The organism is Pseudomonas sp. FeN3W (assembly GCA_030263805.2).
Lineage (GTDB): Bacteria > Pseudomonadota > Gammaproteobacteria > Pseudomonadales > Pseudomonadaceae > Stutzerimonas > Stutzerimonas stutzeri_G.
Genome location: CP136010.1, coordinates 3440878 through 3498548, shown reverse-complemented (window position 1 = coordinate 3498548; position 57671 = coordinate 3440878). Strand labels below are relative to the sequence as shown.

The following is a 57671-nucleotide window of genomic DNA, read 5'->3' as shown; positions in this document are numbered from 1 at the left end:
ACGCTGGATCAGATCGAGGCTCGCTACGGCGTCGATCGCGAAACCCTGGTCGCCGTCTGGGGTTTGGAAAGCAGCTTTGGCCAGATCATGGGCGACAAGTCGGTGATCCGTTCCCTCGCAACGCTCGCCCACGAGGGCCGCCGCCCAGCATTCGCCAAGAGCCAGCTGATCGCAGCACTGGAAATCCTCCAGCACGGCGACGTTGCGCCACAGCGCATGCGCGGTTCCTGGGCCGGTGCCATGGGGCAGACGCAGTTCATTCCAACCACCTACAACACCCATGCCGTGGATTTCGATGGCGACGGCAAACGCGATATCTGGAACAGCTCGGCCGACGCCCTTGCCTCCGCCGCGCATTACCTCCAGGCGTCAGGCTGGAAACAGGGTAAAGCCTGGGGCTTCGAGGTAGAGCTACCCGAAGGGTTCGACTACGCCTTGGCCGACACCGAGATTCGCAAACCGCTGGCCGAATGGCGCCGCCTCGGCCTGCGCGGCCTGCCCAGCGGCCAGGAAGAAGCCAGCGCCAGCCTGCTGCTGCCTGCCGGACACCGTGGCCCGGCATTCCTCATCATGGACAATTTCCGCGCCATCCTGCGCTACAACAACTCCTCGGCATATGCCCTGGCGATCGGCCTGCTGGCAGAGAACTTCCAGGGCAAGGGTCAGGTTGCGGGGAGCTGGCCACGCGGCGAACAGCCACTTAGCCGTTCCGAGCGCCTTGAACTGCAGGAGCGTCTCGTCGCCCAGGGCTTCGACCCGGGCACCCCGGACGGCATCATCGGTGCCAATACCCGCAAGGCTATCCGCGGCTTCCAGCAACGCCTGGGCTGGCCGGCCGATGGCCATCCCACCCAGGAGTTGCTCGGGCGACTGCGCGCTCACAACTGATCAGTTAGGGATCGCGCCATACAAAAGCCCCGGCAGAACCGGGGCTTTGTTCATCCCTGCAAACAGAGCTCAGTGCTTGATGGCGACTTCGTAGAGGTAGTCCGGCAGCGGATCAATGATTACCTGCTGCCCCTGATAGTGGGCCTTCACCGCCTCGCGGGCGACGACGCCATGCGGCACGCGCTGATCGCCACCAAGGCGCTGGCGTGCGCGGTAGTCGATCACGCAGCCGTCGGTCTCGACCCAGAAGTGCGGTGAAACCACCTTACCGTCCAGTTCGACCTGCCCCAACATCGCTCGGTATGGAATGTGCTGCTTGGCCAGCCGCGTCACCACCAGGCGGCTCATCGCGTCGCACTCGACCTTCGCGGCATCCAGATCGTCAAGCAAGTCCTTCAATTGGGGTTCGTTCATCTGCAGTGGCCCTCGGTTGGCCTCATGGTGAAAACGAACGCCACTATAGACCAAAGTCTAATGCGGCGTAATGCCGCAATTTTCCCGCCAACCGCTTGGCAGTTCCCGCGCCATACACTTTTGCAGCGCGCATGCTGGACGGAAAAGAAAAAACCGCGCAGACAGCCTGGACTGTCTGCGCGGTTTTCAAGGCCGCCACAACGTTACGGCTTCAGTCCTGCTTGGCCCCGTGCGCCTGCTGATCGGCGTGGTACGACGAACGCACCAGCGGGCCCGAGGCGATGTTCTTGAAGCCCATCTTCATCCCCTCTTCGGCAAACCAGGCGAAGGTGTCGGGATGAACGAAGCGCTGCACCGGGAGGTGGTTACGCGAAGGCTGCAGATACTGACCGAGGGTCAGCATGTCGATATCGTGCTCGCGCATGCGCTGCATGACCTCGATGACCTCCTCGTCGGTCTCGCCGAGGCCGAGCATCAGTCCCGACTTGGTCGGCACGCCCGGTACGCGCTGCTTGAACTTCTCCAGCAGATCCAGCGACCACTCGAAATCCGATCCCGGTCGCGACGACTTGTACAGGCGCGGCACGGTTTCCAAATTGTGGTTGAACACATCCGGCGGCTCGCTAGCGGTGATATCCAGGGCAATATCCATGCGCCCACGGTAGTCGGGCACCAGGGTTTCCAACTGAATCGACGGCGACAACTTGCGAATCTCGCGCAGGCAATCGGCAAAGTGCTGGGCACCACCGTCGCGCAGATCGTCGCGATCCACCGAGGTGATGACCACGTACTTCAGGCGCATGTCGGCGATGGCCTGGGCCAGGTTCTTCGGCTCATCCGGATCCAGCGCATTCGGCCGGCCGTGGCCGACGTCGCAGAACGGGCAGCGCCGGGTGCAGATGTCGCCCATGATCATGAAGGTCGCGGTGCCGCTGGAGAAGCACTCGCCCAGGTTGGGGCAGGAGGCTTCCTCGCAGACGCTGTGCAGCTTGTGTTTGCGCAGGGTCTGCTTGATCTGGTCGACCTCGGGGGAAACCGGGATGCGCACGCGAATCCAGTCCGGCTTCTTCGGCAGCTCATCGGTGGGGATGATCTTCACCGGAATCCGCGCGACCTTCTCGGCACCGCGCAGTTTGACGCCAGCCTCTACCTTGGCCGGGCGCTTGCCTACCGTTTCTACACTACTCATATGCTTCGATTCCGCCCGCGAGGGTCTTCTGTTGCGCGTATCCGAGCTGCCGGACCAGATGATCACGCAGTCGATCGGCCACTTCAGAGATGTCGATCGGCCCGATCAGGTCACGCAGCTGGGTCATGGGCAGCCCTGCATAACCGCAGGGGTTGATGCGCCGGAAAGGTTCGAGATCCATGTCCACGTTCAGCGCCAGGCCGTGGAAGGAACGGCCATTGCGAATGCGCAGGCCCAGAGAGGCGATCTTCGCGCCATTGACGTAAACGCCCGGCGCATCCGGTTTGGCAGCCGCCTCGATGCCATAGCCGGCGAGCAGATCGATCAGGCTCTGCTCGATACGATTCACCAGCTCGCGCACACCGATACCGAGTCGACGCACATCGAGCAACAGATAACCAACCAGCTGGCCGGGCCCGTGATAGGTCACCTGACCGCCTCGATCCACCTGTACTACCGGAATCTCGCCAGGGAACAGCAGATGCTCGGCCTTGCCGGCCTGGCCCTGGGTGAACACGGGCGGATGTTGTAGCAGCCAGATTTCGTCGCCACTGTCTGCATCGCGCGTATTGGTGAAGTGCTGCATGGCCTGCCAGGCAGTCCGATACTCGATCTGGCCGAGCTCACGCACGCCCACTTCGGTCATCACAGCACCATGTGAACACGGCCAGTGGCGCGCAGGTCGACGTGAATGGCCTGCAATTGCTCGACGCCGGTGGCGGTAATCAACACCTGCAGCGAAAGGAAGCGCCCGTTGCGGCTGTCGCGGGTGACGACGGTGGTTTCGTCGAAGTCCGGCGCGTGGCGCTGGATGACTTCGATCACCGCCTCACGGAAGCCTTCGCCAGCGTCGCCGATCACCTTGATCGGGTAACGCTCGCAGGGGAAGTCAATCTTGGGTGCAGCGACATCTTGGTTATCGGTCATGGCGTAACGGACTCGTGATCCGCACGTGCGCCGCGGCGGGATCAGCCGCGGTGCACTCGCGCGTGGTCAGTTGAACAGGCTGTAGAAGAAGAGACGAATGCTATCCCAAAACCGGCGGAACAGCCCACCCTCTTCGATGGTTTCCAGCGCAACCAGGTCGGTGCTGCGAACCACCTTGTCCTCCAGCTTGACCTCGACCTTGCCGATGACATCGCCCTGCTGGATCGGCGCGGTGAGCGTGCCGTTGAAGCTCATGACCGCTTGCAGTTTCTCTACCTGGCCACGCGGCAAGGTCATGGTCAGATCCTGCGCCAGGCCCGCCTTGAGCTTGTCCTGCTGGCCCTTCCAGACCTGCGCCTGAGCCAGCTCGGTGCCCTTCTGGTAGAAGGTACGGGTCTCGAAGAAGCGGAAGCCATAGGTCAGCAGCTTCTGGGTTTCCGCCGCGCGGGCCTGCTCGCTGTCGGTACCGAATACCACCGAGATCAGGCGCATGTTGTCTCGCACCGCAGAGGCCACCAGGCAGTAGCCGGCCTCTTCGGTATGACCGGTTTTCAGGCCGTCGACGGTCTTGTCGCGCCACAGCAGCAGGTTGCGGTTGGGCTGCTTGATGTTGTTCCAGAAGAACTCTTTCTGCGCGTAGATCGCGTAGTGCGCCGGGTCTTCGTAAATGATCGCGCGGGCCAGCTTGGCCATGTCGTTGGCCGAGGAGTAATGATCCGGGTCCGGCAGGCCGGTGGCGTTCATGAAATGGCTGTTGGTCATGCCCAGGCGCTGAGCCGTGCTGTTCATCAGATCGGCAAAGGCCTCTTCGCTGCCGGCGATGTGCTCGGCCATGGCGACACTGGCGTCGTTGCCCGACTGAATGATGATGCCATGCAGCAAGTCGTCGACCGATACCTGAGTGTTGACCTGGATGAACATCCGCGAACCGCCGGTACGCCAGGCCTTTTCGCTCACCGTAACCATGTCGCTGTCGCTGATCTGGCCCTTCTGGATCTCCAGGGTGGCGATGTAAGCGGTCATCAGCTTGGTCAGGCTCGCCGGTGGCAGGCGCTCGTCACCGTTGTGCTCGACCAGTACCTCGCCACTGGCCGCGTCCATCAGCATGTAGGACTTGGCCGCCAGTTGCGGGGCGGAAGGTACGATCTGCGCTGCCCAGACGGCCGGGGTGACCGTCAGCACTGCCAGGACTATGAAGCGTTGCACGAGGCTGGTGATGTTCATCCGAATCTCAAGTTAGTCAGGTAAAACGAAGGCAAGGTTTGCAGTGGTCAGTCGGCGGCAACGCGCCGCGGCTGTCCGAGGTTGGCCAGGCGTACGCTCTCTTCGAGCTGCATGGCCTCATCCGGCGTGTCGATGGGGCCAAGCCGCACGCGGTGCAGGGTCTGCTGGTTGTGTACCACCGAGCTGATGAACACCGGGGCAGAGACCACGCCACTCAGCTTGTCCTTGAGCAGCTGCGCTGCATCCGGATTGGCGAAGGCGCCAACCTGGAGAAACAGGCCAGAGGCTGCGGGCGAAGCGTTTTTTTTTGCATCGACTTCCAGCGGCACCGTGGCCGCGGCGTGCTGCTGGGGTGGTGGCGTGTACTGCTCGATCGGCTGCGCGATGTTGCTGGCCGGCTTGCTCGCAACCATCTCCGGCTGCGCCATCATCGTCGGCACCGGTCGGCCCTGGTCGGCCCACCATTGCTGCGGGTCGATACCTTCGACCTTCACCCGCGCCGTACCGCTCTCGGCATAGCCGAGCTTCTTCGCCGCGGCGAAAGACAGATCGATGATCCGATCGGAGTAGAACGGACCACGGTCATTCACGCGCAATATCACGGTGCGTCCGTTATCCAGATTGGTGACCTTGACGTAGGTAGGCAGGGGCAGCGTCTTGTGCGCCGCACTCATGCCGTAAAGGTCGTATTTCTCGCCATTGGCGGTGGGCTGGCCGTGAAACTTGGTGCCATACCAGGATGCCGTCCCAGTAGCCGAATAACGCCGACCATCGCTGATGGGAAAGTAAGTCTTGCCCAGCACCGTGTAGGGGTTGGCCTTGTAGCGGCCGTAATGTGGCATCGGCGTGGCATCAGGGATCTGTGAAACGTCGACGTCCCACCAGGGCGCGCCGTCCTTGTGCGGACGGTTGTAATCACCCGGGCCACTGATGCCGGAGCTCCTGCTCGGCGCACTGCTCGGTGCCGGCGTCGAAGAGCAGCTCGCCAGCAGGGCCCCTGCGACACCCAGCGCGACCAGCTTTGTCCAGATCCCGGTCATTGTTCGCCTCGCGCTTCAGCCAGCAGCTGGGACAACTGATGCACGGCCATGGCATACATCACGCTGCGGTTGTAGCGGGTGATGACATAGAAATTCGGCAAGCCCAGCCAGTACTCATCGCCCTCTGCACCATCCAGGCGGAAAGCGGTAATGGCCGTATCGTCGGCCACCGACTTGTCGAACTGCCAGCCCAGGCTACGCATCTCGCCGGCGTTCTTCTGCGATTCCAGGCCGACGGTCAGCCCTTCCTCATAGCGCTCGCCGCCGACCTTGGCCCGAGCCACGACGGGCTCGCCTTCCACCCAGCCATGTTGCTTGAAGTAGCTGGCAGCACTGCCGATGGCGTCGGTCGGGTTGTTCCAGATATCGATGTGGCCGTCGCCGTCGAAATCCACCGCGTAGGCGCGGAAGCTGCTCGGCATGAACTGCGGCAGCCCCATCGCGCCAGCGTAGGAGCCCTTGAGTGTAAGCGGATCGACCTGCTCCTCACGGGTCAGCAGCAGGAATTCCTTGAGCTGCTGACGGAAAAAAGGCTGCCGCGGAGGGTAATCGAAACCCAGCGTCGACAGCGCATCGATCACCCGGTGGCTGCCGGTGTTGCGGCCGTAGAAGGTTTCCACACCGATGATCGCGACGATGATCTCCGCCGGCACACCGTATTCAGTTTCTGCGCGACTCAGCGCGGCCTCGTTCTCCCGCCAGAAATCGACGCCCTGGGCGATGCGCGAGTCGGTGAGGAAGATTGGCCGGTATTCCTTCCACGGCTTGACCCGCTCTGCAGGACGCGAAATGGCATCGAGAATCGCCTGCTTGCGCTCAGCCTGCTTGAACAGATCACGTAGTTGTTCGCCGACAAAGCCGTAGTCGCGGGTCATCTCCGCGATGAACTCGTCCACGTTGGGGCCGGTGTAATCGGCCGCCTGCAGCGGCAGGCTTCCCAGCACGGCGCCAGCCAAAGCCACGCCTCCAAGCATCCGTGCCATCCAGCCACGCCGTAATGAAGTCAACAAATTCACTCTCGTCAAACCTGTGCGATCCACTTGCGATGGGTGTGGATCGACATCAAAACCCCGAACCCTGACAGCAGGGTCACCAATGAAGTTCCGCCATAACTGATGAAGGGCAATGGCACCCCCACCACCGGCAGCAGCCCACTGACCATACCGATATTGACGAAAACGTAAACAAAGAAGGTCATCGTCAACGCACCGGCCAGCAGTTTTCCGAACAGCGTTTGCGCCTGTACGGTGATGACCAGCCCGCGGGTGATCAGCAGACCATACACCAGCAGCAGCAGACAGACCCCGACCAGACCGAACTCTTCAGCGAGCACGGCGATGATAAAGTCCGTGTGGCTTTCCGGCAAAAAATCCAGGTGCGACTGCGTGCCAGCCAGCCAACCCTTGCCGAACACCCCACCCGAACCGATTGCCGCCTTCGACTGGATGATGTTCCAGCCGGTGCCCAGCGGATCGCTTTCCGGATCGAGGAAGGTCAGCACCCGCTGCTTCTGGTAGTTGTGCAGCACGAAGTACCACATCGCCACGGCGATGGGCACGATCGCCGTGACCGCACCGATGATCCAGCGCCAACGCAGGCCACCGATGAACAGGACGAACGCACCGGAGGCGAGAATCAGCAGCGATGTACCCAGGTCCGGCTGTTTGAGGATGAGCACGAAGGGCACCAGGATCAGCGCCAAACTGATCGCGGTGTGCTTGATGCTCGGCGGCAGGCTGCGCGAGGACAGATACCAGGCGATGGTCATCGGCATGATGATCTTCATGAACTCCGATGGCTGGAAACGGATCACCCCCGGAATATTGATCCAGCGGGTGGCGCCCATCGCCGTATGGCCGACCACCTCGACCGCCACCAGCAACGCGACCACGCCGAGATAGCCCAACGGGACCCAGCGTGCCATGAAGCGCGGCTCGAGCTGCGCGATCACCAGCATCGCTCCCAGGCCGAGGCCGAAAGACGTCGCCTGCTTGATGAGCAGATCCCAGTTCTTGCCGCTGGCCGAATAGAGGATGAACAGGCTGCCCGCCGCCAGCGCCAACAGCAGCACCAGCAGCAACCCGTCTATATGCATGCGTTGCAACAGGCTGGCGCGTCGCCGCAGCACGTCTTCGCGCGACAGGTTTCGGTCGAAATTGCCGCTCATGGTTTCTTCCCTTCGGCGGTCAACGGCGGCGCGAACTCGGGCTTGAGCACGCCCTCCTCGTTCAGCAGCCAGGCATCCATGACCTGCTTGGCCACAGGCGCGGCGACGCCCGAGCCGGATTCGCCGTTCTCGACCATCACGGCTACGGCGATCTGCGGGTCATGCACCGGCGCGAAGGCGACAAACAATGCATGGTCGCGATGGCGCTCGGCCAGCTTGGCGCTGTCGTACTTCTCACCCTGGCGGATCGCCACCACCTGGGCGGTACCGCTCTTGCCGGCAATGCGATATGCCGCGCTGTCGCCGACCTTTCTTGCCGTACCCCGCGTGCCATGCAGAACCTGCTCCATGCCATGGGTCGCGTAGTCCCAGAAGCGCGGATCGCGCAGCTGGATGTCCGGCACCGGCTCCGGATCCACCGGCGCTTCACTGCCGACACGGCGTGCCAGGTGCGGCCTGATCCACTTGCCGCGGGTCGCTACCAGCGCCGTGGCCTGGGCCAGCTGCAGCGGCGTGGCCTGCATGTAACCCTGACCGATACCGAGAATCACCGTCTCGCCGGGATACCAGGGCTGGCGATAGCGCGCCCGCTTCCAGTCGCGCGACGGCATCAGGCCTGCCGTTTCCTCGTGCATGTCCAGGGAAACACGCTGCCCCAGGCCGAAACGGGTCATGTATTCGTGCATGCGATCGACGCCCAGCTTGTGGGCCATGTCGTAGAAGTAAGTGTCGTTGGAGCGGGCGATGGCCAGGTCCAGATCCACCCAGCCGTCGCCGTTGCGGTTCCAGTTGCGGTATTTGTGTTTCACGTTCGGCAGCTGAAAAAAGCCCGGATCGAACACGCGACTGCTCGGTGTGATCACACCGGCATCGAGCCCGGCAACGGCCATCATCGGCTTGATGGTCGAGCCGGGCGGATAAAGGCCGCGCAGCACGCGGTTGAACAGGGGACGATCGATGGAGTCGCGCAGTTCGCCGTAATCCTTGAAGCTGATGCCGGTGACGAACAGGTTGGGGTTGAAGCTTGGCTGACTGACCATCGCCACCACCTCGCCGGTGCTCGGCAGCAGCGCGACGATGGCGCCGCGACGCCCACCGAGAGCCTCCTCCGCAGCCTCCTGCAGATCGAGATCGAGTGACAGCGTGATGTCCTTGCCCGGTATCGGATCGGTGCGTTTGAGCACGCGCAACACCCTGCCGCGGGCATTGGTTTCGACCTCTTCGTAGCCGACCTGGCCGTGCAGCTCGTCCTCGTAGAACTTCTCGATACCGGTCTTGCCGACATGGTGCGTGCCGCTGTAATTGACCGGGTCGAGCTGCTTGAGCTCCTGCTCGTTGATTCGCCCGACATAGCCCACAGAGTGCGCGAAATGCGGACCCTGCGGGTAATGCCGGACCAGCTGCGCCGCCACCTCGACGCCAGGCAGGCGGAACTGATTCACGGCGATGCGGGCAATCTGTTCCTCGGACAGCTCATACATGATTGGTACCGGCTCGAACGGCCGGCGCCCCTGCAGTACGCGCTTCTCGAACAGCCCGCGCTCTTCCTCGCTGAGCTCCAGCACCTCGACCACCGCATCGAGCACGGCCTTCCAGTCGCCGGCGCGCTCACGGGTGACGGTCAGGCTGAAACTGGGACGGTTGTCGGCGATGACCCGGCCCTGGCGGTCGAAGATCAAGCCGCGATTGGGCGGAATCGGCTGCACGTGAACGCGGTTGTTCTCCGACAGCGTCGAATGGTGCTCGAACTGCACCACCTGCAGGTAATACATCCGCGATACCAGCACGCCAATCAGCAGCAGCACGACAGCAAGGCCCACGATGACGCGCCGGCGCACCAGCACGGCGTCCTTCTCGTGGTCCTTGAGTTGAATCGGTTGCGGCATCTTGAAGGGGTTCGCGGACTACTTGTGATAGGGATGACCGGACAGCAGCGTCCAGGCGCGGTAGATCTGTTCGCCGATCAGGATTCGCACCAGCGGGTGTGGCAGGGTCAGCGGCGACAGTGACCAGCGCTGCTCGCTGCGTGCGCAAACCTCAGGTGCCAGCCCTTCCGGACCACCGACCATGAGATTGACGTTGCGCGCATCCAGGCGCCAGCGCTCCAGCTCCGCCGCCAGCTGCTCGGTGCTCCACGGCTTGCCGTGCACCTCGAGCGTGACGATGCGCTCGCCCGGCTGAACCTTGCCCAGCATGGCCTCGCCTTCCTGACGAATCAACCGCGCCACGTCGGCGTTCTTGCCGCGGGTGTTGAGCGCGATCTCATGCAGCTCCAGCGGTAGCTCGGACGGCAGGCGCTTGGCATATTCCTGCCAGCCATCCTCGACCCAGCGTGGCATTTTCGAGCCGACCGCGATCAGCTTGATACGCACGGCTTATTCCGAGTCGTGAGCGTGCTGCGCGCGGCTTTGCTCGGCGCCCTGCCAGAGACGCTCCAGATCGTAGAACTGGCGGGTCGGCACCTGCATCACGTGGACGACCACATCACCCAGGTCGAGCAACGCCCACTCACCGCCTTCCAGACCTTCGCTGCCGAGCGGGCGAACGCCCTGCTCCTTGACCTGCTCCAGCACGTTTTCGACGAGCGACTTGACGTGCCGGCTGGAGCTGCCGCTGGCGATGATCATGTAATCGGTGACGCTGGTCTTGCCGCGAACATCGATGGTGGTGATGTCCTGGCCTTTCAGATCTTCCAGGGCGGCGACCGCCAGCTGGACCAAAGCTTCAGTTTGCATAACGTGAAAACAACCTCAGTTCGACGCCCGGTACAGTCCGTGCGCGTTGATATAAGCCAGTACGGCGTCGGGAACCAGGAATCGGACCGACTTGCCGCTGGCCAGCAATTGGCGAATCTGCGTGGCTGACACTTCCAACGGTGTCTGCCAGACGAAGGCGATCTGCCCGCTGCCCCCACTAATCGCCTGGGGGGCGGATACGCTGCGCGCGGCAAGCAGATCGCGCAGCGCTTGCGGCGCCTCGCTGCCGGCATCCGGGCGCTGCAGGACGAGGATATGGCAGTAGTCGAGCAGCTCTTCCCAGCGATGCCAGGTAGGCAGGCCACAGAAGGCATCCCAGCCCACCACCAGCAACAACTGGTCGTTCTCACTCAGCTCGGCGCGCAGAGAAATCAGCGTGTCGATGGTGTAGGACGGTTTTTCCCGCTCCAGCTCGCGAGCGTCCACACACAGTGGCGGCAGGTCCTGCACCGCCAGGCGAACCATTGCCAGGCGATCCTGCGCCGAGCAATTGGGCGTATCACGATGCGGCGGGCGCGCGTTGGGTATCAGCCGCAGCTCGTCGAGATCGAACATCTCGGCCACTTCCAGCGCCCCGCGCAAGTGACCGATGTGTACCGGGTCGAATGTGCCGCCAAGAATACCGATGCGCCGGGCGCCGCTGCCTTGGCTCATCAGGTACGGACGTGGCCGTCGCCGAACACCACGTACTTCTCGCTGGTCAGCCCTTCCAGACCGACCGGACCGCGCGCGTGCAGCTTGTCGGTGGAGATGCCGATCTCCGCACCCAGGCCGTACTCGAAGCCATCGGCGAAACGCGTCGAGGCGTTGACCATCACCGAAGCGGAATCCACCTCGGTGAGGAAACGCCGGGCATCGGTGAAGTTCTCGGTGACGATCGCGTCGGTGTGTTGCGAGCCGTAGCGATTGATGTGTTCGATGGCGGCATCCAGCGAATCGACGATGCGGATCGACAGGATCGGCGCGTTGTATTCGGTGGACCAGTCTTCTTCGCTGGCTTCCAGCACTTCGCTGCCGAGCAGCGCGCAGGTGCGCGGGCAGCCGCGCAGCTCGACACCCTTCTCGCGATAGATGGCCGCCAGCGGTGGCAGCACCCGCTCGGCGATGCCCTGGTGAACCAGCAGCGTCTCCATGGTGTTGCACGGTGCGAAGCGCTGCGTCTTGGCGTTGTCGGCGACGCGAACGGCCTTGTCCACGTCCGCCGCGACGTCGATGTAGACGTGGCAGATGCCATCCAGGTGCTTGATCACCGGCACCCGGGCGTCGCGACTGATGCGTTCGATCAGACCCTTGCCGCCGCGCGGTACGATCACGTCGACGTATTCCGGCATGCTGATCAGCGCGCCGACCGCGGCGCGGTCGGTAGTCTCCACGACCTGCACCGCCGCTGCCGGCAGTCCGGCTTCGGCCAGGCCAAGCTGAATGCAGCGGGCAATGGCCTGATTGGAATGGATCGCCTCGGAACCACCGCGCAGGATGGTCGCATTACCCGACTTCAGGCACAGGCTGGCGGCGTCGATGGTCACGTTGGGCCGCGACTCGTAGATGATCCCGACCACCCCCAGCGGCACGCGCATCTTGCCGACCTGAATCCCCGAGGGCAGGTAGCGCATGTCGCGAATCTCGCCGATCGGGTCCGGCAGCGCGGCGACCTGGCGCAGCCCTTCGATCATTCCGTCGATCACCTTGGGCGTCAGCGCCAGACGATCGAGCATCGCCGCGTCCAGACCGTTGGCGCGGCCGCCGGCGAGGTCCCGCTCGTTGGCACTGACCAACTCGTCGCGAGCCTCATCGAGCGCGGCGGCGGCGGCCTGCAGAGCACGGTTTTTCTGCGCCGTGCTGGCGCGCGCAAGCACTCGCGAGGCCTCGCGCGCGGCGCGGCCCAGGCGGTTCATGTAATCGAGTACGGACTCGGTCATGGATCTAGCTGGCCTGACTGAAGGGAAAGCGGCTGATTATAGCCACCCCGACCGCCCGCGCACAGCGGCACCGGGCGAAAGGCGCTCGAATGCATACGTAGACAGCGCTACGCACCGGCCAGTACCGCGCAGTATCCTCGCGCCGAGGAAACCCGCCCCCCTTTCGTCAGGTCGAAAGGCGATCTCGATTCAAGGAAACCCGCATGAGCCAGTGGCTCGATACCCTTACCCAATGGCTCGCCGGCCACCCACAATGGCTGGGCCTGGCAGTATTGATCCTCGCCTGCATGGAATGCCTGGCAGTTATCGGATTGATCATTCCGGGCACCGTCCTCATATTCGCTGTCGCCATGCTCGCTGGCAGCGGCGTATTGACGCTCGGGGAAACCCTGCTGCTGGGCTTTGTCGGCGGACTGATCGGCGACCTGCTTTCCTATGCCCTCGGCCGGCGCTATCACCAGGGCATTCGCAGCCTGCGCGGCCTGCGCGACCATCCCGAGTGGCTGCTGCAGGCCGAACACTACTTTCAGCGCTACGGCGTAGCCAGCCTGCTGGTAGGCCGCTTCATCGGCCCGCTACGCCCCATGCTGCCAATGACCGCTGGCATGCTCGACATGCCGTTCGGACGTTTCCTGCTGGTCAGCCTGTGTGCTACGGCCGGCTGGTCCATGGCTTATCTGCTGCCCGGCTGGAGCGCTGGAGCCGCCATCCGCCTGCCGCTGGAGGAGGGTTTCTGGAGCGAAGCCGGGATCGTGGTCGGCGCGCTACTGACGCTGATCGCGGCAACCGCGTTCGGTAGCCTACGAGGCTTGCGCTGGGTCAGCGCGCTGTCGGCCGGCCTCGGCGTGGCTATCCTGCTCGGCCTGTTTTTCGGCTGGCCGCACCTGAAAGAACTCGACGAAGGCCTGCTCGCGGTGATCCAGGGCGCGCGCAGCAGCACCTTCGACCGCATCATGGTGATCGTCACCCGCGTCGGCGACTTCCATACCCAACTATGGGCTGCGGTATTGCTGTGCCTGCTGCTTCTGGTCGCACGTCAATGGCGCGCCGCCCTGTTCGCCATTCTCACGCTGCTGGGCACGGCCCTGGCCAACGGCGCCCTGAAGGCCACCTTCGCCCGTGTTCGTCCGGAAGTGCTGATGGAGCCGCTGAGCAGCTACAGCTTTCCCAGCGGGCACAGCTCAGCGGCGTTCGCCTTCTTCCTCACCCTCGGCGTACTCGCCGGTCGTGGCCAGCCACCGCGCCTGCGCCTTGCCTGGTTGGTCCTCGCCAGCCTGCCGGCGACGGCGATTGCACTCTCACGGGTCTATCTGGGCGTGCACTGGACAACGGACGTAACGGCCGGCGCCCTGCTCGCCGCCTGCATCTGCGCCGCCAGCCTGACGCTGGTGCAATGGCGCAGCCCGCTGAACGCAATGGCGCCGAGAGTGTGGTGGCTGATCCTGCCGGCCTGCCTGGGCCTGCTCGGTGCGTTCAGTGTTTGGGCTTTGCCGATGGCGATGCAGATGTACCGGTATCAATAAGGCAACGCGACGTTCTTTCGCATCACTTTGAGAGCGTGGTGCTACGCCCCATCCTGCAACCGCTCGAGCAGGCTTTGAATCTGCTCGAGCTGCAACGCAGGCTCGTCCAGCCCTAGCAATTCGATCTTCTGTTCAGCTTCGAACGGCAACAGGTAGGCCAGCTGACTGGCCAGGGCCGCCTGATCGCTCACGGCACCGCCCAGCCCCAGGGTTTTTACCATCGGATGCTGGCCCAGCGCGGCGAGCAGCACGACCAGGTCGGCGTGCCGCTCGGCCAGCGGCTGGCTGTCGGCTTCGCTGCGCCAGGCAACCTGAGCGACGGCCAGCTGGTCACGCAGCACTTCGAACGATTGCACATCGAAGCGCCGCCCGCCTTCGACCCGGATACCCAACAGGCCGTTGGGCAGCTGTTGCCAGTCGCGAATCAGCGCTTCGCAACCGATATGAGAGAACGCCGCCGGCGCTGCACCGACCTCCTTGCCCTCCAGGATATGCACCACGCCAAAGCCATGCCCGGCCTTGAGGCACTGGCTGACCATGTCGAGATAGCGTGCTTCGAAAATCTGCAGGTCGAGAAAACAACCGGGGAACAGCACGGTATCCAGCGGGAACAACGGCAATCTCATGGCGACTCCATCACAGCAGCAAGGCAACCACCAACGGCAACAGCACCGCAGTCATTACCCCCATCAAGCTCATGGCCAGGGCCGCGAACGCACCGCACTCGTCGCTTTCCTGCAGCGCCTGCGCGGTACCCACGGCGTGGGCGGTCAGCCCGAGCGCAATGCCGCGGGCCGCAGGATGCTGAACGCCAAACCGACGCAACAGTTCCGGACCGAAAATCGCACCGAGCACGCCGGTGATCATCACGAACACCGCCGCCAGCGCCACCACACCGCCGATCTGCTCGGCCACCAGCATGGCGATCGGCGAAGTGACCGACTTCGGCGCCAGGGTCATCAGGATCATGTCATCCGCGCCAAATGCCCAGGCCAGGGCCATGCCCAGCGCCGTGGCGAACACCCCGGCGACCAGCAAAGTGATCACGATCGGCCCGAACAACTCGCGAATTCGTCGCAGGTTCAGGTACAGCGGCACGGCAAGCGCAACGGTGGCCGGGCCCAGAAGGATGGTCAGCCACTGGGCGCTGACGCGGTATTCGTCGTAGGCGATCCCGCACAACAGCAGGATGCCGACGACCAGCGTCATCGACACCAGTACCGGTTGCAGGAAGACCCAGCGGGTCTTCTCGTAGGCGGCGAAGGCCAGCTGAAACGCTGCCAGGGTGATGCCCACGCCGAACAGCGGATGATGGATCAGCGCCTCCCAGGCGGCCTGCCAGTGCAGTTCGATCATGCGCCCTCCTGTTGACGTCGCTTGCGCCGGATCAGCGTCTGCATCAGCCAACCGGTGAAGACCAGCGAGACCAGCAGCGAAATCACCAGCACGCCGACGATGGCCCAGAAATCATCGAGGATCGCCTCCGTATAGGCCATCACCCCCACCGCCGGCGGTACCAACAGCAGCGGCAGGTAGCGCAACAGACTGCTCGCCGCCAACTGCAGTGATTCGCTGGCCCGGCCGCGCGCCAGCAGGCCGGCGAACAGCAGCACCATGCCGATGATGGGGCCCGGCAGCATGGGCAGGAACAGCACATTGAGCACGGTGCCGAGCAACTGGAACGCGACCAGCCAGGTCAGGCCTCTGAGCAGCATGGGAGCCTCCCGCAAAATTGCGACAGTATAAAGGGCAACGCCGGCAGGCGCCCGCGCAGCGCTATGACGGGCCATTCGCGGTGCCGATGCTGGTTTGCCGCGACGCCTGCCCGTGCTGATCTAGAGCTGTAAATGACGCAGAGCCAGTCGGCCGCTTCGGGCCCGGCACTGCCCCTCTCTAGTCAGACTGCACATCGCCGCAGCCATACAAGAACAATCAGGAGGACACATGCCACAGGTACCCGTCGCACAGCTCAAGGATTACATCGGCAAGGAACTGGGCCACTCCGAGTGGCTGACCGTCGATCAGCAGCGCGTCAACCAGTTCGCCGACTGCACCGGCGATCACCAGTTCATCCACATCGATGCCGAAAAAGCCGCGCAAACACCGTTCGGCGGCACTATTGCCCATGGCTTCCTGTCGCTGTCGTTGCTGCCGATGTTGTCTGGCGACCTTATGGTGGTGCCGGAAGGCACGCGGATGGGCGTCAACTATGGGCTGGACAGCCTGCGCTTCATCCAGCCAGTGAGGGTCGGCTCGCGGGTGCGCCTGGGACTGACGCTGATCGATGCCTACGAGAAGAATCCCGGGCAATGGCTGCTCAAGGCGCGCGCGGTGATGGAGATCGAAGGCTCGGAAAAACCGGCCTATATCGCCGAAACCCTGGCGCTGTGCGTCCTCTAAGCGGCGACTCTGCGCGATTGTCGCAGCCCGCTCGGTTTGCGGCATACTGCGGACGTTCTGCCTGAGCGGATGTCCGCATGCTGCGTCTTCTTCCCTTCCTGTTACTTGGTCTGCTCACCGCCTGCGGCGAGGGCGAGCCTCTCACCCCTGCCGATGGAGTGCTGCCGGACGGCGGCCGCTATCGCGGCGAAATCGTCGACGGCTTGCTGCAGGGCAGCGGTCGTATCGACTACCCGAACGGCAGCTACTACCTCGGCCAATTCAAGGACGGCCAGTGGCATGGCCTGGGCACCTGGCAAAGCGCAACAGGCGATCGCTACGAGGGTGAGTTCAGGCACGGCTTGTTCGACGGCCTGGGCCGTTTCAGCTATGTCGAGGGTGGCGTCTACGAGGGCGAATTCCAGGCCGGACGCATGCATGGCCACGGGCGCTTCAGCCAGGACGGCACGGTCTACGAAGGCGAGTTTCGCAACAACCTCTACCACGGCCAGGGCAGCCTGGAATATGCCGACGGCTTCAGTCATCAAGGGCAGTTCAGCAAAGGCCAGCCGGATGGACCGGGCACCCGCAGCGACGCCAATGGTCAACTCAGCGGGCATTTCAACGCGGGCAACCTGAACGGCGAAGGCAGCTTTTCGACCGAGCATGGCGAGCGCTACAGCGGCAACTTCGAGAACGATCAGTTTCATGGCCAGGGACGCTACGAGGACAGCGAGGGCAACGCCTGGAACGGCACCTTCGTCCACGGCGAACTGAGCGGCACCGGCACTTACGTTGCCAGCGATGGCAGCCGCTACAGCGGGCAGTTCCGCAACTGGCGCTACCACGGCCAGGGCCGTCTCGATCGCGCAGACGGTAGCTTCTATACCGGCGGTTTCCGCCACGGACACTTCGACGGCGAGGGCGTACTGACCCAAGCCGACGGCACCGAGCTGCGCGGCAGCTGGCGTAATGACCGACGCGTCCGCGACGAGCAGGCAGACGCGCTATCGGACCCGCTCGAGCTCGCGCTGCTGGGACAAGGCTCGCTGCTCGAGCGTGCGATCAGTGCGCTACCGCCTTCCAGCCCTGCCCAGGACCTCTATACGCTGACCGTGGCCGGCGATGGCCGGCAGAGCGTGTTCATGCGCGAAACCGATTACGTACAGAAGCTGCTCGCCGAGCGTTTCGCCGCCCATGGCCAACTCAGCCTGGTCAACCACCGCGACCATCTCGTCGACCGGCCGCTGGCGACCCGGGAGAACCTGACCCGAGCGATTCGCGCGCTGGCCGAACGCAGTGGCGAGGAAGACCTGATCTTTCTCTATTTCACCAGCCACGGTTCGGCGGACCACGAACTGGTGCTGAACCAGCCGCGTCTTTCGCTGGACGACCTGCCGGCAGCGGATCTGGCGCAACTGCTCGCGCCGCTCGCCAAGCGCAAGGTCATCCTGGTGATCTCGGCCTGCTATTCCGGCGGTTTCATCGAGCCACTGAAGAACGAGCAGACGCTGATCATGACCGCCGCCCGCGCCGACCGGGTGTCCTTCGGCTGCTCCGAGCAGAGCGACTTCACCTACTTCGGCCGCGCGCTGTTCGCCGAAGCGCTGCAGGAAACCGACGATATCGTGCAGGCCTTCACGCTGGCCGCAGCAAAAGTTGCCGAACGCGAGCAGGCCGACGACTATCAGGCATCGGAACCGCAAATTTGGGCGCCGGAAGCGGTCGTCCAACGCTGGCAGGAGCTGCAGCAGCGGCGCGCCACCCAATGATCGCCACAGGAGCAAGACCATGTATTTGACGCCACAGCGCATTCTGCTTGCCGGCGCCACCGGACTCACTGGCGAGCACCTGCTCGATCGCCTGCTCAACGAACCCACCGTCGAACGCGTGCTGGCGCCCACACGCAGGCCATTGGCGGCCCATCAGCGCCTGGAAAACCCGGTCGGAGAGCTGCTGGCGTTGCTGCCAACGCTGGGCGGCGAGATCGACACGGCCTTCTGCTGCCTGGGCAGCACGCTAAAGCAGGCCGGTGGCCAGGAGGCGTTCCGCGCCATCGATCATGATTTGGTGCTGGCGGTTGCCCGCCGGGCTAAGGAGATGGGCGCGCGTCACTTGCTGGTGATCAGCTCGCTGGGGGCCAACCCGGACAGTTCGATCTTCTACCTCAAGGTCAAAGGCGAAATGGAAGCGGCGCTGCAGCAGCAGGACTGGCCACAGCTGACCATCGCCCGCCCCTCTCAGCTGATCGGTCCACGCCTGGAGCCACGGTTGAGCGAACGTATCGTGGCGCCCCTGTCGCAGCTGCTGCCGGGCAAGTACCACGGCATCGAGACCTGCACGCTGGCTCGAGCGCTGTGGCGGCTGGCGCTGGAAGAAGGCGACGGCGTACGCATCGTCGAATCGGATGAATTGAGGAAGTTGGGGAAATAAGCTGCAAGCCCGCGTAGGGTGGATGTCGCTTTTTACATCCACCGTGGCTCCGCCCGCCGGATCGGTGAAGCGTGATCCGGCCTACAGCTGGAAGCTGGAAGCTGGAAGCTGGAAGCTGGAAGCTGGAAGCTGGAAGCTGGAAGCTGGAAGCTGGAAGCTGGAAAGAGTTTGGGGGTGGCGTTAAAGCTGTCAAGCGCAACGGCGGGTCGCAACCCGCCCTCTGCCTGAAGCGAGTTCGGCTCACAAGCTTTTTTCTTCCAGCTTCAAGCTTATGGCTTCGAGCTGCTTTATCAGACCTTGATGAAATGCTCGCGGTAATGCCGCAGCTCGGCGATGGAATCGCGGATGTCGTCGAGCGCCAGGTGCGTGCCGCTCTTCTTGAAGCCTTCCATGATCTGCGGCGCCCAGCGTGCCGCCAGCTCCTTGAGCGTCGATACGTCCAGATTGCGGTAGTGGAAGTAGGCCTCGAGCTTCGGCATCTGCCGATAGAGAAAGCGTCGGTCCTGGCAGATGCTGTTGCCGCAGATCGGCGACTTGCCCTTGGGCACCCACTGCTCGAGGAAAGCCAGCGTCGCCTGCTCGGCCTCGGCGGTGGAAATCCTGCTCTCACGCACACGCTGGGTCAGGCCCGAGCCGCCATGCTGACGAGTGTTCCACTCGTCCATACGCGCCAGCGTTTCATCGCTCTGGTGCACCGCGATCACCGGCCCTTCGGCCAGCACGTTGAGCTGACTGTCGGTGACGATGGTCGCCATCTCGATGATGACGTCGTTATCCGGGTCCAGACCGGTCATTTCCAGGTCGATCCAGATCAGGTTCTGCGGGTTCTGCATGGCGGGCTCCTTGGCTGTGCGGCGCAGTTTAGCCGCTCGTATCGGCGCCGTCAGGTGTCGCGCCACCGGGGTACCAGATCAGCAGCCGCGAGCGGCGCCAGTCATTCAGTTCCTGCACTTCGAGCGGCTCGACGCCTGGCACCGCGAAACTGTTGCTGATCAACCGCGCGCCGGGGCGCATCTCGGCGTGTGCCTTGTCCCACAGGGCGGCCATGGGTGCGGGTGAGAGGAAGCAATAGACCACGTCGTACTCGGCGAGATCGACCCGCCACAGGCTGAGCAGGCGAATATGGCAGTTGCGCCGCGGCAGGCAGCGCAGCCAGGACAGCGCGAAGGTCAGCGGCGCGGTTTCCACGCCGATGAACTGCGCCGCCGGAAAGTCCCGCGCCAACCGCGACAAGGTGCCGGCCAAACCGCTGCCCAGGTCGATATAGCGAAAATCCGCCGGCAGCTCGTTCAGCCTGTTGCGCAACTGGCGCTCGGCTTCGCGGCCAGTCAGATAGAGCGGCACGCGCTCGGTGAAGGCGTTCCAGTTCAACAGCAACAGCAACGTGAACGCGCCCAGCGGCAACCAGCCCGGCACGTCGAAATCTCGCAGCAGCACCAGGCCCGGAACGAACATCAGGTTGATCGCCAGCCACCAGGCCGACAATCCGAGCCGAGCCCCGATCAGCGCCGCCAGACAGCCCTGTGCGACGGCCATGAGGATAAGGCCGGGGCGCACACCCAGCACGCCGACCAGCCCGAGCACCAGCAGCCAGACCAGCAACAGTGCCAACAGCTGGGCCAGCAGCGCACGCAGGATGGGCAGGCGAGTGAACAGGGTGGCGGACATGACCGGCAATCATCGGCGACGAAGGCCGCAGTCTAACCGCCCGCCCCGGCCTCATACAGGCCGAAGCCGCCACAGTGCAGCATGCTAGACTCGCTCCCCCACCTCAGAGACAGCCCGACTCCATGGCCAAACGCCAACTCAACCGCCGGCAGAGCTGGCGTATCGAGAAGATCCAGGAAGAGCGCGCCGCCCGCGCCGCGCGTCGCGAAAGCCGTGCACTCGAAGAGCTCGAAGGCGGCGATCTCGGCCCGGAGCAGACCGGACTGGTCATCGCGCACTTCGGCGTGCAGGTCGAGGTGGAAGCGCTGGAAGGCGAACACAGCGGGCAGGTCTTCCGCTGCCACCTGCGCGCCAACCTGCCAGCCCTGGTCACCGGCGATCGTGTGGTCTGGCGCCCGGGCAACCAGGGCATCGGCGTCATCGTCGCGCAATTGCCGCGCCATTCGGAACTCTGCCGCCCGGACACCCGTGGCCAGCTCAAGCCCGTGGCGGCGAACGTCGACCTGATCGTGATCGTCTTCGCGCCGCTACCCGAGCCCCACGCCAACCTGATCGACCGCTATCTGGTCGCCGCGGAGCACGCTGGCATCACGCCGTTGCTGCTGTTGAACAAGGTCGACCTGATCGACGAGCAGAACGAAGCCGCGCTGAATCGCCTGCTGGAGGTCTATCGGCAGCTGAACTACCCCTTGCTGGAAGTCTCGGCCCACGGCGGTGGCGGCATGGATGCGCTCAAGGCGCGGCTCGACGGCCACGTAAGCGTCTTCGTCGGGCAATCCGGGGTAGGCAAGTCTTCGCTGGTGAACAGCCTGCTGCCGGGTGTCGACACCCGCGTCGGGGCGCTGTCGGAAATGACCGGCAAAGGCACCCACACCACCACCACGGCACGCCTGTTCCACTTTCCCGGTGGCGGCGAGCTGATCGACTCCCCCGGCATCCGCGAATTCGGCCTCGGCCATGTCAGCCGTGCCGACGTCGAAGCGGGTTTCATCGAATTCCAGGATCTGCTCGGGCACTGCCGCTTCCGCGACTGCAAGCATGATCGCGAACCTGGCTGCGCGCTGCTCCAGGCGCTGGAAGACGGGCGCATCCAGCCACAACGCATGAGCAGCTACCGACACATTCTCAGCAGCCTGCCAGAGCCGGATTACTGACCTGGCGCTCAGCCCTCGCCGGGCTGACTGAACTGCAGCACGCCATCTTCGAAGATATTCAGCCGCTCCCGCAGTTGCTGCGGCTGCAACGGTTCAGTCGTAGCCGGCGGGGCGTCCGTGGCTTCGGCCGCATCGGATGAATCCACGGCAGCGGGCTGCTCACCTTCGATCGAACGCTGCGCCTTCTTGGTCAGCACCAGGATGTCGATGCGCCGGTTGACCGGGTTGAACGGGTCCTCGCGATCGAACAGTGCCGACGAGGCGTAGCCCACCACTCGCGCGATCTGATCTTCCGGGTAACCACCGATCACCAGCGTGCGGCGTGCGGCATTGGCGCGCCCGGCCGAGAGCTCCCAGTTGCCGAAGTCGCCGCGCCCCGAGTAAGGCTTGGCATCGGTGTGCCCGCTGATGCTGATCTTGTTCGGCACCGCGGCGATGGTGTCGACCAGCGCCAGCAGGATGTCTTCGAAGTAGGGCTGCAACTGGGCGCTGCCGAGGGCGAACATGGGCCGGTTCTCGGCATCCATGATCTGGATGCGCAGGCCGTCCTGGGTGATCTCGAAGAGAATCTGGTCCTTGAACTTCTGCAATTCGGGATTCTCGTCGACCTTGTTCTGCAGCTCCTGCAACAGCAGATCGAGGCGTTCACGCTCCAGCTGTTCGGCAAAGGTTTCCACCTGATCGCTGTCGACCTGCGCTTCGCTCTGGGCCGGCTCCAGCTCAGCGTTGAGGGTGCGATCCGGCGAGGGGGTCGGCGTGCCGCCCAGGTCGATGACGTGCGGGCTGGCGCTCTCGGTGAAGCCGATCGGATCCTGGAAGTAGCCGGAGATGAGTTTCTTCTGCTCTGGCGTCGCCGAGCTCATCAGCCACATCACCAGAAAGAACGCCATCATCGCGGTTGCGAAGTCGGCGAAGGCGATCTTCCAGGCGCCACCGTGGTGGCCGCCCGCGACCTTCTTGACCCGCTTGACGATGATCGGTTGGGTGTTGTCCATGGTGAACCTTTAGGCGCCACGCATGGCTTGTTCGAGCTCGGCGAAGCTCGGGCGGTGCGCGGGATAAAGAACCTTGCGCCCGAACTCGACGGCCAGAGTCGGCGGCATGCCCGAGGCCGAAGCGACCAGCGTCGCCTTGATCGCCTCATAGACGTTCAGCTCTTCCTTGGCATCGTGCTCCAGCGCGCCAGCCAGCGGACCGAAGAAGCCATAGGACGCCAGAATACCCAGGAACGTACCCACCAAGGCCGTAGCGACCTTTTCACCGATCTCGGCATTCGACGCTTCGGCAAGGATCGACATGGTGATCACGATGCCCAGAACGGCGGCGACGATACCCATAGCCGGCAACCCGTCCGCAATCTTGCTGACCGCATGAGAAGGATGCTCCAGCTCTTCCTTCAGGCTGGATATTTCCATGTCGAACAGGCCTTCGAGCTCATGCGGTGCCATGTTGCCCGATGACATGATGCGCAAATAATCGCAGACGAACGCGGTCATCCGCTCGTCCTGGAGGAAGCCCGGGTACTTGCTGAACAACGGGCTTGCAGCAGGGTCTTCCAAGTCCGCTTCGATGGCCATCATGCCCTCGCGACGGCTCTTGTTGAGGACCCCGTAGAGCAGACTAAGAACTTCCAGGTAATAGGCATGGGTGAAGCGCGTGCTGAACATCTTCAGCGACTTCTTGAACACAACCATGGTGGTGTTGCCGGGGTTTGCCTGTAGAAAGCCACCTAACGCCGCACCACCGATGATCATCACCTCGAATGGATGGATAAGTGCGCCGAGCTTGCCGCCAGAGAGAATGAACCCGCCCAGCACACTCGCGAACACAACGATAATCCCGATTATTTTGACCATAGGAGGTACGTCTAAACCTGGTTACGAGCCGCCCGGATCGAGGGCAAATAAACGCCCCGAATCGCCACCAGACGACCTTGCGAAAGGAATGTTGGAAGAATTGTTCTGGTTATCGGAACTTTTGCGCCAGACTAAAGGCCATCCCGATGAAAAGCTAGTTCGGCCATGACCACCACATCTCCGCTGCCACGCACGATACCCGCCTGGATCAAGGCCCTCGACGATGCTCCCCTGCCCGCGTTTGCCAGCGTCCATGGCAAGGTGATACTGGCGCTGCGTGACAGCAGCAAGTCGATGCGGCAGATCGCCGAACTGATTCAGGACAGTCCGGTGCTGGCGCTGCGTTTCATCCAGGAAGCCAATCGGGACATCGGCGATAGCCAGCCGGCCGAAAGCCTGGAGGTCGCGCTCAGCCGCATCGGCCTGCAGCGCGCCGAAGCGCTGTTGGCGCGCATTCCGGCCATGGAGGCGGCCGACATGCCGCAGCCGCTGCGGCAACTGGTCTTGATCAGCCGCCACGCCAGCCAGCAGGCCAACGGCCTGTTCGCCGCCCGCCTCGCACGGCTGTGGCAGGACATTCACTGGGGCAGCCTGCTGTTTCTGGCACCCGCCTGGGCATTGGTCGGTGCCTATCCGCATCTGCTCGACAGCTGGGAGCAGCGGGTACTGGTCAAGGGCGAGCCGGCCAATAGGGTCGAGCGCGAGCTGCTCGGCGTATCGCTGCTGGAGCTGTGCCAAGGGCTTGCCGAGCATTGGCGGCTGCCGGACTGGATCATTCAGGGTTATCGCCTGCTGGATTCCGATCGGCGCCGGCTGGTCAAAGCCCTGCACATCGCCCACGACAACGAGCACCCATTGCATCAACAGCAGATGCTTGACGCCGATCCGGACCTGCGCCGCTGGCTGACGCTACCGAGCAACACCATTGTGCTGGCCAACGGCCTGGCACTGTCCTCGCACCATAGCTGGAGCGGCGTACACAGCCTGCGCTGGCAGCGCCTGGCGGGCTTGTATCTGCAGGTGCCGCTCGCCGATCTGGAGCAGATGGTGCACCAGCAGGCGGCGACCAGCGCCCGGGAGATCGGCCGGACCGATCTCTGGCATCCGGCTCAAGGCCTGCTGTGGCCTACCGGTACCCGCTTTCAGGTGTTGCGTGCTGCGCCAGTAGCAAGCGACGCCGATCTGGCCGAATGGCGCGAGCACTGTCGCCGCCTGCTCAGCGAGCCGACGCCGTTCAGCAACGTCTTGCAGCTGACCGCTACCGCCAGCCAAGCCCTTGCCTGCGCAGGCATGCAGCGCGCACTGGTGTTGCTGTTCGACCGAAAGCAGAACCGCCTGGTCGCCCAGCAATCGGCCGGCCTGCCAAGCGATGCTGCGCGACTTACCCTCACCCCCGAGCAGAGCCAGATCGTGCGCCGCCTGCTGGAAAAACCGGCACAGCTGCGCCTGCAGCCGGCCAACATGGCACAGTTCTCGGCCTTGCTGCCCGGCAGCCTGAAAGCGCTTTTCAGCGGCGAACATCTGCTGTTGCGCTCGCTGGGCATCGACGGGCGCGTGCTGATGCTGGTGGTTTCCGACCAGAACGGCGCACCCTTCTCCGACACTACCCTGCAAACATTCGCTAAAACAACGCAGTGCATCGAGCGCGCATTGGCTACCTTCAGCAGGCGCGGGGTCTGAGCTTTTTCGCTAGACTTCGCCCCTTCTACGACTAGATGAGGGCTGCCGTGCCTGCCTTTTCCAACCTGCCGCTGGTGATCGAGCCAGCCGACCTGGCCGCACGCCTGGACGCGCCGGAGCTGATTCTGGTCGACCTGACCAGCGCCGCCCGTTATGCCGAAGGCCACCTGCCGGGCGCTCGCTTCGTCGATCCCAAACAGACCCAGCTCGGCCAGCCGCCAGCACCGGGGTTGCTTCCGGATATTGTGCAACTGCAACAGCTGTTCGGCGCACTGGGTCATAAGCCCGACGCGGTGTACGTGGTGTATGACGACGAAGGCGGCGGCTGGGCCGGTCGTTTCATCTGGCTGCTCGACGTGATCGGCCATCACCGCTACCACTACCTCAACGGCGGTCTGCACGCCTGGCGCGGCGAAGCCCGACCGCTGACCCAGCAGTTACCCGAGGCGGTGCCCGGCCTGCCGAACCTGACGCTCGACCCCACGCCGACCGCAACCCGCAGCTACATCGAAAGCCGCCTTGGCGCAGACGATCTGGTGATCTGGGACGCGCGCTCGCCGGCCGAATTCCGTGGCGAAAAACTCTTTGCCGCGCGGGGCGGCCACATTCCCGGGGCAATCAACTTCGAGTGGACCGCCGCCATGGACCCCGCTCGCGACCTCCGAATCCGCGAGGACATCGCCGAGCAGCTGGAGGCATTGGGCATCGTCCCGGAAAAGGAAGTCGTCACCCACTGCCAAACCCATCATCGTTCCGGCCTCACCTACCTCCTGGCCAAAGCGCTCGGCTACCCACGCGTCAAGGGCTACGCCGGCTCCTGGTCCGAGTGGGGCAACCTGCCTGATACACCGGTGCAGCAATGAAAAGGACCCACATGAAAGATCGCCTGTTCGTCATCAGCCAGTACGTGCTGCCCCATCACCTCATCTCCCGCCTGGCCGGCAGCCTGGCCGAGTGCCGGCTGCCGTGGGTGAAGAACACCTTCATCAAGTGGTTCGTCCGGCATTTTCAGGTCGACATGCACGAGGCGCAGGTCGAGGAGCCCACCGCCTACGAACACTTCAATGCCTTCTTCACCCGTGCATTGAAGGACGGTGCCCGCCCGCTGGACAGCACGCCCGGCGCCATCCTCAACCCCTGCGACGGCGCCATCAGCCAGCTCGGAAAGATCGAGCAAGGTCGCATATTCCAGGCCAAGGGCCACAGTTACAGCGCCATGGAACTGCTCGGCGGCGATCACGAACGTGCCGCACCGTTCATGGGCGGCGCGTTCGCCACCGTCTACCTCTCGCCCAAGGATTATCACCGCGTGCACATGCCGGTCAGCGGCACGCTGCGGGAAATGGTCTACGTGCCAGGGCGCATCTTCTCGGTCAACACGGTGACGGCGCAGGGCGTGCCGGAGCTGTTCGCACGCAACGAACGGGTGGTCTGCCTGTTCGACACCGAGCATGGGCCAATGGCCATGGTGCTGGTCGGCGCAATGATCGTCGCCAGCATCGAAACCGTCTGGGCAGGGCTGGTCACGCCACCCAAGCGTACCTTGAAGACCTTCCGCTACGACGAAGCGGCGCGCGCGCCCATCCATCTTGAGAAAGGCGCCGAGATGGGTCGCTTCAAGCTGGGTTCGACAGTGATTCTGCTGTTCGGGCCGGAACAGGTGCGCTGGGCTGAACAACTGGGCCCGTTGAGCCCGGTGTGCATGGGCGAAGCACTGGGGCAGGCGACATCCAACCCAACCGTCACCGAATCGCTCGAAACCCTCTGATTCCCGCCCCAACGACGTTCGGCAGCCCATAACTGCCGAACGTCGGCTAACATCATGAAGCCATCATTTAGTCCTGCCCACTGCGGCAGATATTGATAGAGTTCTCATTAACCATGCCCTGACCGCCGCGGAGCCAACCGTTTGGATAGACAGAGCCATCATCTGCTGCTGCGCGCACCAGCGCCTACCCGGCAGACCCTGTCCTTCTGCGACGCCAGCGTGCGCGGCGTAACCCGCTGGCTTACTGGCTTGCCGAAAGCCAACATCGGCGAAACCGCGCGCCAGCTCTACCAGGCGCTGATCGAACTCAATCAACTGCGGATCGCCACGGAAACCCGCCTGCAGATCCTGGAACTGCTGCGGCCGGACGTGCAGTTCGTCTGCACCCAGCTGGAAAAGCACTTCGTCAACCAGCCAATCGTGCTCAGCGAGCGACCGCGCAAGGTCGCCGGTCTCTGTCAGGCGCTGCAGAATCACTTGGCGGTCGGCTACAAGCTGATCGTGGTGCGCGTGGTATCGCAACCCGAGCGCGATCGTCATCAACTGCTGTCGATCGCGCTGCAACGCGCCATTCACAGCCTCGGCGCCTTGCTGATCCGCTCCACTCAGCTGTACAGCCCGGCAGCCGCCGGGTTGTGGCTCGAACTGCACCAGCTCTATCAACTGGCGGTCGAGCATGGCACCGAGCGCCTGCTGCTGCGCGACCCGCTGGCGCGACACTCCAAGGATCTCACCGCTGAACAGAGTTATCTGGCAGCGCTGCTGCTCGGTTGCGCGCGCTGCAACCAATTGCGTCAGCAGAGCATCGTCAAACTGGCCGCAGCGCTGGAGGCCTGGGGCGCCATGGCGCAGATCCAGGCGGCCAGTTCAGTCAGCAGCCTTTTCCTCCTGTCTCCGCTGGTGGACGGGCCGCCGCGCTACCGCTCGCTGTTTCCCGACAGGAATCAGCAGAACCTGCTCGGCATCGATACCCGGATGCTGGTCAGCGTCATCGATGAACACCTGCGCCTGGCCCCCGACAATCGCCGAATGAGCCGTCTTCCGGCCGCCGCAGGACTCGACGACGATCTGCTGCGCCACCTGAGTTCGGCCTGGGGCGCCATATCCGAACGAACCTTCCAGCGCACGCCGGCAAAGGGCACGCTGACGCTGTGCATCGGCATGACCGCGCTACACTATCAACTCGCCGGTCAGCGCGCCTTCAACGAAGTGCTCGAGCTGCCCGGCACCTCGAATCGCGCGGTCTTCAAGCTGCACAACGGCGCCGCGGATGTCTGGGCCAACGCCTTCGACGCACAGAGCACCAGCATCGAACTCCTGCCGGGCCACGACCACATCGAGTTCGTCAGACCCGATGTTTCACGGGCAGCGCCAGCGACCAGAACAACTGCGCCAGCACCGGCGAAAGACAGATCCACCAGCAACGAAGATCATCCGATCTATCAGGTCCAGTTGGTCGACCATAGCCCCGGCGGTTACTGCCTGGCCTGGGAAGGTGAGGTGCCCAGCCTGCTGCAGACCGGCGAACTCTTGGGACTGCGAGAAGACACCGGGCAAACCTGGAGCGTCGCCGTTGTGCGCTGGATTCGTCAGGTGCGCGGCGGCAGCACGCAGCTGGGCATCGAACTGATCGCACCGCAGGCCAAGCCCTGTGGTCTGCGCCTGCTGCGCAAGGTCGACCAAGGCAGCGAGTACCTGCGCGCCCTGCTGTTGCCGGAGATAGGCGCCATCTCCCAGCCGGCAACGCTGATCGCGCCACGCCTGCCCTTCCAGGAGGGGCACAAGGTTCAGATCAACCGTAACGGCGAGGAAGAACGTGCCGTGCTGAACCAGCGCCGAGCGACCACGGGCAACTACAATCAGTTCGAATACCGCTCCCTTGGCCAGGTCGTGCCGGAGCGAGAGACGCCTGTCACAGGCTGGAAAACCCACACAGCAGGCGGGGATGAAGATTTTGACTCACTCTGGAAGTCGCTGTAGATTGCCGAGTCTCGCATTCCTGCCTGCCCGCGCCGCTTTGGCGCGCACTTAAGCTGTTGCCATGGTCCTGCAAAAGAAAACCATCCGCCTGCTGATTCTCGAAGACTCGCAGAACGAGGCCGAGCGCCTGGTCAGCCTCTTCCGCAATGCCGGACAGGCGACCCGGGTGCATCGACTCACCTCCAGCGACGATCTGGCCGAAGCCCTGAAGCAGACCTGGGATCTGCTGATCAACGCACCGCAGAGCGAGAATCTCGACCCCAGCGAGGCAATCAGCGCCATTCGCCGGCAGGCCAAGGACATCCCGATCCTCCAGCTCACCGCGAGCAACGACGCCGAAGCCATCACCGAAGCGCTGATGCTCGGCGCCCAGGATGCCCTGCCGCAGGGCGAGGACGAATGGCTGCTGCTGGTGGCCAATCGCGAACTGGCCAATCTCGAAGAGCGCCGCGCGCGCCGCTCAGCGGAAGTGGCCCTGCGTGAAGCGGAAAAACGCTGCCAGCTGCTGCTCGACAGTTCGGTGGACGCCATTGCCTATGTGCACGACGGCATGCACATCTATGCCAACCGCGCCTACCTCGAGCTGTTCGGCTACGACGACGTGGAAGACCTGGAAGGCATGCCCATGATCGATCTGATCAGCGGCGCCGACCAGAGCCGTTTCAAGACCTTCCTGAAGAACTACCAGAGCATGGAAGGCAGCGCCGAACTGGGCTGTGGTGGCGTGCGCGCCGATGGCGACACGCTGAAGACGCGCATGCATTTCTCGCCAGCGGCCTATGACGGCGAGCCCTGCATTCAGGTGGTGATCCGCGCCGAGAACGACAGTGCCGAACTGCAGAAGCTGCGCGAGATCAGCAGCCAGGATCCGGTAACCGGCCTGCTCAACCGCAACAGCTTCCTCGAAGTGATGGACGCCGCGGTAGAGCGCGCGGTCAACGCCAGCCAGCCCGCCAGCCTCGCCTACATCCGCGTCGATCGCTTCGCCGCGCTGCAGGCAGACATCGGCCTGAGCGACTCCGACCAGTTGCTCAACCAGCTCGCTACGCTGCTGCGCGGCCACTTCCCCGGCGAAGCTCAGCTGGCTCGCTTCGCCGATGATGTCTTTGCAGTCCTGCAACCCGGCGTCATTCCGCAGCAGACCGAACCGGAACTGCGCAAGCTACTGACCAAGGTCGAAGGCCAGCTGCTCGATGTCGGCGGGCGCACGGTGCAAACCACCCTCAGCATCGGCGTTGCCGGCCTCGACGAGAAGACCGCCAAGGCTCAAGAGGCGATCGAGCGCGCACACCGCTGTGCCGATGAGCTGAGCGACGGCAATGCGCTGAAGCTCTACAACCCGGCCGACGAACTGGCGGCAGCGGCCAATCGCGGCGATATAATCGCGATGCTCAAGCAGGCGTTGGAAAGCAACAGCTTCCGCCTGCTGTTCCAGCCGATCATCAGCCTGCGCGGCGACAGCTTCGAGCATTACGAAGTGCTATTGCGACTGCTCGATCCGCAGGGCGTGGAAGTCCCACCGAACGAGTTCCTCAGCACCGCGGCCGACGCCGGCCTAGCGGCCAAGATCGACCGCTGGGTCATTCTCAACTCCATCAAACTGCTCGCCGAGCACCGCGCCAAGGGCCATCGCACGCGACTGTTCCTGCACCTGTCCGCCGCCAGTATCCAGGACCCCAGCCTGTTGCCCTGGCTCGGCGTCGTGCTCAAGGCTTCGCGCCTGCCAGGGGACTCGCTGGCCTTCGAGTTCGGTGAGGCCGATGCTGTCGCCTACCTCAAACCGGCCAAAGCGCTGGCCCAGGGACTCAACGGCCTCGGATGCCGCACCGCGCTCGCCCAGTTCGGCTGCATACTCAATCCATTCAATACGCTCAAGCATCTGGATGCCGAGTTCATCAAGGTCGATGGCTCCTACACCCAGGATCTGACTCGCCAGGAAAACCAGGAAGCGCTCAAGGCCCTGCTCGCCGAATTGCACGAGCAGCAGAAGCAGAGCATCGTGCCTTTCGTCGAAAGCGCGACCGTGCTGGCCACGCTGTGGCAAGCCGGCGTCAGCTACATTCAGGGCCACTACCTGCAGGGCCCGAGCCAGTCGATGGATTACGACTTCGCCTCCGACGAGGAGTGATCGCCGCCGGACTGGCAAGCTCCCGCCAACCCGAATGTCGCCAGACAATCCACCTCAACTTGACTACGATCACCGGCCAGCCGCAGCGCTGAGCTAGAGTGTCCGGACGCCTTCAACTCGAAGAGGAGCCGCACCATGGTCATGATGAAAGCTGCCGTGTTCGTCGAACCGGGCCGCATCGAACTGCAGGACAAGCCCATCCCCGAGATCGGCCCCAACGATGCCCTGCTACGCATCACCACAACCACCATCTGCGGCACCGACGTGCATATTCTCAAGGGCGAGTATCCGGTCGCGCCCGGCCTGACCATCGGCCACGAGCCGGTAGGCGTCATCGAAAAGCTGGGCAGCAACGTCAAGGGCTACCAAGAAGGTCAACGCGTCATCGCCGGGGCGATCTGCCCGAGCTTCACCTCCTACGCCTGTCAGGACGGCCTTCCCTCGCAGGACGGCGGCTGCTCCTGCCACGGCTACAAGCCCATGGGCGGCTGGCGTTTCGGCAACAGCATCGATGGCACCCAGGCCGAATATGTACTGGTACCCGACGCCATGGCCAACCTGGCCCCCGTGCCGGACGGCCTGACCGACGAACAGGTGCTGATGTGCCCGGACATCATGTCCACCGGCTTTGCCGGCGCCGAGGCGGCCAATATCAAGATCGGCGACATCGTGGTGATCTTCGCCCAAGGCCCCATCGGCCTCTGCGCCACCGCCGGCGCCAGGCTGCGCGGTGCCGGCACCATCATCGCCGTGGACGGCGTGGATGCGCGGCTGGATATCGCCCGGAAGATGGGCGCCGATGTGACGCTCAACTTCCGCAATGTCGATGTGGTGGAAGAAGTGCTCAAGCTGACCGGCGGCCGCGGCGTCGACGCCGCCATCGAGGCGCTGGGCCTGCAATCGACGTTCGAGAGCGCACTGCGGGTACTCAAGCCGGGCGGAACGCTGTCCAGCCTCGGCGTCTACTCCAGTGACCTGACCATTCCGCTCGGCGCTTTTCATGCTGGGCTTGGCGACAACAAGATCGTCACCTCGCTCTGTCCAGGCGGCAAGGAGCGCATGCGCCGGCTACTCAACGTGGTCGCCTCGGGGCGGGTCGATCTCGGCCCGCTGGTCACCCATCAATATGCGCTGGACGACATCACCGATGCCTACGACCTGTTCGCCAATCAGCGCGACGGCGTGCTGAAGGTGGCGATCAAGCCCTGACGGCAGCGGCAAGCAAGCGGCAGAAGGTAGGTTGGGTTGAGGCGCGAAGCGCCGAAGCCCAACTCATGCCAAAGCGGTGTCTGATGTTCCGCTCGTTGGGCTTCGCTGCGCTCAACCCAACCTACAGCTTGCAGCTGTTCTTATTCCGTCCCGTCCCGATCCCTGAAGCCCAGCAGATAGAGGATGCCGTCCAACCCCAGGGTGGAAATCGCCTGCTTGGCCGACTGCTTGACCAGCGGCTTGGCGCGGAAGGCAACGCCCAGACCGGCCAGCCCGAGCATCGGCAGGTCGTTGGCGCCATCACCCACGGCGATGGTCTGCTCCAGACACAGCCCTTCCTGCTCGGCCAGCTGACGCAGCAGATCGGCCTTGCGCTGGGCATCGACGATCGGCTCGACCGCCACGCCGGTGACCTTGCCGTTCTCGATCTGCAATTCGTTGGCGAACACATAGTCGATGCCGAGCTTGGCCTGCAGCTGCTTGGCGAAATAGCTGAAGCCGCCGGACAGGATCGCCGTCTTGTAGCCCAGGCGCTTGAGCTCGGCGAACAGCACTTCGGCGCCCTCGGTCAGGCGCAGGCTGGCACCGATGTCCGCCAGCACGCTCTCCGACAAGCCTTCCAGCAGCGCCAGGCGTTCCTTGAAGCTGGCGCGGAAATCCAGCTCGCCACGCATCGCCCGTTCGGTGATCTCGGAGACCTGCTCGCCAACGCCAGCGGCCTTGGCCAGCTCGTCGATGACCTCGGCCTCGATCAGCGTCGAGTCCATGTCGAACACGGCCAACCGACGATTGCGGCGGTAGACCGAATCGCGCTGGAAGGCGATATCGACATTGAGCTCCTGCGCCACACTGAGAAACTCGGCGCGCAGCGCCGCGGTATCGGCCGGCTCGCCGCGCACCGAAAACTCGATGCAGCCCTTGCCCAACTCCTCCGGCATGTCCAGCGGCATACGTCCGGACAGGCGGTCGATATGGTCGATGTTGAGCCCGTACTTCGCCGTGATCGAGCTGACCCGCTGCAATTGCTCGGCGGTGACCTTGCGCGTGAGCAGGGTGACGATGTGCCGGGACTTGCCCTGCCCGGCCACCCAGTGCTGGTAGTCGGCTTCGGCCACCGGGGTGAAGCGCACCTGCTGGTCATGCTTGTAGCCCATGAACAGCACGTCCTTGAGTACCGACGAGGCGCGCTCGTTATCCGGAATCTCGATCAGGATGCCGAACGACAGGGTGTCATGGATCACCGCCTGGCCGATGTCGAGAATGTTCACGCCACCCTGGGCGAGCACGCCGGTGATGGCCGCGGTCAGGCCCGGGCGGTCTTCACCGGTGATATTGATCAGGACGATTTCGCGCAAGGCGCAGCTCCCATGGCAGGCAATGAAGGCGGGCATTCTACATCAGCTGACCAGCGCGCTGGACAAGCGCCGCGGCAGGCATGTCGCGCTCCACCGCAATGGCCTTGGACGCAATTCGTCAGCTTACCGTCGCAGACCTTCAGCGCCCCCCGTGCTTTCCGTATACTGCTCGGCAATTTCCCGACGAGAAGAGCCGCGCTCTGTGAACCGGCCCGCATCCGTAAAGCCAGACAATTTCTTCCTCATGCTCTATCGCGCAGTACGCCAGCATCGCGTGCCGCTGGTGCTGCGTATTGCCAGCCATACGCTGCTGCTGGTGGCGCTGGCACTGATCATCTACGCGTGGGTGATCGGCATGCAGTTCAAGCATGCCATGGAGCAGCAGGCCGATGCGCTCGGCCAGAGTCTGGTCACCCAGACGGCGGCATCGGCCACCGATCTGCTGGTGGCCAACGACATCCTCAGCCTCAACGTGCTGCTGAGCAATCTGGTGAAGAACCCGCTGGTCGCTCACGCAGCGATCTACAGCGTGGACAATCGCGTGCTCGCCGAGTCCGGAACCCGGCCTCAGCAGGGCCTGCTCGGGGACGATAACGGGCTTTATTCGACACCAATCAGCTTTCAGGAAGTGATTGCCGGGCATCTGCGCGTGAGCCTGGACATGCAGCAGTTTCAGCAGCCAATGACCATCAGCCTGCAGAGCATGGGGCTGCTCAGCCTGATCCTGCTGGCGTTGACGCTGATGCTGAGTCTGCGCCTGGGTCGGCAATTGGCGACGCCCCTGATGCAGCTGCGACTGTGGTTGCGTGACCCGGACGATCCCGCCCCGGGTGCCGGGCGGCAGGATGAGATTGGCGACCTTGCGCGGCAATTGCAGGCACGCCTGGTGCCGGAGAAGCCCGAGCCGGAGCTTGATCTGAGCGATGCTCTGGACGACGACTATTTCGACCAGGATGACGAGCGCAGCGTCGATGCACGGCCTGCCGCAACGCAGCCGGAGCGCTTCGATATCGAGCTGGACGACGAGCCACAGCGTTCACGCGGCTTTTCCGCCAATGCTGATGACGACATGCAGCCGCTGGACGACGACGTTCCGTTCGAGCTCCCGCCACTGGCTACCCCGAGCGTACAACCACCTGCCCCGCCACAACCTACCCGCAGCGCCGTGCTGGCCATCCAGCTCGGCGGGCAGGAGCAATTGCGCCGCTTGCCGCGACCGCGCCTGACCGAACTGCTGCAGCGTTATCGCGACTGCCTGCAACAAGCCGCGACGCTCTACCAGGCCGAGCTGCACACGCTCAACGATGGCAGCAGTCTGATGCTGTTTCATAGCCAGGACGACGAGCAGAACTACCTCACCCATGCCATCTGCTGCGGCGAGCTGATGCGCGCGCTGGGCCACGCTTTGCAGATCGACGTCGCCGACAGCGGCATCACGCTGCAACTGCAGCTCGCCCTGACCCAGGGCGACGGTCTGTTCGACCTGAGCCAGGGCGACCTGCTGCTCAGCCAGCCGGCGCAGGCCGCGCTGGATATGTCGCTGCACAGCCGCAATCTTCTGTTGGTAGAGGGCAGCATCAGCGAAGACCGGCTGATTCAGCAGCGCGCGCGTATCCGTCCGATTGCCAGCCCGGAAGGCGCCTGCTGCGTCGAGCGCCTGCTGGACCCTTACCCCTCGCTGCTGGAACGCCAGCTGACGCGCATGCACGAACTACGCAGCCGCATCCACTGACGCAAACCATGCGGTCGTTTTCAAGCGACCATGACCTTTCGGTCAGTCGCACGCCGCGCATGCCCGCATTGGCAACCAGACCGAGAAAACGAAAAAGCCCGACCAGATCACTGGCCGGGCTTCTTCACTGCTGCCTGCAACAGCAGCCGCGACAGGGTCAGAAGCGGAACACTTCCATATCCGTACGAATGGGTTCGGCAGCCGGGATGCGCGGTGCCGGCGCCTCGGCAGACTTGCTTACCTGAGGCCTGGCAGGCGCAACCTTGGGTGCGGTCTTGGCTACCAGTGTAGGCTCGACCGCATCGGCGACCATCTCGCTCAGACGCTGCAGCAGGACACTCTGCGCCCGCACCTGGTCGGTCGCGCTGCCCTGGTGCTCCTCCTGCAGGCGCACCAGTCGACTGCCCAGATGCTTGCCGGCCTTGTCGCGCAGACGCCATTGCGCCTCGAGTACCGCTGGGAATTCGGGGCCAGAATCGAGGCGTGTGATGGATAGCTCGATCTGCACTTCAGGCGTAAAGCCTTCGTCGGCCGGGCCGAGCACCAGGCTTTGCGTATCCAGACGCCAGGCCAGCTGGCGCAGCAACACCTGCTCGACATCGGCCTTCAGGCTGCCCGCCCAGTGGGCGCGCTGCCCGTCGACGGCCAGGCTGCCGTCTGACAGGCGCTGGAGCAAGGCGTCACGCTGCAGATAATCGGCAAGCGTCACCGGTGCCAGCAGCACGGCGGCGCCATCGGTTCGCTCAGGCACTTCAGTCGTACCGCTGTCCAGTCGGTACATTGGCGCAGGCTGCAGGCCGATGCAGCCTGTCAGCCCCATGCTGGCCAGCAACAAAACAGTCGGAACACGCAGCAAATTCTTCATTACCGTCATAACACCAGAGTTCAGGCCGCTCGCGATCACCAGATCGCCAATGCCTCGTGCATATGTCTCGTCGGACAATCGACTCCGCCGACGCGAAAGAAAGCACCGGGCAACATGCCGCAGGCTGGAAAGGCCGCTATCTTCCGTGAAAGCGGCCTTCGATTCCAGCGCCAATACGTTTGGTCATGCTTCGACCAGCAAGCCTTCGACGCGTTGGAAGCCTCGTGGCAGCTTGTTGCCGCGCCTGCCACGCTCTCCTTTGTAGTGCTCCAGATCCTCGGCCTTGAGCGACAGCGTGCGCTTGCCCGCCTGCAACACCAGTGTCGCACCGGTCGGCAACACGGCGAGATCGACCAGATACTCCTCGCGGCTCGCGACCCGCTCGCCGGGGATGCCAATGATCTTGTTGCCCTTGCCCTTGCCCAGCTGCGGCAGATCCCGCACCGGGAACACCAGTAGACGGCCCTCGGTCGTCACTGCAGCCAGCCAATCCTCCTCGCGACTGGCCAGCGGCCGCGGCGCGACGACCTTGGCGCCTTTCGGCAGCGAGAGCAGCGCCTTGCCTGCCTTGTTCTTGGCCTGCAGGTCTTCGCCCTTGACCACGAAACCGTAGCCGGCGTCCGAGGCGATCACGTAGAGCGCCTCATCATCGGGCAGCATCACGCATTCGAAACTCGCGCCCGGCGGTGGCGTCAGCCGGCCGGTGAGCGGCTCGCCCTGGCCTCGCGCCGAAGGCAGCGAGTGCGCCGCCAGCGAATAGCTGCGCCCAGTGGAGTCGATGAACACCGCATATTGATTCGAGCGCCCGGCCGCAGCTGCCTTGAAGCCATCTCCGGCCTTGTAGGACAGCCCGCTGGCATCGACATCATGGCCCTTGGCGCAGCGCGCCCAGCCTTTATCGGAGATCACCACGGTCACCGGCTCGGACGGCAGCAGCTCGTTTTCCGACAGCGCCCGCGCCTCGGCACGCTCGACGATCGGCGAGCGGCGATCGTCGCCGTAGGTTTCCGCGTCCTCGATCAGCTCCTTGCGCACCAGTTTCTTCAGCTTGGTTTCACTACCCAGCAGCGCCAGCAACTTCTCACGCTCCTTGGCCAGCTCGTCCTGCTCGCCGCGGATCTTCATCTCTTCCAGCCGCGCCAGCTGACGCAGGCGGGTGTCGAGGATGTAGTCGGCCTGCAGCTCGGAGAGTTCGAAGCGCGCCATCAGCACCGGTTTGGGCTGATCTTCAGTACGGATGATGTGGATCACTTCATCCAGATTGAGGAAGGCCACCAGCAAGCCTTCCAACAGGTGCAGACGCCTCTCGACCTTGTCCAGGCGGAACTGCAGGCGACGGCGCACGGTGCCGATGCGATAGGTCAGCCACTCGCTGAGCAGGGTGCGCAGGTTCTTCACCTGTGGGCGACCATCGAGCCCGATCACGTTGGTGTTGACCCGGTAGCTGGACTCCAGATCGGTGGTGGCGAACAGGTGCTGCATCAGCGCTTCGACATCGACCCGGTTGGAGCGCGGGATGATGACGATGCGACAGGGGTTCTCATGATCCGACTCATCGCGCAGGTCGGCGACCATCGGCAGCTTCTTGGCCTGCATCTGCCCGGCGATCTGCTCGAGCACCTTGGAGCCGGACACCTGGTGCGGCAGCGCGGTGACTACGACGTCGCCGTCTTCGACACGGTAGACGGCCCGCATGCGAACGGAACCTCGACCTGTCTCATAGATCTTCAGCAGGTCCGCACGCGGCGTGATGATCTCCGCCTCGGTCGGGAAATCCGGCCCCAGCACGTGCTCGCAAAGCTGCTCGACGCTGGCGCTCGGCTCGTCGAGCAGACGCACGCAGGCGCTCGCCACTTCGCGCAGGTTGTGCGGCGGCACATCGGTGGCCATGCCCACGGCAATACCGGTGGTGCCATTGAGCAGCAGGTTGGGCAGGCGCGCCGGTAGCGTCGCCGGCTCGTCAAGGGTGCCATCGAAGTTCGGCACCCAGTCCACCGTGCCCTGCCCCAGCTCGCTGAGCAGCACCTCGGAATAACGCGACAGCCGCGCCTCGGTATAACGCATGGCGGCGAAGGACTTGGGATCGTCCGGCGCACCCCAGTTGCCCTGGCCATCGACCAGCGTGTAGCGATAGCTGAATGGCTGCGCCATCAGCACCATCGCCTCGTAGCAGGCACTGTCGCCATGCGGATGGAACTTGCCGAGTACGTCACCGACGGTACGTGCGGACTTCTTGTGCTTGGCATCGGCGTTCAGGCCGAGTTCGCTCATGGCATAGATGATGCGCCGCTGCACCGGCTTCAAACCGTCGCCAATATGCGGCAGTGCGCGATCCATGATCACGTACATGGAGTAGTTGAGGTAGGCCTGCTCGGTGAAATCGGCGAGGGAGCGACGCTCCACGCCGTCCAGGCTCAGGTCGAGGGATTCGCTCATCAGCAATTTTCTTCAGCAAAGGATGGATGACTCACAGCTGGTTGCTCGCCGAACTTGAGCAAGTTGCCGTGGGCGTCGATGACATAAAGTTCTTGCATGCCCCAGGGCTGCATAACGGGCGCGTCCAGGACCAGGCCACGCTGACAGAACTCCCGGTACAGCGCCTGGCAATCGCCGGTACGTATGTAGCAGGAGGTGTTCTCGGCAACGTGGCGCTCAGTGCAAAGCCAGAAATGCAGCTGCGCACCGTCGCGCTCCACGATCAGGTAGTCAGTGGCCTGCAGCACGACCTGGAAACCCAGATAGGTCGTGTAGAAGCCGCGGCTTTCATCGAGATTCAACGAAGCCAGGACAGGCACCGTGGACTGTATGAGCGCCCTCATCGGTCTTGCCCCTGAGGTAGTTGCTGGCGCAGCACCAGGGTGCCAGCGCGCTGGGTGAATTCAAGCTGCTTCAGTGCGCTCATACCGAGCAGAACCTGTTCGCTGCGAAAGCCGGGGGCGACGATAGCGCGCACGTCGTGCAGCCGGATGTCACCCAGATCGAGGCTCGACAGCACGGTGCGATAACCGGTGGTCTGGCCGTTGGCGGTGTGCAGCATCACCGGTGCGCCACGCTCCAGCCCCAGCCTTTCGGCCAGTTCGGCCGGCACCGCGACATCAGTGGCGCCGGTGTCGAGCAGAAAGGTGACCGCCTCGCCGTTGATCTTGCCGCTGGCGACGAAATGTCCCTGGACGTTGCCAGCCAGCTGCACCTCGATCTGCTCGCCCTGCAGCTGGGATACCGGTTGGCGGTTGGGGTTGACGCGATCTGCCTCCCAGGCGGCAAAGAAGCGTGTGGCCAGGAACAGCCCGATACCCCAGGCGAGCACCAGCATCACCCGCCCGGCACGACGCCCGGCCGTCTGGCTCAAGGCTTCGCACCCCAGCCGCCTTTCGGCGCGGAGAATCGCCAGACAATGGGACGCTTCTCGCCGTCACCGCGAGCCTTGCCGTTGTTGTCGACGCCAATCCAGGCGCCCTCTTCGTCGATCCACAGCGCTTCGGCATTACCGTAGGGCTCTGCGTAACGGCGCTCCTCGGTCAAAGCCTCCTCGGCGAATGACCAGCAGCGCTCGACCGCACCAGTGCTGAGGCTGCGACGGCAGACGCGGTAGGCCGAGGGTTCCAGCACGAAGACCTTGTCACCGAAGAACGCCACCGCCGAGAAGCTTTTCGGCAGCGGTGCATCGCCCAGTGCAGGGGGTGGCGGCTGATCGCCACCCTCGGCCATCAGCACGCAGCCGCCAGTGCACTGCCAACTGCTCTGCTGGCGATGCAGTACCAGCAACCCTCGGCGCTCACGCTCGGCGGCGAGCCAGAGGCGCTCGGCCTTCGGATCGACGGCGATGCCCTCGAACAATGCATTGAAATGCCAGAGCATGCCGCTGGCCCGCGCCTGGCGCACCAGCGATTCGGGCAGGCGCAGCCACTCCGCCGTGCCCGCCGGGCTCACCCGCAGCACGGCGGCATGCGCCTCGCTGACCAGATAGCGATTGCCCAGGCTGTCGCAGCTCAGCCCTTCGAAATCCAGGTGACCACCGCGTACGTGGCCACTGAGCCAGGTGCGCATGCGCATGCCCCAAGGCAAACCGCTATCCGGCGGAGGGCCGGCTTCGAAGCGCTCGGGCTCCGCCTGCCAGGGCGATACGCTGGTATCCAGACGATAGAGAACGTCATCCTCGCGGTCGGAAACGGCCCACAGCGCATCGCCACACCAGGCTATTCCGGACAGGTTGCCACCGCTCATACCCGCCACCGGATGCTCGCTCAACAGCTTCAGCTCGGGCGCCGGCTCGTTGGCCCAGAGCGGTGCCGAGGCCAGACTCAGCAGCGCTAGCCAGCGACGGATCAAACCAGCACCTCCGCCAGGTTGCCCTTGGACTCGAGCCAGCTCTTGCGATCGCCGGCGCGCTTCTTCGCCAGCAGCATGTCCATGATTTCGCGGGTACCCTCGAAATCATCCAGGGTCAGCTGCACCAGGCGGCGAGTATTGGGGTCCATGGTGGTTTCCCGCAGCTGCGGCGGGTTCATTTCACCAAGGCCCTTGAAGCGCGTCACCTGAGGTTTGCCGCGGCGTTTCTCGGCCACCAGCCGCTCGAGAATGCCGTCGCGCTCGGCCTCGTCGAGCGCATAGAAGATGTCCTTGCCCAGGTCGATGCGGTACAGCGGCGGCATGGCGACATAGACATGGCCGGCCTCGACCAAAGGGCGGAAATGCTGAACGAACAGGGCGCAGAGCAACGTGGCGATATGCAGGCCGTCGGAGTCGGCATCGGCGAGGATGCAGATCTTGCCGTAGCGCAGCTGGGCCAGATCGGTGGCGCCCGGGTCGACGCCGATGGCCACGGCGATGTCGTGCACCTCCTGGCTGGCGAGCACCTCGCCGCCGTCGACTTCCCAGGTGTTCAGGATCTTGCCGCGCAGCGGCATGATCGCCTGGAACTCCTTGTCCCGTGCCTGCTTGGCGGAGCCGCCGGCCGAGTCGCCCTCGACCAGGAACAGCTCGGCGCGCATCGGGTCCTGCCCGGCGCAGTCGGCCAGCTTGCCGGGCAGCGCCGGGCCTTGGGTGATCTTCTTGCGCTCGACCTTCTTGCCGGCCTTGAGCCGGCGCCCGGCGTTGCTGATCGCCAGTTCCGCCAGCTGCATGCCCAGCTCCGGATGGGCGTTGAGCCAGAGGCTGAAGGCATCCTTGACCACGCCGGAGACGAAGGCGGCGGCCTCGCGGGACGACAGGCGTTCCTTGGTCTGCCCGGAGAACTGCGGCTCCTGCATTTTCATCGAGAGGACGAAGGCGATGCGCTCCCAGATGTCTTCCGGCGCCAGCTTGAGCCCACGCGGCAGCAGGTTGCGGAATTCGCAGAACTCACGCATGGCATCCAGCAGGCCTTGGCGCAGGCCATTGACATGGGTGCCGCCCTGAGCCGTTGGAATCAGGTTGACGTAGCTCTCCTGAACGCTCTCGCCGCCCTCCGGCAGCCACAGCAGCGCCCAGTCCACCGCCTCGGTATTGCCGGCCAGGGCGCCGACAAAGGGTTCGTCCGGCAGGCGCACATACTCGCTGACCGAGTCCACCAAGTACGAACGAAGACCATCCTCGTAATGCCACTCGACCTTCTCACCGCTGGCCTTGTCCTCGAAGCTGACGCTCAGCCCCGGACAGAGCACAGCCTTGGCCTTGAGTACATGCTTGAGCCGGCTGATGGAGAATTTGGGGGAATCGAAGTATTTCGGATCGGCCCAGAAGCGCACGCTGGTACCGGTGTTGCGCTTGCCGACGCTGCCGATGACTTCCAGGTCGGTGGCTTTGAAGCCATCGGCGAAGCTCATGCGGTACTCGTTGCCGTCGCGCTTGACGGTCACTTCGACCCGCGTCGACAACGCGTTGACCACCGAGATGCCGACGCCGTGCAGACCACCGGAGAACTGATAGTTCTTGTTGGAGAACTTACCGCCCGCGTGGAGCTTGGTGAGGATCAGCTCGACGCCCGGCACACCCTCTTCCGGGTGAATGTCCACCGGCATGCCACGGCCGTCGTCGATCACTTCCAGCGAATTGTCTTGATGCAGGATCACCTGGACCGAGCGGGCATGGCCGGCGAGGGCTTCGTCGACGCTGTTGTCGATGACTTCCTGGGCCAGGTGATTGGGCCGCGAGGTATCGGTGTACATGCCCGGGCGCTTGCGCACCGGGTCGAGGCCGGAAAGAACCTCGATGGCTTCTGCGGTATAAGACATCTGTCTGGCACTGTCCTTATGTTCTGAATGAATCAGCCCTTGCGGGCAGCGGAATCCGCGCAACGCCAGAATGAAATGGCCGGTCCGCGTTCGCGAAACCACCCTGACCGCCGACCAGCCGCGCTAACGTTGCGCCGCGCATCAGCATCCCTTCAGAGCCGATCAAGCCATGCCTGCGGCTCGAAGCCGGCGAAGGCCAGCAGCGCCGGCAGACGCTCGGCAAATCCCTGGAAGCCATGGTCACCACCGGCCTGAATGCGCAGTGCACAGCCACGATAGAACTGCGCGGCGTCACGGTAATCCAGTGTCTCGTCGCCCGTCTGCAGCCAGACCTGATAGCGCTCGGCATCCTGTGGTGGCGCGGTTTCCAGTTCCGCCAAGGCGGTTACATGATCGTCGGTGAGGTCCCAGACTTCCCCGCTATACAGATTGGTCTGCGGCCCAAGATAACCGTCGAACCGGCGGTGCGGTGTCACGGCCGGATTGATGAGCAATGCCTTGAGGCCATGGCGCTCGGCGAGGTGCGTCGCATAGTAGCCGCCAAGCGAGCTGCCGACCAGCAACGACCGGCCGAGCTCGGCCAGGCATGCTTCGAGTTGGGCAATGGCCTGACGCGGATGATGGTGCAGTGCGGGGACCCGCAAGCGTTCGGCCATGCCCAGTTTCTCCAGCGCAGCGGACAACTGGCTGGCCTTCTGCGAGACCGGTGAGCTGTTGAGACCGTGGATATAGAGAATCGAAGGTGAATAGCTGGACATGGATACAGTTCGCTGGAAAAGCGCAAGGCTACAAGGCACACGCTGCCATCTGCAAGCAGACCGGCAGCGAGGCTACGCACGACATTCGACGGATAGGAAACAACCAGAAACGCTTCGCTGCGGCCTGGCACCATGGTTCACTGCGCCGGCTCAGGAACCGTAGGCCTCAATAGCCCTTCACGCTGTAATCGATTTCAAACTCGATACCGCTTACCCGGGAAACCGCGGTTTCCAGCTTCCCATCGGCGTACAGCCGCAACCAGCGATACCCCGGCGCTACGCTATCGACCTGGAAGTCTTCGCTCTGCGGCGTGAACTGCACGCCCGTCGACGGCGTGGCCAGCAGCCGAACCCCATTGCGCGACTGATCGAACGCCTGATGGATGTGGCCCCAAAGCAGCGCACGCACGTTGTCGTGGCGGTCCAGCACCTCGAACAGCGCCTCGGGATTGCGCAGCCCGATGCCGTCCATCCAGCGGCTGCCAATGGATACGGGATGGTGATGCAAACAGACCAGGTGATGCCGCTCGGGCGCCTCGCCCAGGGCGCGATCCAGCAGCTCGAGTTGATCGCCACGCAGCATGCCATACACCGAGCCGGCAACCAGGGTGTCGAGCATCACGACGCGCCAGCCACCGATCTCAAGCACTGGCTCCATCAGCTCACTGCCACGGGTGGCCTCGCGCATGGCGCCGAGTTCATCATGGTTGCCGGGACACCAGCGCGCTGGCGCCTCGATGCGCCCGGCCAACTGGCGGAAGCGCTGGTAGGACGCCACCGAACCGTCCTGGGACAGATCACCGGTAGCCAGGATCAGGTCGATGCGCGGCTGCTCTTCGATGGCCAGCTCGACCACCCGCTTCAGACTGTCGCAGGTATTCATGCCCAGCAGCTTGCCGTCCGCTTCGGCAAACAGGTGGCTATCGGTGAGCTGCACCAGCAGAACCGAATCTTCAACAGCAGTCAGGGGCGCACCAGGCAAGGCCCTTCTCCTTGAGCGAAATCGAAACGGAATTATGGTAGGAGCCCATCCGGAGGGTAAACCTCGGGTTGTGGGCCTGGGTCACAGAACCGCGTTGCGATGCGCGTGTGCCTGCTTCGTCAATAGATCAACGGCTTCAGAGCACGGGCTCCAGCTCATGGCCACAGGCCAGGCAGTGCCCCAGCCACTCGCCGAGAAAGAGATTGAGCTGGTTCTTCTCATCAGGCTGGTGCATCTGCGCGTTGGGGTAGTGATAGATGCCGCGGAAGCGCCGGGCGTTCTCGGCACGAACCACTTCGGCCATGCGTGCATCGTGATAGACGCGCACTTCCATCTTCGGCACCGGCAACCAGGTCAGACAGTGCTCCTGACTCACCCGCACGGTGGTGGTGTAAGGGCAGCTCTCCAGCACCTCGAGTACCAGTACGCCGAGCAGCAGGTCACCCTGGCTGATGGCGATGCGCCGCGCTTCGCAGCCGCTGCGCATGCCCGGCAACAGACGCATCAGACGCAGATAGTTGGCTTCGCAGGCCGCCTGCAGTTCGAGCAGATCGACTCGGTATCGCTCGCGCGTCTTCCTCATGCCCACTCCCCCCGCACCTGCTCGCGATTCAAGGCCAGCCACTGCAGTGCAATGATGCTGGCCGCGTTGTCGATTCGACCGTCGGAAATGGCGCGCAGTGCCTCTTGCAACGACCAGACATGCACACGGATGTCCTCGCCCTCTTCGGCCAGCCCGAACACACCATCGACCCCTTCGCTGTCGCAGCGGCCTATATAGAGGTGTACGCGCTCGTCACTGCCGCCCGGCGATGGAAAGTAACGCGTAATCGGCCACAACTCGCCCAGCTCCAGCCCGGCCTCTTCCACCGCCTCGCGACGGGCGACTTGATCCGGCGCCTCGTCTTTGTCGATCAGCCCGGCGACCAGTTCGATCAGCCAGGGATTGTCGACCTTGCCCAGCGCCCCGACACGAAACTGCTCGATCAGCACCACACGGTCGCGCAGCGGATCGTAGGGCAGCACGCATACGGCATCGTGGCGCACGAACAGTTCGCGGCTCAACTCGGCGCCCATGGCACCACTGAACTGACGGTGGCGCAGGTGGACGCGCTCCAGCCGATAGAAACCGCTGAAGCATTGCTCTCGACGAAGGATCTGGACATCATCCGGACCGGGTTTGAAGGTCTCGCTCATGGGTACCACTCATATCGGTTTGATTCGCGCCTTGCCGGCGGCGAATGACTGCAACCGTCACGTCGTGAGCGGCTTTGTGGCCATCCTAACGCGGCATCGTCTCTGACGCAGCCCTTTGCAGACCGCCGTAACCGAAGATCGCTCCACTGCCGCCAGCGCACGAACTTCGCGCAAGCGCGGCGATCGAAAGCGCACTGTCATGCCTGGACCAACCATGTATTCAATCGCATCCATCCGCCACCTCATCCTGCTGGGCAGCCTTCTCCTGCTGCTCGGGGGCTGCCAGCACCTGATCGCCGAACGCCCCGTCGAAGTCCGTCAAATCGTCACCGAGCATCGTCCGCAAGGCTGCGAGGGCGACAGCTGCCCACTGGTGAACATCGATACCCTGACCTTCGCCAACGAACCTGAACTCGACCGCCTGATCGATGCACGGCTGCGGCGGATGACCATCAACGGCCCGGATGACCGTCTGCCCGCGTCGCTACAGGATTACCAGCAGCGCTTTCTGAGCACCGCCGAGCCGGGCTGGAGCAGCTACCTGCAGGCCAAGCTGCGCGAGCAGCATGGCGACATCCTGGTGGTCGAGTTCTCCAGCTACCTGTATGTCGGTGGCGCCCACGGCATGCCCGGACGCGGCTTCATCAACTACGATCGCGAGCAGAACCGCGAGCTGCGCCTGGAGGACCTGCTGATTCCGGGGCAGGAAGGTAACTTCTGGCGCGTCGCACGCCAGGCGCACCAGCGTTGGCTGGTGGAGAACGAACACGATCAGGACGCCGAGTTCGTCGACTTCTGGCCCTTCCAGCAGACGCCGAATATTGCACTGCTGAAAGACAGCGTGTTGCTCAAGTACGACGTCTACAGCATCGCGCCCTATTCGAGCGGGCACCCTGAACTGGTGATTCCACGCGAGGCATTGGTCGATGTGCTAGCGCCGGCCTACCGATAGACTGGCCACCAAGCCGCAGGTGCCACTATGGGCTGCCCTTTCCGTGCCGCTGGCAAAAGAGCCAATCGACAATATCGCCCTCGGGGTGATAACCATCGACCACGCCGTGCAGGACCTGCCGCACATGCGCTAAATCGTTCTGCTCCACCGCTTGCCCAAGAGCAGCGATGATGGAGCAGAACTCGCTCCATGGCATAAATCGTTCGTTCGCACGCATGATCATCGGATGCGCGGTCGGCGTCACATTTTCCCCGATCAGCAACTCCTCATACAACTTTTCTCCCGGCCGCAAGCCGGTGAACTCGATGGCGATGTCGCCTGCGGGGTTGTCAGCGTCGCGCACGGAGCAGCCGGACAGGTGGATCATTTTGCAGGCCAACTCGAGGATCTTTACCGGCTGCCCCATGTCCAGCACAAACACGTCGCCCCCTTGCCCCATGGACCCAGCCTGCAACACAAGCTGGGCAGCCTCGGGAATAGTCATGAAGTAACGGGTTATGTTGGGATGCGTGACGGTCACCGGACCACCAGCGCGGATCTGCTCGCGAAATAGCGGAATCACCGAACCGGACGACCCCAGCACATTGCCGAATCGCACCATGGTGAAGCGGGTCTGATTGACATGGTTGATACCTGCCTCGTCACCGAACAGCACAGGCGCAGCTTCGGCACTGAGCGCCTGCAGCGCCATTTCCGCGAGCCGCTTGGTACCCCCCATTACATTGGTTGGTCGCACGGCCTTATCGGTAGAAATAAGCACGAAGTTACGCACGCCTGAGCGAACCGCTGCCTGGGCGCAGTAGAGCGTGCCAAACAGGTTGTTCAGTACGCCTTCGCCGACATTGTGCTCGACCATCGGCACATGCTTGTAGGCCGCCGCGTGGTAGACGGTATCGACCTTCCAGCTCTGCATCACGTCAAGCAGTCGTTGCGAATGTCGGACCGAGCCCAGCACCGGCACCAGCTCCAAAGCTGCCCCGCGTTGCAGCGACAAGCGCTCGAGCTCAGCATGGATTTGGTACAAACCATATTCATTGTGATCAAGTAGGATGAGAACGCGGGGGGCAAGATCCAGGATCTGACGACTCAGCTCCGAGCCGATCGATCCACCGGCGCCGGTCACCAGAACCACCTTGGTGCGTATGCACGACTCAAGCAGATCGATGTTAGGTGCCACTGCGTCACGCCCTAGCAGGTCGGCGATGTCGACTTCCTGAATATCCTCGACCTTGACCCGCCCGCTTGCCAGATCCATGAACCCTGGCACAGAGCGTACATGAACAGGGTACCCCTCCAGAGCGGCGAGGATCTCGCGCCGCCGCGCTCGGCTCGCCGAAGGGATGGCAAGCAGCACTTCGCTGGCACCAGTTTCCTCGATCAGCTGATCGATGCGGCTAGGTTTATATACTTGCAGGCCGGCAATCACTCGATTGACGATGTCAGGATCGTCATCGATAAAGGCCATCGGACGCATGGAGCGGCCGGCACGCAGGGCAGCGGCCAGTTGATTACCGGCCGCACCTGCCCCGTAGATTGCCACCCGGGGCAATCCATCCTGCCGGGAAAGCGGATTAATAAGACGAACGCTGTACCAGTCGCCGAGCACGTACTGCCGCAAAAGCAGGCGCAGCCCTCCAAGCAGGATCAGGCTCAGCCACCAATAGTTGAACACCAACGAGCGCGGCACAATCGCCGGTGCTCCGCGGTACCAGTAGATGACCAGCGCCAGTAGCAGCGAAGACAGCGTGACGGCCTTCGCAATGGCCAATAGGGCGTCGTTACCCAAGTAGCGCATCACCGCGCGATACATACCAATGCGGATGAAGATCGGAACGGCGATCAGCGGCGCGGCGAGGAATAGCCAGGCATGCCCCGAGAGCGGCTCGACCTTGCTGAACGAACCCAGCCGCACGACGAAGGCTAGCCAAAGCGCCAGCCAAACCAGCACCACATCGGTCAGCACCTGCAGAAGGCGCTTGTAGCGCCGCGGCAGGTTCAGCAATCTGTCACGCAGCATCGCGGTTCTCTTTCACCTGGTTCGCTCCGGGGTGCCTGCGCCAAGCCAAATGGCGAGAGCCAGCAAGGGCAAATAGGCTACAATCAGTCCCGCTAAGCCCTCTAGCCTGCCCACGGCTACCAGCGCCGCAATCGGGCCCAGCCAGCCCAGATTGATAGCCACCACACCGAGCGTGATCGGCACATGCCGGCCGACCCGTCGCGCGGCGATCTGATACGCGTGACTGCGATGGGCCTGATGGATAGCCTCGCCCCGCTGCAGACGACGCAGCAGCGTAAAAGTTGCATCGACAACGAATACGCCAGCCAGAACCATCCAACACCACAACAGCACCGGTGCCTGCCAAGCGGCATGCAGCGCAAGTGCGCCGAAAACCAACCCAAGAAAGCCACTACCCACATCGCCCATGAAAATTCGCGCACGTGGAAAGTTCCAGAACAGGAAACCCAGCGTCGCCGCAGCAACCAGCCACTCGACCGAGGCATCACCCGGCATGCCGGCAAGCGTATAACACAGCGATGCGAGCAGGCCGAGGGTGAGCGCCTCGGCACCAGCGATGCCATCGATCCCATCCATGAAGTTGAACAGATTGAGCCCCCAGACCAGGCCCACACTCGCCAATGCAAACCCCATCGGCCCAAGGTCAAGCGTATGGCCGAATAGTGCAATTGCCGGCAACCCGCCAAGCCAGGCAACCACCCAGATGGCCGCGACAAAATGGCCAAGCAACCGCCAGCCGGCCGCAACGTGCCCATGATCGTCGACAAATCCAAGTAGCGCGACGCCGGCTCCGCCCCCTAGCACCGCCCAGGCAAGCTCCCGACCCACGGAGCCCCAAAGGAGCAAGGCTGCGATGCCAGCCAGCACGACGAGCACAATAGCCAGCCCGCCACCGCGGGGAGTGGCTATGCGATGCGAGCTGCGCGCATTCGGAATATCGATCAGCCGACGACGTTCTGCATAAATTCGAAGCCCGCCTGTCAGCGCCCAGGAAGCCAATACCGCAAGCAGGATCACCGGTTCGATCACAGGTGGCGCTCCGCAAGAAACCATCGAGCGGTGGCAGCCAATGCCTGGTCTACCGAAACCGGGGGCCGCCACTGCAGCAACTGCCGTGTCGCGGCATCGTCCACCTCCAACGAGCCACACAGACGCTCGTACAAAGCAGGGCGACGGACCAGACTGGCCCCGGCCTTGAGCCATATTGGCGGCACCCCCACTAAGCGTGCCGGGCGCCCAAGCGCACGCCCGATGCCTCTCAATAACTCGGGAGTGGACATCGGCTCGCCGTCACTGATCAGCAGCACCTGACTCGCTGCGGCAGGATGGTCCATGCAGACCACCAGCAGATCCACCAGATTGTCCAGCGCGACCAGGCTGCGCCGATTGCGAACACCACCCAGCGGCAAAGGCCATCCATGCTGCACCGCCCGAAAGAGACTCAAGAAGTTGGCTTTCACGCCTGGCCCATAGATCAACGGCGGTCGCACGATGACGATTTCCATGCCTGTCTCGGCGGCCAGGGTGCCGAGTGCCCGCTCGGCCTCCAGCTTCGACAGCGCATAGGGCTCGACCGGAGCGGCAACATCCGAAGCGGTGAAAGGCTTCACCGACGTCTGCTCACCGTTGACCTTGATGGTGCTGACAAATACGAAGCGCCGGGCGCCCAGCCGTGCGGCCTCCCGAGCCAATTCCACGGTGAGCTCGAGATTGACCTGGCGATATTCTGCAAGTGGGTCTGTTGAACGCTCCTGCAGCACATGCGCTCGACCAGCGCAGTGGACCAGGACATCCAGCTTCTCCGGGGCCGCCCCGGCGGCGAACAGACGCTCCCGCGACGCAGGCACCGGCACAACCCCGGCCGGCAGTGACGCATCGCTTCGCCGAACCCAGCCCAGCACTTCCAGGCCGGGTTGCGTGGCCAGCCGGCGCAGCAGTGCCGCTCCGACGAAACCTGAGCCGCCAGTGACCAACACCTTCTGCTTTGTAGTCAATTCCACGATTCCCTGCTGGAAGGTCCAGTCACCACCGACACCTTGCGGCGATAGAGCGGGGCACATAACAACGCTCAGTTGGCCGGAACGCGTCCATAGCGGTCCTCGAAGCGAACGATGTCATCCTCACCCAGATACGCGCCGGACTGCACCTCGATGAGTTCCAGCGGCACCTTGCCTGGATTCGACAACGAGTGCTTAATGCCCAGCGGGATATAGGTCGACTGATTCTCCGAAAGAATCATCTCCTTGTCGCCACATACGACCTTGGCAGTTCCGGATACGACGATCCAGTGCTCGGCGCGGTGATAATGCAACTGTAATGACAGGCACTCACCGGGCAGCACGGTGATGCGCTTGACCTGATAGCGCTCACCCTTGTCGACCGTGTCGTAATGGCCCCACGGACGGCTTACCAGTGGATGGCTGGCATGCTCTTCCCGCTCCTCGGCCTGCAAACGCTGAACGATGGCCTTGACCTGCTGGCACTGCTCCTTGTGCGCTACCAGTACCGCATCCTTGGTTTCAATAATCACTAGCCCCTCGACTCCCACCGTTGTGACCAGACGATGATGGGACTGCACAAGGCTGTTTCGAGTATCGACGGCCATGACATCGCCCTGAAGGCCATTGCCATCCGCATCGCGCTCGCTCACATCGAGAATCGCCGCCCAGCTGCCCAGATCGTTCCAGCCGGCGTCCAGCGGTACCACTACACCGGCATCGGTATGCTCCATCACCGCATAGTCCACCGACTCGTCATCGCAGCGGGCAAATTGCTCGGCCGGCACATGCAGGAAGTGGCTGTCTTGCTCAGAAGCCGCCAGCGCGTCTCGGCACGCAGCGAGGTTGTCAGGGCGATGGCGCTCCAGCTCCGCCAGAAAGCGCGAAGCACGAAACATGAACATGCCGCTGTTCCAGAGGTAGTTGCCCGCGGTCAGATATTCCTGCGCCAGCTCGGCAGATGGCTTTTCCTTGAAAGCGGAAATGGCATGGCCACCCTCTCCAAGCACATCACCACACTGGATATAACCAAAGCCGGATTCTGCATGAGTCGGCATAATGCCGAAGGTAACCAGGCGCCCCTCATGGGCTTGGCCTAGTGCGATCTTTATCGCCTCACGGAAGGCAGTCACATCCTGAATATAGTGATCGGCCGCCAGTACAAGCAAAACAGGATCATCCCCCTCAGCAATGGCATCGAGCGCCGCCAACGCAATGGCCGGGGCCGTATTGCGTGCCATGGGCTCCAAGATGATGCGGCGGCTTGTACGCTTTGCCAGGCGCAACTGCTCTGCAACGACAAAACGATGATCCTTGTTGCTTACGACCAGCGGCGCGGTGTGCTCCAACCCGTCCAAACGAGCCAACGTGCGCTGAAACATGGTGCCCTGCGCCTGACCGTCAAGCTCCAGAAACTGCTTGGGCATACGCTGGCGCGACAGCGGCCAGAGGCGTGTACCGCTGCCGCCAGCAAGGATTACGGGCGTGAACATAGGAACTCCGAAAAGCCATCAATGGCAAAGCGGGTCATTATCAAAGCGCTCCCGTGACGATGCAACGTCTGTACCCAGCCTGAGATCGGTACCGGTCAGCTCGCTTGCCTTTGGAACGCTCTGTAAACTAACTCGCACTCACGGGTCGGGAGGGAAGGTCATGCAACGCACGCTAGTCACAGGCGCAAATGGGTTCGTGGGGCAGCAACTCTGCAGAGCGCTGCTGGAGGACGGCCAGCATGTCATCGCGTTGACTTCCGGCACACCGGCATCGCCTGGGGCCGCCTGTCCGCAGCTGCAGTGCGACATACGCGATCCCGAGGCACTGGCGCGTGCCATAGCACTGGCCCGCCCGACACATGTAGTACACCTGGCCGCCATCTCGAACGTACCGACAAGCTTCGCTAACCCACAGTTGACCTGGCAGACCAACGTGCTGGGCAGCCTCAACCTGATGGAGGCGTTGCGTCTTCATGCACCCGAGGCATTTACGCTTTATGTCAGTTCCTCGGAAGTCTATGGCGCAAGCTTCAAGCAAGGGCAGGCCGTCGATGAACAGACAGCCTGCCACCCCATGAACCCTTACGCTGCCAGCAAGCTCGCTGGCGAGATAGCGGTCAACGAATATTTCCGTCAAGGCATGCGCGGCGTAATAGCGCGGCCGTTCAACCACATTGGTGAACACCAGTCTCCCAAGTTCGTGACCGCCTCTTTCGCACGTCAGATCGCCATGGCCGAAGCCGGGCTGCAGCCGCCGATCATACAAGTCGGCAACCTTGAAGCTCGCCGGGATTTTCTCGACGTCCGGGATGTGTGCAACGCGTACCTGCAATTGTTGAAACCGTTGCGCGAGAACACCGGGCCCGCACGCTGCTTCAATATTGCTTCAGGGCAAACGCACCGCATCCGCGACGTACTCGAAGCACTATTGGCAATGAGCCCGCGAGCGATAAGCATCGAACAGGACCCCAAACGCCTGCGCCCATCGGACATCCCTATCGCCACCGGAAACAGCATGGCCATCAAGCAAGCAACAGGCTGGCAACCGACAACGCCGTTGCACGAGACTCTGGAAAGGCTTCTGCAATACTGGCGCGCGCAGTTCGCTCTTTAACCAATACCGCCTAAACGCTCACGCCAAGCGCACCCAGGTAACAATCATTGAAACTGTTGATCAACACCGAGTCACTACTGCCGCCCATTACCGGAATTGGCACCTATACGCAGAACCTGCTTGAACAATTTGTAGCGATGCAAGCACTTGAAACCATCGAGTGCTTCTCCGGGCACCACTTCACCTCAGCTACTCAGGCCCTGCAACAATGCGGCGCCAGCATAGAGCGCGCCGCACCGTTAGTATCATCGCGAGGCCATCTGGTTCAGTTTCTACGCAACTCGAGCCTGGCTTACCGCGCTCGCGAAACGCTACGCAACAGCTTGCTGCGCCTGAAGTCCGCACGCTTGCGCAATTTCGTATATCACGAGCCCAACTTCATTTTGCGTACGCACAAGGGACCTTGCGTTGCCACCATCCACGATCTCTCCTTCATTCATTACCCGCACTACCACCCCCCTAAACGAGTGGCCTGGCTGACCCGTGAACTGCCAAGGACGCTGGCTCGGGCGGACATGCTGATCACGGATTCCGAGCAGGTAAGGCAGGAATTGATCGCCAGATATGCTGTAGATGAACAACGCGTCCGAGCCATCTACCTAGGAGCAGCAGATTGCTACACCGAACTGCCAGCCAGCCAGACCTCGGCGACATTGGCTGAATATGGCCTTGAGCATGACCGCTATCTGCTGTTCGTGGGCACACTGGAGCCACGCAAGGGCGTCGATACACTGATTGAGGCTTGGTCACGCCTCCCTGAGCCCATGCGCCAGGAGTATCCCTTGGTACTAGCCGGCGCGCAGGGCTGGAACAATCATGATCTCCAGGCGCGAATCGACTCGCTGGCCATGACACATGGGCTACGCCATCTGCAGTTCGTACCCATTGAAGCGCTACCGTCACTTTATGCAGGCGCAAGCATATTCGTTTACCCCTCCCTATATGAAGGCTTCGGTTTGCCTGTACTGGAGGCCATGAATTGCGGCACCCCGGTCATCTGCACGACTGAAACAACGATGGCAGAATTCAGTGCTGGCGCCACCATGCTGTGTGAGCCGGGCAATTCAGAGCAATTGAAGGACTTGATGCAAAAATTACTCGAAGACGATGCTCGACGAGCCACCCTGGGTAAAGCCGGCCTGGAGCGCGCCAAGGTTTTTTCCTGGCAGCGCTGCGCCAGTGAGACACTCGCCGTCTATCGCGTGGTCTCGGGTGCCAGCGCGTGAAAAACAACTTTCATATGCGGCTACTGCAGCCGAAGCCAATTGTAGAATATATTTTTAAGGCACCACCATGCTAAGTACGGCAAGACTGCTATGGGCATATAGAGATTTCATTCTCGGCAGTGCCAAGCGCGAGTTTCAGTCAAAATATCGAAACTCACTACTAGGGGCGACCTGGACTATTATCCAGCCTCTCGCAATGATTGTTGTATACACGGTAATATTTGCTCAATTAATGCGCGCCAGGCTGCCGGGCACCGAAAGCACCTTCGCCTACAGCATTTACCTGTGCGCCGGCGTTATAACCTGGGGATTCTTTGCTGAAATAACCAGCCGCGCCCAGAATGTATTCATAGAGAACGCAAACTTACTGAAAAAGATTAATTTCCCGCGCCTGTGCCTGCCGGTGACTCTGGTCTTTAGCGCAAGCTTAAATTTCACGATCATTTTCTCTCTGTTCGTTATCTTCCTACTGGTCACGAATCAATTTCCTGGCTGGGTTTTCCTGGCAATATTCCCTGTACTAGCAATACAAACATTGTTCGCCATAGGGCTCGGGATGACGCTCGGCGTGCTAAACGTATTCTTTCGCGATATAGGACAGCTATTTAGCGTGATCCTCCAATTCTGGTTCTGGCTGACCCCGATCGTCTATCCAGTGGAAATCCTACCGGAGAGCCTGCAAAAGCTGATGCAGTTCAATCCAATGGCCTCGATAATAGGCGCCTATCAAAAAATACTGGTATTCGGCCATTGGCCAGAATGGAACCACCTGTGGCTTCCACTGGCCCTTGGCTTGATCCTTTGCTTCTGGGGTTTGAGATTGTTCAGGCAGAACTCCGGCGAATTGGTGGATGAACTCTGATGGGCAATATAACCATTACCAATCTGGGCAAAGCCTACAAACAGTACCCCAGCAGATGGGGGCGTCTTGCCGAATGGCTGCTTCCCCTGAGAAAACCTCGCCATACGCTGAAATGGGTGCTACAGAACATCAATTTTCAGATTGCTCCGGGTGAGGCTGTAGGAATTATTGGCATCAACGGGGCCGGAAAAAGTACCCTATTGAAAATCATCACCGGAACTACGCAGCCCACGACTGGCCACGTCCAGCTTACCGGTCGCATCGCTGCCCTATTGGAACTAGGAATGGGGTTTCATCCGGACTTTACTGGCCGTCAAAATGCGCTGATGGCAGGCCAACTCCTCGGCTACAGTGCAGAAGACATCCAAAAAATGATGCCGCAAATCGAAGAATTCGCCGAAATTGGAGACTATATCGACCAGCCGGTGCGAGTTTATTCCAGCGGAATGCAAATGCGGCTAGCCTTCAGCGTCGCTACGGCACATCGTCCGGACGTGCTGATTGTAGACGAAGCGCTGTCTGTAGGGGACGCCTATTTTCAGCACAAAAGCTTTGATCGCATCCGAAATTTCCGCGAAAAAGGCACCACTTTGCTGCTCGTATCTCACGATAAGACCGCCATCCAGTCCATCTGTGATCGTGCCATATTGCTCAACGCAGGCCAGTTGGTAATGGAAGGCGAGCCGGAAGTAGTCATGGACTATTACAACGCGATGCTCGCTGAGCGTGACAACCAGACCGTTCGTCAGCAGATCACCGAGACCGGCAAGGTACAAACCATCTCAGGAAGCGGCGAAGCCAAAATCAATAAAATTGCCCTTCTCGACGAACACGATCAACCCCTGGATGTTGTCAACGTGGGGCAACCGGTCAAACTGAAAGTTACCATTGAAGCCACAGCGCCGCTGCCGGAACTGGTAATTGGCTACATGATCAAAGACCGCCTTGGACAACCCGCATTCGGAACCAACACTTATCACCTCAATCACAAACTGACCGACATCCGAAGCGGCGCCATCAATACATTTGTTTTCAGCTTCGCTGCCAACCTGGGGCCAGGCAGCTATTCCATTGCAATCGCACTGCACACTACCGATACACATATCGGAAAGAACTACGAATGGAGAGATCTGGCTGCCATCTTCAATGTGGTGAATATTGACCAGAACACATTCATCGGGACCGCCTGGCTTCCCCCTACCGTGGAGCACTACGAATGAGCGATGGCTTCTACCGCGCATTTGAAGAGCGTTATTACGCCTCGCGCAGCAAAATTAAAGAACTGCGGAAGCAATATCTGCCATTCGTTACTCCAATTACCTTGCTCTATCCGGCCTCTGAGACATTCGATATCGGTTGTGGTCGTGGAGAGTGGCTGGAGTTGATGCTTGAAATGGGCATGCAACCTCTGGGCGTGGACCTTGACGACGGAATGCTGGCGGGCTGCCGTGACCATGGTTTGCCAGCAAAACAAGGGGATGCCGTCGCATACTTGAGCACACTTCCTTCTGAAAGCCAGGCACTAATCAGCGCTTTCCATGTAGTTGAACATATCAGCTTCGATCAACTACAAACTGTTGTTTCAGAAGCGCTCCGCGTCTTGAAACCTGGCGGCCTGTTGATCATGGAGACCCCTAATCCTGAGAATATCGTGGTCGCCACACGAAACTTCTATCTGGACCCTACACATCAGCGCCCACTCCCCTCTCTATTATTATCGTTTTTGCCAGAGCACTATGGCTTTGCCCGTTCCAAAGTCGTACGCCTGCAAGAGTCGAAGGAGCTTGCGAACAAAGCATCTCCGACACTTAACGACGTATTTGAAGGCGCAAGTCCCGACTATGCGGTGATCGCGCAAAAGGCCGCTTCCGTTGAAACGCTGTCGATGCTTGATGAAGCCTTCAGTAAGGAATACGGCCTGCGGCTCGATGTACTCGCCGGTCGCTACCATACGGCAGTAGTGACCAGTATCAGGCAAGCTGAAGACATCGCCCGCAGGGCTGAAGCGTTAGCGCTTGGACTGGCACAACGCACACAAGCAATTGAGGCTTCAGCTCAATACTGGCATCAAGAAGCGCAACACCGGCACCAGCAGGTCTTAGCCATTCACCAAAGCACTTCCTGGAAAATCACCAAGCCCATTCGCCTACTTAAGCGCTTGGCCTCCGGCGACGTTGTGCCCATCAAAAGGTTGCTGCACCTTTTGCGTACTGCCGCCATTCAGCGGGTCCACAAGCATCCCGAACTCCTGCGCAGTTTGCGCCACATCCTGCACAGGTTTCCTCGTCTGCACCAGGCCGTATCGCGAGTGGCGAGATGGGCTAGCCCAGACTCGGGAATATACAAGGCGGACTATCCCGCCTCACTTCAGGCACTAACACCGCGCGCGCGCGACATCTACCTTGAATTGAAAAACAGTATTGAAAAAGGAAAGGGCGACCACTGATGCGTATTGTGATTGACATGCAGGGCGCGCAAACGGAAAGCCGGTTTCGTGGAATCGGTCGCTACACCCTGTCTTTCGCCCAAGCGATCGCACGCAACCATGGCGAGCATGAAATATTTTTGATCCTCAACGGCCTATTCCACGAAACGATCGAGCCCATC

55 protein-coding genes (2 of these 55 only partly in view) are annotated in these 57671 nt (G+C 62.6%); 20 read left to right on the top strand and 35 right to left on the bottom strand.

Translation table 11 applies throughout. The features are described 5' to 3' along the window. On the top strand, positions 1 to 888 hold the 3' portion of the coding sequence (locus P5704_016450) for a lytic murein transglycosylase (GenBank protein WOF77629.1). Its footprint begins 411 nt before the window's first position; 888 of the gene's 1299 nt are visible here — the last part of the coding sequence; the start codon falls outside the window, past its left edge; it ends in the stop codon at positions 886 to 888. Positions 889 to 957: 69 nt separating this feature from the next. Here the strand turns inward: P5704_016450 and P5704_016445 are convergent, their stop codons facing one another. From P5704_016445 to P5704_016385, 13 genes are all read right to left on the bottom strand, one after another. Continuing rightward, positions 958 to 1302: a hypothetical protein gene (locus tag P5704_016445; protein WOF77628.1), complete on the bottom strand. Its 345-nt coding sequence runs from the start codon at positions 1300 to 1302 to the stop codon at positions 958 to 960. A gap of 211 nt (positions 1303 to 1513) precedes the next feature. Beyond that, a complete protein-coding gene (gene lipA, locus P5704_016440) occupies positions 1514 to 2491 on the bottom strand; it encodes a lipoyl synthase (protein WOF77627.1) in 978 nt (325 codons plus the stop codon). After that, positions 2484 to 3140 (bottom strand): lipoyl(octanoyl) transferase LipB, encoded by a 657-nt coding sequence (lipB, locus tag P5704_016435; GenBank protein ID WOF77626.1) that lies wholly within the window; start codon positions 3138 to 3140, stop codon positions 2484 to 2486. The genes lipA and lipB overlap by 8 nt, the downstream gene beginning before the upstream one ends. Then, positions 3137 to 3418, bottom strand: a complete 282-nt coding sequence (locus P5704_016430; GenBank protein WOF77625.1) for a DUF493 domain-containing protein — start codon at positions 3416 to 3418, stop codon at positions 3137 to 3139. Before P5704_016430 ends, lipB begins: the two co-directional genes overlap by 4 nt. A gap of 66 nt (positions 3419 to 3484) precedes the next feature. Beyond that, on the bottom strand, positions 3485 to 4642 hold the full coding sequence (locus P5704_016425) for a D-alanyl-D-alanine carboxypeptidase family protein (GenBank protein ID WOF77624.1): 1158 nt from the start codon (positions 4640 to 4642) through the stop codon (positions 3485 to 3487). Between the two features lie 47 nt (positions 4643 to 4689). Beyond that, positions 4690 to 5682, bottom strand: coding sequence for a septal ring lytic transglycosylase RlpA family protein (locus P5704_016420; GenBank protein WOF77623.1), 993 nt, complete (start codon positions 5680 to 5682; stop codon positions 4690 to 4692). Then, positions 5679 to 6656, bottom strand: coding sequence for a lytic murein transglycosylase B (gene mltB / locus P5704_016415; GenBank protein ID WOF81262.1), 978 nt, complete (start codon positions 6654 to 6656; stop codon positions 5679 to 5681). Before mltB ends, P5704_016420 begins: the two co-directional genes overlap by 4 nt. Positions 6657 to 6703: 47 nt before the next feature. Beyond that, entirely contained in the window at positions 6704 to 7807 is a 1104-nt protein-coding gene (gene rodA / locus P5704_016410) for a rod shape-determining protein RodA (protein ID WOF81261.1), read from the bottom strand. Positions 7808 to 7845: 38 nt separating this feature from the next. Then, positions 7846 to 9735, bottom strand: a complete 1890-nt coding sequence (gene mrdA, locus P5704_016405; GenBank protein ID WOF77622.1) for a penicillin-binding protein 2 — start codon at positions 9733 to 9735, stop codon at positions 7846 to 7848. An 18-nt stretch (positions 9736 to 9753) separates the two neighbouring features. Continuing rightward, positions 9754 to 10221 (bottom strand): 23S rRNA (pseudouridine(1915)-N(3))-methyltransferase RlmH, encoded by a 468-nt coding sequence (gene rlmH / locus P5704_016400; GenBank protein WOF77621.1) that lies wholly within the window; start codon positions 10219 to 10221, stop codon positions 9754 to 9756. Between the two features lie 3 nt (positions 10222 to 10224). Then, positions 10225 to 10584, bottom strand: coding sequence for a ribosome silencing factor (rsfS, locus tag P5704_016395; protein ID WOF77620.1), 360 nt, complete (start codon positions 10582 to 10584; stop codon positions 10225 to 10227). A 15-nt stretch (positions 10585 to 10599) separates the two neighbouring features. Continuing rightward, positions 10600 to 11259 (bottom strand): nicotinate-nucleotide adenylyltransferase, encoded by a 660-nt coding sequence (gene nadD, locus P5704_016390; protein ID WOF77619.1) that lies wholly within the window; start codon positions 11257 to 11259, stop codon positions 10600 to 10602. Next, positions 11259 to 12524: a glutamate-5-semialdehyde dehydrogenase gene (locus P5704_016385; GenBank protein ID WOF77618.1), complete on the bottom strand. Its 1266-nt coding sequence runs from the start codon at positions 12522 to 12524 to the stop codon at positions 11259 to 11261. Before P5704_016385 ends, nadD begins: the two co-directional genes overlap by 1 nt. A 203-nt stretch (positions 12525 to 12727) precedes the next feature. Here P5704_016385 and P5704_016380 point away from each other — a divergent pair, with 203 nt between their 5' ends. Further along, positions 12728 to 14047 carry a bifunctional DedA family/phosphatase PAP2 family protein gene (locus tag P5704_016380; protein ID WOF77617.1) on the top strand — a complete coding sequence of 440 codons (1320 nt, stop codon included), beginning with the start codon at positions 12728 to 12730 and terminating at the stop codon, positions 14045 to 14047. A gap of 41 nt (positions 14048 to 14088) precedes the next feature. Here the strand turns inward: P5704_016380 and P5704_016375 are convergent, their stop codons facing one another. Genes P5704_016375 through P5704_016365 form a run of 3 tightly spaced genes read right to left on the bottom strand, consistent with a single transcriptional unit; the run spans position 14089 to position 15762 of the window. Continuing rightward, positions 14089 to 14673, bottom strand: coding sequence for an LON peptidase substrate-binding domain-containing protein (locus P5704_016375; GenBank protein WOF77616.1), 585 nt, complete (start codon positions 14671 to 14673; stop codon positions 14089 to 14091). 10 nt (positions 14674 to 14683) lie between these two features. Continuing rightward, on the bottom strand, positions 14684 to 15394 hold the full coding sequence (locus tag P5704_016370) for an LrgB family protein (protein ID WOF81260.1): 711 nt from the start codon (positions 15392 to 15394) through the stop codon (positions 14684 to 14686). A gap of 5 nt (positions 15395 to 15399) precedes the next feature. Then, positions 15400 to 15762: a CidA/LrgA family protein gene (locus P5704_016365; GenBank protein ID WOF77615.1), complete on the bottom strand. Its 363-nt coding sequence runs from the start codon at positions 15760 to 15762 to the stop codon at positions 15400 to 15402. A gap of 229 nt (positions 15763 to 15991) precedes the next feature. Between P5704_016365 and P5704_016360 the strand changes: the two genes are divergently transcribed. From P5704_016360 to P5704_016350, 3 genes are all read left to right on the top strand, one after another. After that, positions 15992 to 16447 carry a MaoC family dehydratase gene (locus P5704_016360; protein WOF77614.1) on the top strand — a complete coding sequence of 152 codons (456 nt, stop codon included), beginning with the start codon at positions 15992 to 15994 and terminating at the stop codon, positions 16445 to 16447. A 77-nt stretch (positions 16448 to 16524) separates the two neighbouring features. Continuing rightward, positions 16525 to 18198, top strand: coding sequence for a C13 family peptidase (locus P5704_016355; GenBank protein WOF77613.1), 1674 nt, complete (start codon positions 16525 to 16527; stop codon positions 18196 to 18198). A gap of 19 nt (positions 18199 to 18217) precedes the next feature. Continuing rightward, complete coding sequence (locus P5704_016350) at positions 18218 to 18859, top strand: oxidoreductase (GenBank protein ID WOF77612.1); 642 nt, start codon at positions 18218 to 18220, stop codon at positions 18857 to 18859. A gap of 290 nt (positions 18860 to 19149) precedes the next feature. Here the strand turns inward: P5704_016350 and orn are convergent, their stop codons facing one another. Next, on the bottom strand, positions 19150 to 19692 hold the full coding sequence (gene orn / locus P5704_016345; GenBank protein ID WOF77611.1) for an oligoribonuclease: 543 nt from the start codon (positions 19690 to 19692) through the stop codon (positions 19150 to 19152). Positions 19693 to 19720: 28 nt separating this feature from the next. Then, positions 19721 to 20527 carry a class I SAM-dependent methyltransferase gene (locus P5704_016340; GenBank protein ID WOF77610.1) on the bottom strand — a complete coding sequence of 269 codons (807 nt, stop codon included), beginning with the start codon at positions 20525 to 20527 and terminating at the stop codon, positions 19721 to 19723. Positions 20528 to 20649: 122 nt separating this feature from the next. On the opposite strand from P5704_016340, the gene rsgA reads away from it, so the two are divergent. Next, the gene (gene rsgA, locus P5704_016335; GenBank protein WOF77609.1) at positions 20650 to 21681 is read left to right on the top strand and encodes a small ribosomal subunit biogenesis GTPase RsgA; all 1032 of its coding nucleotides are present in this window, start codon (positions 20650 to 20652) and stop codon (positions 21679 to 21681) included. 8 nt (positions 21682 to 21689) lie between these two features. Here rsgA and motB read toward each other — a convergent pair whose 3' ends face one another. Both motB and motA read right to left on the bottom strand, forming a co-directional pair. Beyond that, positions 21690 to 22676, bottom strand: a complete 987-nt coding sequence (gene motB, locus P5704_016330; protein ID WOF77608.1) for a flagellar motor protein MotB — start codon at positions 22674 to 22676, stop codon at positions 21690 to 21692. A 9-nt stretch (positions 22677 to 22685) separates the two neighbouring features. Then, positions 22686 to 23537: a flagellar motor stator protein MotA gene (gene motA, locus P5704_016325; GenBank protein WOF77607.1), complete on the bottom strand. Its 852-nt coding sequence runs from the start codon at positions 23535 to 23537 to the stop codon at positions 22686 to 22688. Positions 23538 to 23702: 165 nt separating this feature from the next. Here motA and P5704_016320 point away from each other — a divergent pair, with 165 nt between their 5' ends. From P5704_016320 to P5704_016295, 6 genes are all read left to right on the top strand, one after another. Next, positions 23703 to 25217, top strand: coding sequence for an HDOD domain-containing protein (locus tag P5704_016320; GenBank protein ID WOF77606.1), 1515 nt, complete (start codon positions 23703 to 23705; stop codon positions 25215 to 25217). Between the two features lie 47 nt (positions 25218 to 25264). Beyond that, positions 25265 to 26080: a rhodanese-like domain-containing protein gene (locus tag P5704_016315; GenBank protein WOF77605.1), complete on the top strand. Its 816-nt coding sequence runs from the start codon at positions 25265 to 25267 to the stop codon at positions 26078 to 26080. Between the two features lie 11 nt (positions 26081 to 26091). Continuing rightward, positions 26092 to 26985 carry an archaetidylserine decarboxylase gene (asd, locus tag P5704_016310; GenBank protein ID WOF77604.1) on the top strand — a complete coding sequence of 298 codons (894 nt, stop codon included), beginning with the start codon at positions 26092 to 26094 and terminating at the stop codon, positions 26983 to 26985. A 141-nt stretch (positions 26986 to 27126) separates the two neighbouring features. Then, positions 27127 to 28965, top strand: a complete 1839-nt coding sequence (locus P5704_016305; GenBank protein ID WOF77603.1) for a molecular chaperone — start codon at positions 27127 to 27129, stop codon at positions 28963 to 28965. Between the two features lie 61 nt (positions 28966 to 29026). Beyond that, positions 29027 to 31093: an EAL domain-containing protein gene (locus P5704_016300; protein ID WOF77602.1), complete on the top strand. Its 2067-nt coding sequence runs from the start codon at positions 29027 to 29029 to the stop codon at positions 31091 to 31093. A 135-nt stretch (positions 31094 to 31228) separates the two neighbouring features. Beyond that, positions 31229 to 32302, top strand: coding sequence for an NAD(P)-dependent alcohol dehydrogenase (locus P5704_016295; protein ID WOF77601.1), 1074 nt, complete (start codon positions 31229 to 31231; stop codon positions 32300 to 32302). A gap of 140 nt (positions 32303 to 32442) precedes the next feature. Here P5704_016295 and serB read toward each other — a convergent pair whose 3' ends face one another. After that, entirely contained in the window at positions 32443 to 33657 is a 1215-nt protein-coding gene (gene serB / locus P5704_016290; protein ID WOF77600.1) for a phosphoserine phosphatase SerB, read from the bottom strand. 202 nt (positions 33658 to 33859) lie between these two features. Here serB and P5704_016285 point away from each other — a divergent pair, with 202 nt between their 5' ends. Continuing rightward, positions 33860 to 35389, top strand: coding sequence for an AhpA/YtjB family protein (locus P5704_016285; GenBank protein WOF77599.1), 1530 nt, complete (start codon positions 33860 to 33862; stop codon positions 35387 to 35389). A gap of 157 nt (positions 35390 to 35546) precedes the next feature. On the opposite strand, the gene P5704_016280 is transcribed toward P5704_016285, so the two are convergent. The 10 genes from P5704_016280 to P5704_016235 form a co-directional block, all read right to left on the bottom strand. Next, on the bottom strand, positions 35547 to 36254 hold the full coding sequence (locus tag P5704_016280) for a PqiC family protein (GenBank protein WOF77598.1): 708 nt from the start codon (positions 36252 to 36254) through the stop codon (positions 35547 to 35549). A 183-nt stretch (positions 36255 to 36437) separates the two neighbouring features. Further along, complete coding sequence (gene parC, locus P5704_016275; protein WOF77597.1) at positions 36438 to 38690, bottom strand: DNA topoisomerase IV subunit A; 2253 nt, start codon at positions 38688 to 38690, stop codon at positions 36438 to 36440. Next, positions 38690 to 39073, bottom strand: a complete 384-nt coding sequence (locus P5704_016270; protein ID WOF77596.1) for a VOC family protein — start codon at positions 39071 to 39073, stop codon at positions 38690 to 38692. Before P5704_016270 ends, parC begins: the two co-directional genes overlap by 1 nt. Then, entirely contained in the window at positions 39070 to 39603 is a 534-nt protein-coding gene (locus tag P5704_016265; protein WOF77595.1) for a TIGR02281 family clan AA aspartic protease, read from the bottom strand. Before P5704_016265 ends, P5704_016270 begins: the two co-directional genes overlap by 4 nt. Next, positions 39600 to 40583 (bottom strand): esterase-like activity of phytase family protein, encoded by a 984-nt coding sequence (locus P5704_016260; GenBank protein ID WOF77594.1) that lies wholly within the window; start codon positions 40581 to 40583, stop codon positions 39600 to 39602. The genes P5704_016265 and P5704_016260 overlap by 4 nt, the downstream gene beginning before the upstream one ends. Next, a complete protein-coding gene (parE, locus tag P5704_016255) occupies positions 40580 to 42466 on the bottom strand; it encodes a DNA topoisomerase IV subunit B (protein ID WOF77593.1) in 1887 nt (628 codons plus the stop codon). Before parE ends, P5704_016260 begins: the two co-directional genes overlap by 4 nt. Before the next feature lie 152 nt (positions 42467 to 42618). Continuing rightward, on the bottom strand, positions 42619 to 43224 hold the full coding sequence (locus P5704_016250) for a YqiA/YcfP family alpha/beta fold hydrolase (GenBank protein ID WOF77592.1): 606 nt from the start codon (positions 43222 to 43224) through the stop codon (positions 42619 to 42621). 166 nt (positions 43225 to 43390) lie between these two features. After that, a complete protein-coding gene (cpdA, locus tag P5704_016245; protein WOF77591.1) occupies positions 43391 to 44206 on the bottom strand; it encodes a 3',5'-cyclic-AMP phosphodiesterase in 816 nt (271 codons plus the stop codon). Between the two features lie 136 nt (positions 44207 to 44342). Then, complete coding sequence (locus P5704_016240) at positions 44343 to 44789, bottom strand: DUF1249 domain-containing protein (protein WOF77590.1); 447 nt, start codon at positions 44787 to 44789, stop codon at positions 44343 to 44345. Beyond that, positions 44786 to 45403 carry an NUDIX domain-containing protein gene (locus tag P5704_016235; protein ID WOF77589.1) on the bottom strand — a complete coding sequence of 206 codons (618 nt, stop codon included), beginning with the start codon at positions 45401 to 45403 and terminating at the stop codon, positions 44786 to 44788. The genes P5704_016240 and P5704_016235 overlap by 4 nt, the downstream gene beginning before the upstream one ends. Positions 45404 to 45617: 214 nt before the next feature. Between P5704_016235 and P5704_016230 the strand changes: the two genes are divergently transcribed. Beyond that, on the top strand, positions 45618 to 46355 hold the full coding sequence (locus tag P5704_016230; protein ID WOF77588.1) for an RsiV family protein: 738 nt from the start codon (positions 45618 to 45620) through the stop codon (positions 46353 to 46355). 25 nt (positions 46356 to 46380) lie between these two features. Here the strand turns inward: P5704_016230 and P5704_016225 are convergent, their stop codons facing one another. The 4 genes from P5704_016225 to P5704_016210 form a co-directional block, all read right to left on the bottom strand. Continuing rightward, positions 46381 to 48372, bottom strand: coding sequence for a nucleoside-diphosphate sugar epimerase/dehydratase (locus P5704_016225; GenBank protein ID WOF77587.1), 1992 nt, complete (start codon positions 48370 to 48372; stop codon positions 46381 to 46383). A 12-nt stretch (positions 48373 to 48384) separates the two neighbouring features. Further along, a complete protein-coding gene (locus P5704_016220; GenBank protein WOF77586.1) occupies positions 48385 to 49401 on the bottom strand; it encodes a glycosyltransferase family 4 protein in 1017 nt (338 codons plus the stop codon). After that, entirely contained in the window at positions 49398 to 50366 is a 969-nt protein-coding gene (locus P5704_016215) for an NAD-dependent epimerase/dehydratase family protein (protein ID WOF81259.1), read from the bottom strand. The genes P5704_016220 and P5704_016215 overlap by 4 nt, the downstream gene beginning before the upstream one ends. Before the next feature lie 74 nt (positions 50367 to 50440). Then, positions 50441 to 51862 (bottom strand): mannose-1-phosphate guanylyltransferase/mannose-6-phosphate isomerase, encoded by a 1422-nt coding sequence (locus P5704_016210; GenBank protein ID WOF77585.1) that lies wholly within the window; start codon positions 51860 to 51862, stop codon positions 50441 to 50443. A gap of 160 nt (positions 51863 to 52022) precedes the next feature. Between P5704_016210 and P5704_016205 the strand changes: the two genes are divergently transcribed. The 6 genes from P5704_016205 to P5704_016180 form a co-directional block, all read left to right on the top strand. After that, positions 52023 to 52976, top strand: coding sequence for a GDP-mannose 4,6-dehydratase (locus P5704_016205; GenBank protein WOF77584.1), 954 nt, complete (start codon positions 52023 to 52025; stop codon positions 52974 to 52976). 47 nt (positions 52977 to 53023) lie between these two features. Continuing rightward, a complete protein-coding gene (locus P5704_016200) occupies positions 53024 to 54202 on the top strand; it encodes a glycosyltransferase family 1 protein (protein ID WOF77583.1) in 1179 nt (392 codons plus the stop codon). 67 nt (positions 54203 to 54269) lie between these two features. Further along, positions 54270 to 55064 carry an ABC transporter permease gene (locus tag P5704_016195; protein ID WOF77582.1) on the top strand — a complete coding sequence of 265 codons (795 nt, stop codon included), beginning with the start codon at positions 54270 to 54272 and terminating at the stop codon, positions 55062 to 55064. Continuing rightward, the gene (locus tag P5704_016190; protein ID WOF77581.1) at positions 55064 to 56284 is read left to right on the top strand and encodes an ABC transporter ATP-binding protein; all 1221 of its coding nucleotides are present in this window, start codon (positions 55064 to 55066) and stop codon (positions 56282 to 56284) included. The genes P5704_016195 and P5704_016190 overlap by 1 nt, the downstream gene beginning before the upstream one ends. Beyond that, positions 56281 to 57510, top strand: coding sequence for a class I SAM-dependent methyltransferase (locus P5704_016185; GenBank protein WOF77580.1), 1230 nt, complete (start codon positions 56281 to 56283; stop codon positions 57508 to 57510). Before P5704_016190 ends, P5704_016185 begins: the two co-directional genes overlap by 4 nt. Further along, positions 57510 to 57671, top strand: partial view of a glycosyltransferase gene (locus tag P5704_016180; protein WOF77579.1) — the 5' end (the start) only. 3621 nt of this gene lie beyond the right edge of the window; 162 of the gene's 3783 nt are visible here — the first part of the coding sequence; the start codon lies at positions 57510 to 57512; the stop codon falls past the right edge of the window. The genes P5704_016185 and P5704_016180 overlap by 1 nt, the downstream gene beginning before the upstream one ends.

Excerpts from the sequence above, each read along its gene's own strand:
- P5704_016360 (WOF77614.1), top strand. The coding sequence starts at position 15,992 with ATGCCACAGGTACCCGTCGCACAGCTCAAGGATTACATCGGCAAGGAA.
- P5704_016280 (WOF77598.1), bottom strand. The coding sequence starts at position 36,254 with ATGAAGAATTTGCTGCGTGTTCCGACTGTTTTGTTGCTGGCCAGCATG.
- rsfS (WOF77620.1), bottom strand. The coding sequence starts at position 10,584 with ATGCAAACTGAAGCTTTGGTCCAGCTGGCGGTCGCCGCCCTGGAAGAT.
- lipA (WOF77627.1), bottom strand. The coding sequence starts at position 2,491 with ATGAGTAGTGTAGAAACGGTAGGCAAGCGCCCGGCCAAGGTAGAGGCT.
- P5704_016340 (WOF77610.1), bottom strand. The coding sequence starts at position 20,527 with ATGTCCGCCACCCTGTTCACTCGCCTGCCCATCCTGCGTGCGCTGCTG.
- P5704_016195 (WOF77582.1), top strand. The coding sequence starts at position 54,270 with ATGCTAAGTACGGCAAGACTGCTATGGGCATATAGAGATTTCATTCTC.
- motB (WOF77608.1), bottom strand. The coding sequence starts at position 22,676 with ATGGACAACACCCAACCGATCATCGTCAAGCGGGTCAAGAAGGTCGCG.
- asd (WOF77604.1), top strand. The coding sequence starts at position 26,092 with ATGAAAGATCGCCTGTTCGTCATCAGCCAGTACGTGCTGCCCCATCAC.
- P5704_016235 (WOF77589.1), bottom strand. The coding sequence starts at position 45,403 with ATGAGCGAGACCTTCAAACCCGGTCCGGATGATGTCCAGATCCTTCGT.
- P5704_016350 (WOF77612.1), top strand. The coding sequence starts at position 18,218 with ATGTATTTGACGCCACAGCGCATTCTGCTTGCCGGCGCCACCGGACTC.
- P5704_016380 (WOF77617.1), top strand. The coding sequence starts at position 12,728 with ATGAGCCAGTGGCTCGATACCCTTACCCAATGGCTCGCCGGCCACCCA.
- mltB (WOF81262.1), bottom strand. The coding sequence starts at position 6,656 with ATGCTTGGAGGCGTGGCTTTGGCTGGCGCCGTGCTGGGAAGCCTGCCG.
- P5704_016205 (WOF77584.1), top strand. The coding sequence starts at position 52,023 with ATGCAACGCACGCTAGTCACAGGCGCAAATGGGTTCGTGGGGCAGCAA.
- P5704_016210 (WOF77585.1), bottom strand. The coding sequence starts at position 51,862 with ATGTTCACGCCCGTAATCCTTGCTGGCGGCAGCGGTACACGCCTCTGG.
- motA (WOF77607.1), bottom strand. The coding sequence starts at position 23,537 with ATGGTCAAAATAATCGGGATTATCGTTGTGTTCGCGAGTGTGCTGGGC.
- P5704_016230 (WOF77588.1), top strand. The coding sequence starts at position 45,618 with ATGTATTCAATCGCATCCATCCGCCACCTCATCCTGCTGGGCAGCCTT.
- P5704_016430 (WOF77625.1), bottom strand. The coding sequence starts at position 3,418 with ATGACCGATAACCAAGATGTCGCTGCACCCAAGATTGACTTCCCCTGC.
- orn (WOF77611.1), bottom strand. The coding sequence starts at position 19,692 with ATGCAGAACCCGCAGAACCTGATCTGGATCGACCTGGAAATGACCGGT.
- P5704_016355 (WOF77613.1), top strand. The coding sequence starts at position 16,525 with ATGCTGCGTCTTCTTCCCTTCCTGTTACTTGGTCTGCTCACCGCCTGC.
- P5704_016385 (WOF77618.1), bottom strand. The coding sequence starts at position 12,524 with ATGACCGAGTCCGTACTCGATTACATGAACCGCCTGGGCCGCGCCGCG.
- P5704_016445 (WOF77628.1), bottom strand. The coding sequence starts at position 1,302 with ATGAACGAACCCCAATTGAAGGACTTGCTTGACGATCTGGATGCCGCG.
- P5704_016225 (WOF77587.1), bottom strand. The coding sequence starts at position 48,372 with ATGCTGCGTGACAGATTGCTGAACCTGCCGCGGCGCTACAAGCGCCTT.
- mrdA (WOF77622.1), bottom strand. The coding sequence starts at position 9,735 with ATGCCGCAACCGATTCAACTCAAGGACCACGAGAAGGACGCCGTGCTG.
- P5704_016190 (WOF77581.1), top strand. The coding sequence starts at position 55,064 with ATGGGCAATATAACCATTACCAATCTGGGCAAAGCCTACAAACAGTAC.
- P5704_016250 (WOF77592.1), bottom strand. The coding sequence starts at position 43,224 with ATGTCCAGCTATTCACCTTCGATTCTCTATATCCACGGTCTCAACAGC.
- P5704_016270 (WOF77596.1), bottom strand. The coding sequence starts at position 39,073 with ATGAGGGCGCTCATACAGTCCACGGTGCCTGTCCTGGCTTCGTTGAAT.
- rsgA (WOF77609.1), top strand. The coding sequence starts at position 20,650 with ATGGCCAAACGCCAACTCAACCGCCGGCAGAGCTGGCGTATCGAGAAG.
- parC (WOF77597.1), bottom strand. The coding sequence starts at position 38,690 with ATGAGCGAATCCCTCGACCTGAGCCTGGACGGCGTGGAGCGTCGCTCC.
- P5704_016295 (WOF77601.1), top strand. The coding sequence starts at position 31,229 with ATGGTCATGATGAAAGCTGCCGTGTTCGTCGAACCGGGCCGCATCGAA.
- P5704_016375 (WOF77616.1), bottom strand. The coding sequence starts at position 14,673 with ATGAGATTGCCGTTGTTCCCGCTGGATACCGTGCTGTTCCCCGGTTGT.
- P5704_016300 (WOF77602.1), top strand. The coding sequence starts at position 29,027 with ATGGTCCTGCAAAAGAAAACCATCCGCCTGCTGATTCTCGAAGACTCG.
- P5704_016320 (WOF77606.1), top strand. The coding sequence starts at position 23,703 with ATGACCACCACATCTCCGCTGCCACGCACGATACCCGCCTGGATCAAG.
- parE (WOF77593.1), bottom strand. The coding sequence starts at position 42,466 with ATGTCTTATACCGCAGAAGCCATCGAGGTTCTTTCCGGCCTCGACCCG.
- P5704_016240 (WOF77590.1), bottom strand. The coding sequence starts at position 44,789 with ATGAGGAAGACGCGCGAGCGATACCGAGTCGATCTGCTCGAACTGCAG.
- P5704_016365 (WOF77615.1), bottom strand. The coding sequence starts at position 15,762 with ATGCTGCTCAGAGGCCTGACCTGGCTGGTCGCGTTCCAGTTGCTCGGC.
- P5704_016420 (WOF77623.1), bottom strand. The coding sequence starts at position 5,682 with ATGACCGGGATCTGGACAAAGCTGGTCGCGCTGGGTGTCGCAGGGGCC.
- P5704_016185 (WOF77580.1), top strand. The coding sequence starts at position 56,281 with ATGAGCGATGGCTTCTACCGCGCATTTGAAGAGCGTTATTACGCCTCG.
- P5704_016425 (WOF77624.1), bottom strand. The coding sequence starts at position 4,642 with ATGAACATCACCAGCCTCGTGCAACGCTTCATAGTCCTGGCAGTGCTG.
- nadD (WOF77619.1), bottom strand. The coding sequence starts at position 11,259 with ATGAGCCAAGGCAGCGGCGCCCGGCGCATCGGTATTCTTGGCGGCACA.